The organism is Streptomyces sp. NPDC031265 (genome assembly GCF_055570295.1).
In genome coordinates this window covers 1-57,671 of sequence record NZ_JBVIHM010000004.1, presented here as the reverse complement: position 1 = coordinate 57,671, position 57,671 = coordinate 1, and the positions used below count along the sequence as shown (strand labels likewise).

Annotated in this window: 41 protein-coding genes and 1 tRNA gene (1 of these 42 running past the window's edge); 19 read left to right on the top strand and 23 right to left on the bottom strand. The window is 73.2% G+C overall.

The window, feature by feature from the left end:
• The 4 genes from ACZ499_RS08775 to ACZ499_RS08760 form a co-directional block, all read left to right on the top strand.
• Positions 1–1,324, top strand: the 3' portion of a protein-coding gene (locus ACZ499_RS08775; protein WP_468673368.1) for an APC family permease. 74 nt of this gene lie to the left of the window's left edge; 1,324 of the gene's 1,398 nt are visible here — the last part of the coding sequence; the start codon falls outside the window, past its left edge; it ends in the stop codon at positions 1,322–1,324.
• Between the two features lie 83 nt (positions 1,325–1,407).
• On the top strand, positions 1,408–2,202 hold the full coding sequence (locus tag ACZ499_RS08770) for a maleylpyruvate isomerase family mycothiol-dependent enzyme (RefSeq protein WP_468673367.1): 795 nt from the start codon (positions 1,408–1,410) through the stop codon (positions 2,200–2,202).
• Between the two features lie 112 nt (positions 2,203–2,314).
• A complete protein-coding gene (locus ACZ499_RS08765) occupies positions 2,315–4,936 on the top strand; it encodes an alpha/beta fold hydrolase (protein WP_468673366.1) in 2,622 nt (873 codons plus the stop codon).
• Positions 4,933–5,820 (top strand): ABC transporter permease, encoded by an 888-nt coding sequence (locus ACZ499_RS08760; protein WP_468673365.1) that lies wholly within the window; start codon positions 4,933–4,935, stop codon positions 5,818–5,820. Before ACZ499_RS08765 ends, ACZ499_RS08760 begins: the two co-directional genes overlap by 4 nt.
• A gap of 298 nt (positions 5,821–6,118) precedes the next feature.
• On the opposite strand, the gene ACZ499_RS08755 is transcribed toward ACZ499_RS08760, so the two are convergent.
• Positions 6,119–6,191: transfer RNA gene (locus ACZ499_RS08755), tRNA-Arg, on the bottom strand.
• Positions 6,192–6,533: 342 nt separating this feature from the next.
• Between ACZ499_RS08755 and ACZ499_RS08750 the strand changes: the two genes are divergently transcribed.
• The 7 genes from ACZ499_RS08750 to ACZ499_RS08720 all read left to right on the top strand — a co-directional run bounded on the left by ACZ499_RS08750 (position 6,534) and on the right by ACZ499_RS08720 (position 16,312).
• Positions 6,534–8,132, top strand: coding sequence for a dynamin family protein (locus ACZ499_RS08750; protein ID WP_468673571.1), 1,599 nt, complete (start codon positions 6,534–6,536; stop codon positions 8,130–8,132).
• 887 nt (positions 8,133–9,019) lie between these two features.
• Positions 9,020–10,708 (top strand): YfjP family GTPase, encoded by a 1,689-nt coding sequence (locus ACZ499_RS08745; RefSeq protein ID WP_468673570.1) that lies wholly within the window; start codon positions 9,020–9,022, stop codon positions 10,706–10,708.
• A gap of 320 nt (positions 10,709–11,028) precedes the next feature.
• On the top strand, positions 11,029–11,640 hold the full coding sequence (locus tag ACZ499_RS08740; RefSeq protein ID WP_468673364.1) for a single-stranded DNA-binding protein: 612 nt from the start codon (positions 11,029–11,031) through the stop codon (positions 11,638–11,640).
• A 238-nt stretch (positions 11,641–11,878) separates the two neighbouring features.
• A complete protein-coding gene (locus ACZ499_RS08735; RefSeq protein ID WP_468673363.1) occupies positions 11,879–13,294 on the top strand; it encodes an LAETG motif-containing sortase-dependent surface protein in 1,416 nt (471 codons plus the stop codon).
• A gap of 188 nt (positions 13,295–13,482) precedes the next feature.
• Entirely contained in the window at positions 13,483–15,147 is a 1,665-nt protein-coding gene (gene ettA / locus ACZ499_RS08730; RefSeq protein ID WP_385540716.1) for an energy-dependent translational throttle protein EttA, read from the top strand.
• A gap of 5 nt (positions 15,148–15,152) precedes the next feature.
• On the top strand, positions 15,153–15,632 hold the full coding sequence (locus ACZ499_RS08725) for an acyl-CoA thioesterase (RefSeq protein WP_468673362.1): 480 nt from the start codon (positions 15,153–15,155) through the stop codon (positions 15,630–15,632).
• Positions 15,629–16,312 (top strand): DUF8010 domain-containing protein, encoded by a 684-nt coding sequence (locus tag ACZ499_RS08720; RefSeq protein ID WP_468673361.1) that lies wholly within the window; start codon positions 15,629–15,631, stop codon positions 16,310–16,312. Before ACZ499_RS08725 ends, ACZ499_RS08720 begins: the two co-directional genes overlap by 4 nt.
• A gap of 744 nt (positions 16,313–17,056) precedes the next feature.
• On the opposite strand, the gene ACZ499_RS08715 is transcribed toward ACZ499_RS08720, so the two are convergent.
• The 4 genes from ACZ499_RS08715 to ACZ499_RS08700 all read right to left on the bottom strand — a co-directional run bounded on the left by ACZ499_RS08715 (position 17,057) and on the right by ACZ499_RS08700 (position 24,638).
• Positions 17,057–18,043 (bottom strand): ABC transporter ATP-binding protein, encoded by a 987-nt coding sequence (locus ACZ499_RS08715; RefSeq protein ID WP_468673360.1) that lies wholly within the window; start codon positions 18,041–18,043, stop codon positions 17,057–17,059.
• Positions 18,040–20,751 carry an FtsX-like permease family protein gene (locus ACZ499_RS08710; protein WP_468673359.1) on the bottom strand — a complete coding sequence of 904 codons (2,712 nt, stop codon included), beginning with the start codon at positions 20,749–20,751 and terminating at the stop codon, positions 18,040–18,042. The genes ACZ499_RS08715 and ACZ499_RS08710 overlap by 4 nt, the downstream gene beginning before the upstream one ends.
• Before the next feature lies 1 nt (position 20,752).
• On the bottom strand, positions 20,753–24,067 hold the full coding sequence (locus ACZ499_RS08705; RefSeq protein WP_468673358.1) for an FtsX-like permease family protein: 3,315 nt from the start codon (positions 24,065–24,067) through the stop codon (positions 20,753–20,755).
• Positions 24,068–24,233: 166 nt separating this feature from the next.
• Positions 24,234–24,638, bottom strand: a complete 405-nt coding sequence (locus ACZ499_RS08700; protein ID WP_385542376.1) for a globin — start codon at positions 24,636–24,638, stop codon at positions 24,234–24,236.
• A gap of 168 nt (positions 24,639–24,806) precedes the next feature.
• Here ACZ499_RS08700 and ACZ499_RS08695 point away from each other — a divergent pair, with 168 nt between their 5' ends.
• Positions 24,807–25,784: a methyltransferase domain-containing protein gene (locus ACZ499_RS08695; RefSeq protein WP_468673357.1), complete on the top strand. Its 978-nt coding sequence runs from the start codon at positions 24,807–24,809 to the stop codon at positions 25,782–25,784.
• Positions 25,785–25,893: 109 nt separating this feature from the next.
• Here ACZ499_RS08695 and ACZ499_RS08690 read toward each other — a convergent pair whose 3' ends face one another.
• The 4 genes from ACZ499_RS08690 to ACZ499_RS08675 all read right to left on the bottom strand — a co-directional run bounded on the left by ACZ499_RS08690 (position 25,894) and on the right by ACZ499_RS08675 (position 32,275).
• A complete protein-coding gene (locus ACZ499_RS08690; protein ID WP_468673356.1) occupies positions 25,894–27,027 on the bottom strand; it encodes an FHA domain-containing protein in 1,134 nt (377 codons plus the stop codon).
• A gap of 118 nt (positions 27,028–27,145) precedes the next feature.
• Positions 27,146–28,504, bottom strand: a complete 1,359-nt coding sequence (locus tag ACZ499_RS08685) for a vWA domain-containing protein (RefSeq protein ID WP_468673355.1) — start codon at positions 28,502–28,504, stop codon at positions 27,146–27,148.
• A 66-nt stretch (positions 28,505–28,570) separates the two neighbouring features.
• Entirely contained in the window at positions 28,571–29,920 is a 1,350-nt protein-coding gene (locus ACZ499_RS08680; RefSeq protein WP_468673354.1) for a PP2C family protein-serine/threonine phosphatase, read from the bottom strand.
• A gap of 3 nt (positions 29,921–29,923) precedes the next feature.
• Positions 29,924–32,275, bottom strand: coding sequence for a serine/threonine-protein kinase (locus ACZ499_RS08675; RefSeq protein ID WP_468673353.1), 2,352 nt, complete (start codon positions 32,273–32,275; stop codon positions 29,924–29,926).
• Between the two features lie 10 nt (positions 32,276–32,285).
• On the opposite strand from ACZ499_RS08675, the gene ACZ499_RS08670 reads away from it, so the two are divergent.
• A complete protein-coding gene (locus tag ACZ499_RS08670; protein WP_468673352.1) occupies positions 32,286–32,654 on the top strand; it encodes a hypothetical protein in 369 nt (122 codons plus the stop codon).
• 40 nt (positions 32,655–32,694) lie between these two features.
• Here the strand turns inward: ACZ499_RS08670 and ACZ499_RS08665 are convergent, their stop codons facing one another.
• The 10 genes from ACZ499_RS08665 to ACZ499_RS08620 all read right to left on the bottom strand — a co-directional run bounded on the left by ACZ499_RS08665 (position 32,695) and on the right by ACZ499_RS08620 (position 45,238).
• Positions 32,695–34,023, bottom strand: a complete 1,329-nt coding sequence (locus ACZ499_RS08665) for a hypothetical protein (protein ID WP_468673351.1) — start codon at positions 34,021–34,023, stop codon at positions 32,695–32,697.
• Between the two features lie 59 nt (positions 34,024–34,082).
• Positions 34,083–35,060: a glutamate ABC transporter substrate-binding protein gene (locus ACZ499_RS08660; RefSeq protein WP_468673350.1), complete on the bottom strand. Its 978-nt coding sequence runs from the start codon at positions 35,058–35,060 to the stop codon at positions 34,083–34,085.
• Positions 35,061–35,121: 61 nt separating this feature from the next.
• On the bottom strand, positions 35,122–36,522 hold the full coding sequence (locus ACZ499_RS08655) for a hypothetical protein (RefSeq protein ID WP_468673349.1): 1,401 nt from the start codon (positions 36,520–36,522) through the stop codon (positions 35,122–35,124).
• Between the two features lie 265 nt (positions 36,523–36,787).
• Positions 36,788–37,762 carry an N-acetylglucosamine kinase gene (locus tag ACZ499_RS08650; RefSeq protein WP_468673348.1) on the bottom strand — a complete coding sequence of 325 codons (975 nt, stop codon included), beginning with the start codon at positions 37,760–37,762 and terminating at the stop codon, positions 36,788–36,790.
• Positions 37,759–39,024, bottom strand: a complete 1,266-nt coding sequence (locus ACZ499_RS08645) for a 6-phospho-beta-glucosidase (protein ID WP_468673347.1) — start codon at positions 39,022–39,024, stop codon at positions 37,759–37,761. Before ACZ499_RS08645 ends, ACZ499_RS08650 begins: the two co-directional genes overlap by 4 nt.
• 88 nt (positions 39,025–39,112) lie before the next feature.
• Positions 39,113–39,991 carry a carbohydrate ABC transporter permease gene (locus ACZ499_RS08640; protein WP_468673569.1) on the bottom strand — a complete coding sequence of 293 codons (879 nt, stop codon included), beginning with the start codon at positions 39,989–39,991 and terminating at the stop codon, positions 39,113–39,115.
• Between the two features lie 13 nt (positions 39,992–40,004).
• Positions 40,005–40,946: a carbohydrate ABC transporter permease gene (locus ACZ499_RS08635; protein ID WP_468673346.1), complete on the bottom strand. Its 942-nt coding sequence runs from the start codon at positions 40,944–40,946 to the stop codon at positions 40,005–40,007.
• 35 nt (positions 40,947–40,981) lie between these two features.
• Positions 40,982–42,328 carry an ABC transporter substrate-binding protein gene (locus tag ACZ499_RS08630; protein ID WP_468673345.1) on the bottom strand — a complete coding sequence of 449 codons (1,347 nt, stop codon included), beginning with the start codon at positions 42,326–42,328 and terminating at the stop codon, positions 40,982–40,984.
• Positions 42,329–42,391: 63 nt separating this feature from the next.
• A complete protein-coding gene (locus tag ACZ499_RS08625; protein ID WP_468673344.1) occupies positions 42,392–43,627 on the bottom strand; it encodes an ROK family transcriptional regulator in 1,236 nt (411 codons plus the stop codon).
• A 528-nt stretch (positions 43,628–44,155) separates the two neighbouring features.
• The gene (locus ACZ499_RS08620) at positions 44,156–45,238 is read right to left on the bottom strand and encodes a mechanosensitive ion channel family protein (protein WP_468673343.1); all 1,083 of its coding nucleotides are present in this window, start codon (positions 45,236–45,238) and stop codon (positions 44,156–44,158) included.
• Positions 45,239–45,492: 254 nt separating this feature from the next.
• Between ACZ499_RS08620 and ACZ499_RS08615 the strand changes: the two genes are divergently transcribed.
• Positions 45,493–46,029 (top strand): HNH endonuclease, encoded by a 537-nt coding sequence (locus tag ACZ499_RS08615; RefSeq protein WP_468673342.1) that lies wholly within the window; start codon positions 45,493–45,495, stop codon positions 46,027–46,029.
• A gap of 64 nt (positions 46,030–46,093) precedes the next feature.
• Here the strand turns inward: ACZ499_RS08615 and ACZ499_RS08610 are convergent, their stop codons facing one another.
• Positions 46,094–49,153, bottom strand: coding sequence for a beta-N-acetylglucosaminidase domain-containing protein (locus ACZ499_RS08610; RefSeq protein ID WP_468673341.1), 3,060 nt, complete (start codon positions 49,151–49,153; stop codon positions 46,094–46,096).
• A gap of 268 nt (positions 49,154–49,421) precedes the next feature.
• Between ACZ499_RS08610 and ACZ499_RS08605 the strand changes: the two genes are divergently transcribed.
• The 3 genes from ACZ499_RS08605 to ACZ499_RS08595 are packed head-to-tail and all read left to right on the top strand — an operon-like array spanning position 49,422 to position 52,046.
• Entirely contained in the window at positions 49,422–49,652 is a 231-nt protein-coding gene (locus tag ACZ499_RS08605; protein WP_468673568.1) for a hypothetical protein, read from the top strand.
• Between the two features lie 4 nt (positions 49,653–49,656).
• Positions 49,657–51,798, top strand: a complete 2,142-nt coding sequence (gene malQ, locus ACZ499_RS08600) for a 4-alpha-glucanotransferase (protein ID WP_468673340.1) — start codon at positions 49,657–49,659, stop codon at positions 51,796–51,798.
• A 20-nt stretch (positions 51,799–51,818) separates the two neighbouring features.
• Positions 51,819–52,046, top strand: a complete 228-nt coding sequence (locus ACZ499_RS08595; protein ID WP_468673339.1) for a hypothetical protein — start codon at positions 51,819–51,821, stop codon at positions 52,044–52,046.
• Positions 52,047–52,145: 99 nt separating this feature from the next.
• On the opposite strand, the gene ACZ499_RS08590 is transcribed toward ACZ499_RS08595, so the two are convergent.
• Positions 52,146–52,643, bottom strand: coding sequence for a MarR family winged helix-turn-helix transcriptional regulator (locus tag ACZ499_RS08590; RefSeq protein ID WP_468673338.1), 498 nt, complete (start codon positions 52,641–52,643; stop codon positions 52,146–52,148).
• An 80-nt stretch (positions 52,644–52,723) separates the two neighbouring features.
• On the opposite strand from ACZ499_RS08590, the gene ACZ499_RS08585 reads away from it, so the two are divergent.
• Positions 52,724–53,683, top strand: a complete 960-nt coding sequence (locus tag ACZ499_RS08585; protein ID WP_468673337.1) for an EamA family transporter — start codon at positions 52,724–52,726, stop codon at positions 53,681–53,683.
• A 461-nt stretch (positions 53,684–54,144) separates the two neighbouring features.
• On the opposite strand, the gene pepN is transcribed toward ACZ499_RS08585, so the two are convergent.
• Complete coding sequence (gene pepN, locus ACZ499_RS08580) at positions 54,145–56,742, bottom strand: aminopeptidase N (RefSeq protein ID WP_468673336.1); 2,598 nt, start codon at positions 56,740–56,742, stop codon at positions 54,145–54,147.
• Positions 56,743–56,902: 160 nt separating this feature from the next.
• Here pepN and ACZ499_RS08575 point away from each other — a divergent pair, with 160 nt between their 5' ends.
• A complete protein-coding gene (locus ACZ499_RS08575; RefSeq protein WP_468673335.1) occupies positions 56,903–57,406 on the top strand; it encodes a DUF1203 domain-containing protein in 504 nt (167 codons plus the stop codon).
• Positions 57,407–57,452: 46 nt separating this feature from the next.
• Here ACZ499_RS08575 and ACZ499_RS08570 read toward each other — a convergent pair.
• The coding region (locus ACZ499_RS08570) for a hypothetical protein (protein ID WP_468673334.1) at positions 57,453–57,671 on the bottom strand (219 nt) is incomplete at its 5' end.

Here is a 57,671-nt window from a genome sequence, read left to right as displayed (position 1 = left end):
CATCGGCGTCGTGGGCGGGACCCTGCTCACGCTCTCCTGCGTGACGCCCGCGTCGACCCTCTTCGTGGTCGTGCCCGACCTCTTCTCCAGCCTCGGCACCTACACCGCGCTGACCATCGCCATCGGCTCGCTGCTCTGTATCGGCGTCGCGTTCTGCTACTCGGAGCTGGGCACCCTCATCCCCAGCGCGGGCGGCGAGTACGCGATGGTCTCCACGCTCGCCGGACGGCTCGCGGGCTGGCTGGTCTTCGTCCTCTCGCTGCTCGTGGTGATGATCGTCCCCCCGGTCATCGCCATGGGCACGGCCGACTACCTGGCCCCGCTCGTCCACATCCCGGCCCCCGTCGCCGGCGGCGGCGTGATGCTGCTCGCCACCCTCGCCGGACTGCTCGACCTGCGGGCCAACGCCTGGATCACCGGCATCTTCCTGGTACTCGAAGTCGTCGCCGCGGCCGTCGTCGCCGTACTCGGCTTCTCCCACAGCCACCGCGGCGCCTCCTCCCTCGTCCACGGCACGGTCGCCGGGGACGGCGGTACGCACTCCACGGTCACCGCGATGATGGTCGTCTCCGGACTCGCCATCGCCCTCTTCATCACCCAGGGCTTCTCGACCGCCGTCTACCTCTCCGAGGAGCTGGAGCACCCGCGCCGCAACGTGGCCCGGACCGTGCTCGCCACCCTCGCCATCTCCACCGCCGTCATCCTCGTCCCCGTCGTCGCCATCACCCTGGGCGCCTCCGACCTCTCGGTGCTCACCTCCGGCGACATCAGCGGCATGGTCACCGCCTGGTCCAACTCGGCCGTCGGCACCTTCGTCAGCCTCTGCGTGGCTCTCGCCATCGTCAACGCGGGCATCGTGATGGTCATCCAGAACTCCCGCGTCCTGTTCGCCTCGGCCCGTGACAAGGCCTGGCCCGAGCCGGTCAACCGCGGCCTGTCGCGCCTGGGCCGGTTCGGCTCCCCGTGGGTCGCCACGCTCCTGGTCGGCGTCCCCGGCGCGGCCCTCTGCTTCGTCAACCTCGACACCCTGTACGGCGTCACCGGCGTCTCGGTCACCGGGATGTACCTGCTGGTCGCGGTCGCCGCCCTGCTCAGCCGCCGCGGCTCGCACCGCGAGACCGCCGCGTGGCGGATGCCGCTGTGGCCCGCGGTCCCGGTGGTCCTGATCGCCGTCCTCGCGTACATCCTCACCCAGCAGGAGACGCAGTACCTGCTGTGGACCGGCGGCATCACGGCCGTCGCCACCCTCTACTGGGCCTTCTACCTGCGCCCGCGCCGCGAGACGCGGTGGCTGGTGAGCATCCCCGAGGACGAGCAGGTCTGAGGCGCGGCCCGTGGCGGGGTCTGTCCGGATCCGGCGGTGATTCCGCGGGACGCAACGGGCGGTCCCCGCCTAGGGTTTGGGGTATGGAAGCCGTGCACACGCCTCTCGACCACGACGTCTACTGTTCCGAAATCCTGCGGCAGACCGACGAGTTGAGGTCCCACCTGACCGGTGCGGAGCTCGCCGTCACCGTGCCGACCTGCCCCGACTGGACGTTGCGCGAGCTCGCCGTCCATGTCGGCGGCGCCCACCGCTGGGTCGCCGAGATCGTCCGTACGAAGGCCACCGCCGTCGTCCCCCAGGAGCGCGTGCCCGACTTCACCGGCCCGGAGAAGGACGAACCGGAGGCGCTGGACGCCTGGTTGGCGGAGGGCGCCGCACTCTGCGCGGACACCCTGCGCACGGCCGGGGCCGACCAGGCGGCGTGGACGTGGGCGGGCGAGGCGACCGCCGGGTTCTGGGCGCGCCGGATGACCCACGAGACGGTCGTCCACCGCGCGGACGCGGCCCTCACCGTGGGCGCGGAGTACCGGCTCGCGCCGGAGGTGGCCGCGGACACGATCGACGAGTGGCTGGAGATCGTCACTTACGTACAGGCCAGCAAGCTGGCCCCCGCCGCCGCCGAACTGCGCGGCCCCGGCGGCAGCATCCATCTGCACGCGACGGACGCGCCCGGCGCCGAGTGGCTGATCGAGCTCGGTGAGAACGGGGTGAGCTGGCGGCGCGGCCACGAGAAGGCCACGGTGGCGCTGCGCGGCCCGCTCACCGACGTCCTGAGCGTCTTCTACCGGCGGTTGCCCGCCGACAGCCCCCGGGTCGAGGTCCTCGGCGACGCCGAGCTCCTGGACTTCTGGCTCCAGCGGGCGTCGTTCGGCTGACGGGCGTACTCCCGGCGCGGTACGGCGAGGCCGTGCCGTACGCCGTGAGTACACCCGCGACCTCCACCTGGCGGCAGGCTCCGTTGTCGGACCCGGCGCTTACGGTGGAGGCATGAGATTGCGCAGACCTCGTGGGAGGGCGGCGGCCGGGGTGGCCGCCGCCCTCGCGGTGCTCGCCGGTGCCGGCGTGTGGACGGCCTCCGGCGCCGGCGGCACGCCCGCGGTGCACCAGGAGGACCGGGTGATGGAGATGCCCGGGGCGAAGATCGACACGTCGTACTTCACGGCGGGCGACGCGAAGAAGAAGCGCCCCGCCGTCCTCCTCGGCCACGGGTTCGGCGGCAGCAAGAGCGACGTCCGGGCCCAGGCGCAGGACCTCGCGCGCGACGGCTTCGCGGTGCTGACCTGGTCGGCGCGCGGCTTCGGCGACTCCACGGGCGAGATCGGCCTCAACGACCCGGCGTACGAGGTGAAGGACGTCTCGCGGCTCGTCGACTGGCTGGCCGAGCGCCCCGAGGTGAAGCTCGACGCGACGGGCGACCCGCGCGTGGGCGTCACCGGCGCGTCCTACGGGGGCGCGATCTCGCTCCTGGCCGCCGGGTACGACAAGCGGATCGACGCGATCGCGCCGCAGATCACCTACTGGAACCTGGCGGACGCGCTGTTCCCCGACGGGGTGTTCAAGAAGCTCTGGGCCGGGATCTTCTTCTCCACCGGCGGCGGCTGCAAGACCTTCGAGAAGCAGCTCTGCGACATGTACGAGAGGGTCGCGGTCAGCGGCAAGCCGGACGCGCAGGCGCGCGACCTGCTCGCGGCCCGTTCCCCGTCCGCCGTGGGCGACCGCATCAAGGTGCCCGCGCTGATCGTCCAGGGCCAGAGCGACTCCCTCTTCCCGCTCGGCCAGGCCGACGCCATGGCGCGGCGGATCCGCGCCAACGGCGCCCCGGTCGCGGTCGACTGGATCACCGGCGGCCACGACGGCGGCGACCGGGAGCCGGGCCGGGTCGACGCCCGTATCGCCTCCTGGTTCGACCACTATCTGAAGGGCGACGAGGACGCCTCCACCGGCCCCGCCTTCCGGGTCACCAGGACCGGCGGCATCAGCTCCACCGACGGCGCGGCCCAGCTGCGCGGCGCCACCAGCGGCAGCTACCCGGGCCTGACGGAGGGCACGCGCAAGGTGTTGCTCACCGGCCGCGAGCAGACCTTCGAGAACCCGGCGGGCGCCGCCCCGCCCGCCATCTCGGCCGTGCCCGGCGTCGGCGGCGGCCTCGCGGGCCTGTCCTCGCTCGGCGTGGGCGGCCTCTCCATCGACTTCCCCGGGCAGTACGCGCGCTTCGACTCCGAGCCGCTGAGGCCCGGCCTGCGCATCACCGGCTCGCCCACGGTCCGGCTGAAGGTCACCTCCGGCGGCGACGACGCGGTGCTCTTCGGCAAGGTGTACGACGTGAGCCCCGACGGCAAGCAGCAGGTGCTCCCGGCCCAACTGGTCGCGCCCGTCCGGGTGGAGGGCGCCAAGGAGGGCAAGGAGGTCGAGGTCACCCTGCCCGCCGTGGACCACAACGTGGAGGCGGGCCACCGGCTGCGCCTGGTGGTCGCCGCGACCGACCTCGGCTACGCCTCCCCGGTGGCGCCCGGCACGTACAAGGTCTCGCTCGTGGACGGCTCGCTGACCGTGCCGACCGCGCCCGGTGTGAAGACCGAGCCCGCCGGGGTGCCATGGTGGGCCTGGGGCATGCCGCTCGCGGGCGCGGTGATCGCGCTCGGCCTGCTGGCCACCCGCCGCGCCACGGCGCCCGCCCCCGACCCGGAGCTGGCCGAAGTCCCGCTCCAGATCACCGGTCTGACCAAGAGGTACGCCAAGTCGACCGACCGGTACGCGGTCCGCGACCTCTCCTTCCGCGTCGAGAAGGGCCAGGTCCTGGGCCTGCTCGGGCCCAACGGCGCGGGCAAGACCACCACCCTGCGCATGCTGATGGGCCTCATCCGCCCCGACAGCGGCGAGGTCCGCGTCTTCGGCCACGCCATCCGGCCGGGCGCACCGGTCCTGTCCCGGGTCGGCGCCTTCGTCGAGGGCGCGGGCTTCCTTCCGCATCTGTCGGGCCGCGCCAACCTGGAGCTGTACTGGCAGGCCACGGGCCGCCCCGCCGAGGACTCCCGCATGGACGAGGCCCTGGAGATCGCGGGCCTGGGCGACGCGCTCTCGCGCGCGGTGCGGACGTACTCGCAGGGCATGCGCCAGCGCCTCGCCATCGCCCAGGCCATGCTCGGCCTGCCGGACCTGCTGATCCTCGACGAGCCGACCAACGGCCTTGACCCGCCGCAGATCCGTGAGATGCGGGACGTGATGATCCGTTACGCCCAGGGTGGCCGCACGGTCATCGTCTCCAGCCACCTCCTGTCCGAGGTGGAGCAGTCCTGTACGCATCTGGTGGTCATGGACCGGGGCCGGCTCATCCAGGCCGGCCCGGTCGCCGAGATCACCGGCGGGGGCGACACGCTCCTGGTCACCGTCGACGGCCCGGTCACCGAGGTGCTCGCCGACAAGGTGACCGCGCTGCCCGGCATCGGCGCGGCGACGCGCACCGACGAGGGCATGCTGGTGCGCCTGGAGGGCGCCACCGCCACGGAGCTGATCACCGAACTGGTCCGCCTCGACGTGCCGTTGACGGGCGTGGGCCCGCACCGCCGCCTGGAGGACGCGTTCCTGACCCTGATCGGAGGATCGGCATGAGTGCGCCGACGCACACCGGGGCCGAGGCCGCGCCGGACCTGCGGGCGACCGCCCCCGGCTACCGCCCGCGCCGCACCCTGCCCCTGCGGGTGGAGGCGGCGCGCCAGCTGCGGCGCCGCCGCACCCGGGTGATGGGAGGCATCCTCGCCGCGCTCCCGTTCATCCTGGTCACGGCCTTCGCGATCGGCGGCACGCCGTCCGGACGGGACGGCCGGATCACCCTGATCGACACGGCGACGGCGTCCGGGGCGAACTTCGCGGCCACCGCCCTGTTCGTCTCGGCGGGTTTCCTGCTGGTGGTGCCGGTCGCCCTGTTCTGCGGCGACACGGTCGCCTCGGAGGCCAGCTGGTCGTCCCTGCGCTATCTGCTGGCCGCGCCCGTGCCCCGGGCGCGCTTGCTGTGGAGCAAGCTGGCGGTGGCGCTCGGCCTGAGCGCGGCGGCGATCGTCCTGCTGCCGCTGGTGGCGCTCGCGGTAGGCACGGCGGCGTACGGCTGGGGCCCGCTGGAGATCCCGACCGGAGGCTCGCTCGGGGCCGGGGAGGCGGTACCCCGCCTTGCCATCGCCGTGGCGTTCGTCTTCGTCTCCCAACTGGTCACCGCCGGGCTGGCGTTCTGGCTGTCCACCAAGACGGACGCGCCGCTGGGCGCGGTCGGCGGCGCGGTGGGCCTGACGATCGTGGGCAACGTCCTGGACGCGATCACGGCCCTGGGCGACTGGCGTAACGCCCTGCCCGCGCACTGGCAGTTCGCCTGGGCGGACGCGCTCCAGCCGCACCTGGAGTGGAGCGGCATGGCCCAGGGAGCGGGGGTGTCGGTGGGGTACGCACTGGTACTGATGGCGCTGGCGTTCCGGGGCTTCGAGAAGAAGGACATCGTGTCGTAGGAGCCACTGACGGCGCTCCTGCGGGAGTTCCTGGGCTGCTGGGGCTGGGGGCGGCGTGCGGCAGGAGGCGGCTCGACAGGCGGCCGGATACAGCCGCACATGGCCGCCCCCACCCCCGGCGACGTCGGCGGCCGAAACGACGGCGAGCCGCCCCGAAGGGGCCGGGAGGAATCTTCATCGGTTCTCCTCGTCGCCCGGGTCCGGCGCTTACGTGCTCTGTACGCCCGCCACGCTATGGTCCGGCGGACCAGCAAAAAGGCCCTCCCGGAGGGAGGGCCGGCTGAGGCACGGGCGAAAGCGCCCCCGGCAGGACTCGAACCTGCGGCCAAGCGCTTAGAAGGCGCCTGCTCTATCCACTGAGCTACGGGGGCCGGATGGCGGCCGCGGTGGCCTGGAGCCCCCGGGCGGGCAAGGGTGTGATCCGGAGCGGGCTCCGGGTCGTGACCTTGCCGGGGACAAGGATAGGGCTCCTCTCGCCTCGTCCCGGTTGCTTCACCTGCGTGGCACGATGTGGAGGTTCGGTGAAGCGAACCGATAATCGCAGGCGGGCGCCGAACATGCAGCGCTTTTGACGCCCGTGGAGCCGGGTGTTGTGCACTCGTTATGCCTGCGTCCCACTCATCCCGTCTATCCCATGTGTCCGATCGGCGCGCGAGGGCCTCCATACGCTTCAAAAAGGCGCCAAAATTGGGCATTCTTCGCATGTGGTGACCTTGGACGTACGGCCTCAGCTGATTGACGCACTCTCCGCCCTGCGCGACGGGGTCGCCGCCATGCGTCTTCCCCTCCCCCTGCCGGGGGCGGCGCGGGCACGGCAGACCCGGGTCGAGCTGCTCGCGCAGCTCGACGATTATTTGTTGCCCCGGCTCAAAGATCCCGAAGCGCCGCTGCTCGCCGTGGTCGGCGGGTCCACCGGCGCCGGGAAGTCCACGCTCGTCAACTCCCTTGTGGGGCGGCGGGTCAGCGAGGCCGGCGTGCTGCGGCCGACGACCCGCACCCCCGTACTCGTCTGCCACCCCGACGACCACCACTGGTTCACCGAGATCCGCGTACTGCCCCAGCTCGCCCGCGTCTGGCTGTCCCAGCAGAACGAAGAAGCGGAGGTGGAGGAGGGTATCGGGGGCAATGACGCGGAGAATTCGCTGCGGGTCGAGACCTCGCGGAACCTGCCCGTCGGGCTCGCCCTGCTCGACGCGCCCGACATCGACTCACTCGTCGTCAGCAACCGTCTGCTCGCCGCCCAGCTGATCTGCGCCGCCGACATCTGGGTGATGGTGACGACCGCCTCGCGGTACGCGGACGCCGTGCCGTGGCATCTGCTGCGCACGGCCAAGGAGTACGACGCCATGCTGATCACCGTCCTCGACCGGGTGCCGCACCAGGTCATCGGCGAGGTGTCCCGGCAGTACGCGGCGCTCCTGACCAAGGCCGGGCTCGGTGATGTGCCCCGCTTCACCATCCCCGAGCTGCCCGAATCGGCCGGTGGCGGAAGCGGCTTGCTGCCCTCCACCGCGGTCGCCCCACTGGGCCAGTGGCTTACCCACCGGGCGCAGGACCCGGCCGCCCGGCAGCAGGCCGTCGTCCGTACCGCCGTCGGCGTCATCGACTCGCTCAACGCCCGTATGCCCGAGCTCGCCTCCGCCGTCGCCGCGCAGTACGCCGCCGCCGTACGGATGACGAGCGCGGTCGAGGAGGCGTACGAGCGGGAAGGGGCACGTGTGCGGCGCAGGCTGCAGGCAGGGGGCGTACTCGCCGGGGACGCGCTCACCCGCTGGCGTGCGTACCCCCGGGACGCGACCTCCGGCGAGCTCCTCGACGCGCTCTGCGAGAGCCTCGCCGAGCTCCTCGGGTGCGCCGCGGACGCCGCCGACGAACGGGTCCGCGAGGCGTGGGGCCGCGAGCCCGCGGCGGCCGAGCTGGCCGACGGCGTACGGGACCGGGAGGCCGGTGAGCGCATCGAGGTCGCCGTACGGCGCTGGCGCCGGGTCCTGGAGGAGCTGGCCGAGGAGGAGGTACGGGAGATGGACCGGGCCGTAGCGCCCTCCGCCGAGGCCGTGGCGGCCCTGCTGGCGGCCGCGCTCCTCGGCGGGCGCCGCGCCCGCCGGGCAGGGGAACGGCTCGCCGAACGCATCGGCGCCCAGCGCGCGCTGCGCCTGCGCGACCAGGGCGGTGCGCTGGTCACGACGTACATCGACCGCGTCCTGAACGCCGAACGCGACCGCCGGCTCGCCCCGCTGGACGCGCTGCGGGTGAGCCCCGAGCCCCAGGCAGAGCTGATCGCCGCGCTGTCCCTACTGCAGAAGGAGAGGTGAGCGGGGTGACCGCTCTGACGGATCGGCCGGGGGCCGACCAGCCCGACTCCGAACGGCCCGAGTCCGAGTCCGGGCAGTCCGAGTCCGGGCAGTCGCAGTCCGGGCGGCCGGAGGCCGGGGCCGAGCTTCCTCCCCCTCCGGAGGAGGGAGAGCCGGAGCGGTCGGCGGACGGTGGCTCCGTAGCCGGTGGGGACCAGCCCGCGCAGGTGGCAGCCGCACCGCTGACGGTTGAGGTGCGGGCCGCCGGGCGGCCCTCGATCGGCCGACTGGAAGCCGTCGCGCCGACGTCGGGGTGGCTCGGCTTCGACCGCCCATGGGCCGAACGGCCCCCTTCCCGGCGGACGGAATCGAGTGAGGAGGGAGCCGCGCCTACGCCCTCCGTACGGACGGAACCCCTCCCGGGAGAGGCCGACGCGCCCAAAGCCGACGCACCCGAAGCCGACGGCGCGACCGAAGTCGACATCCCTGAAGCCGACACGCCCGAGGCCGATGCCTCTGGAACCGGCACATCCGGAAGCGGCGCATCCGGGACTGGCGCATCCGGAAAAGGCTCACCCCAAGCCGACACGCCCGGAGCTGCGACGGCAGAAGTCGACCCGTCGGCGGCCGATTCGGCCAAGAACTCGTCCACGGGCGCACCCGAAAGCACCCGACCCACCCGCAACACGCCCGCCACCCGCACCGAAACACCCCCGCGTCCCGAATCGCCCCCTACAACCCCACTGGCGCCACCAGCGCCAAGCCGCGCAGCACCGGCATTCACACGGACGGCCGTCCCGGCCCGACCGAGCCGGCCCCCCTCGCGCCGTGCCCCCGACGCGCGCGCGGCCGCCGACGCCGGTCCCGCCGCAGGCTCCACGCAGCCCGCGCCCGCCTGGGACGACGGGCTGATTGCTCGACGGGTCAACGAGTCGGCCGAGGAGGAGGTTCCCGTCGAGGAACCCGAGCCGGTGGAGGCGTACGTACCCATCGGCGGCCCCTACGGCGGCGAGCTGCGCGGGCGGCTGGAGGCCCTGCGCGAGCTCGTCGGGCTGTCGCGGACGCGGCTCGACGGCAAGACGCTCGCCGAGGCGGGCCGCGTACTCGACGAGGCCGCCGCGCGGCAGCGGCTGTCCGCGCGGCACACCGTCGTCGCCATCGCCGGAGCCACCGGCAGCGGCAAGTCGACCCTGTTCAACTACCTGGCCGGTACGCACATTTCGGAGACCGGGCTGCGCCGCCCCACCACCAGCGCGCCGATCGCGTGCAGCTGGACCGACGGCGCGGCGGGTCTCCTGGACCGGCTCGGGCTGCCGGGGCGGCTGCGACGCAGACCGCTGCCCTCCGACCCGAACGCCGAGGCGCTTCAGGGGCTGGTCCTCGTCGACCTGCCCGACCTCGACTCGGCGGTCGTCGAGCACCGCCGCCAGGCCGACCGCGTACTGGCTCTCGTCGACGCGGTGGTCTGGGTCGTGGACCCGGAGAAGTACGCCGACGCCGTGCTCCACGAGCGGTATCTGCGGCCGCTGGCCGGGCACGCCGAGGTCACGTTCGTCGTGCTCAACCAGGTGGACCGGTTGCCCGGCGACGCCGCCGACCAGGTGCTCGACGATCTGCGCCGCCTCCTCGACGAGGACGGCATGGCACTCGGCGAGCACGGCGAACCCGGCGCCACCGTGCTGTCCCTCTCCGCCCTCACCGGCCAGGGGGTCGGCGAACTGCGCGACCTGCTCAGCCGGTTCGTGCAGGAGCGCGGCGCCCCGGAACGCCGGGTGGCGGCCGACCTGGACGCGGCTGCCGCCGGACTACGTCCGGTGTACGTCGCGGACGGCCGTACGGGGCTCGACGAGCGGGCCCGGGAGGCGTTCACCGACCGGCTCGCGGCGGCCGTGGGCGCGGCGGCGGCGGGTGAGGCGGCCGAACGCGAGTGGCGCCGCAACGCCGGCCGCGCCTGCGGCACCCCGTGGCTGCGGCTCTGGCGCTGGTACGAGCGGATCCGCATCCCGGGCCGTGAGTCAGCGCTGCCCACTCCTCCTCCGGAGGAGGAGGTGACGGCCCGCCAGCGTGTCGAGCAGGCCGTACGGCTGGTCGCGGAAGAGGCGGCCACCGGACTGCCCGCCCCCTGGGCGCAGGCGGTGCGGGAGGCGGCGGTGCGCGGCGCCGAGGGACTGCCGCAGGCCCTGGACGAGCTGGCGGTACGGGCGGAGATCGAACGGGGCACCTCGCCCAGGCCCGCCTGGTGGCCCGCGGCGGTGCTGGTGCAGGCGGCCATGACGCTGGTGCAGATCGTGGGCGGCCTCTGGCTCGTCGGCCAGATCGTGGGCGTGCTCGAACCCGGCCTGCTGGTGCCCGCGCTGGTGATGCTGGCGGGGATCGTCGGGGGCCCGCTGGTCGAGTGGACCTGCGGGGTCGCGGCGCGCGGGCCCGGCCGGCGCTACGGGCAGGAGGCCGAGCGGCGGTTGCGGGAGGCGGCGGCCGGGTGCGGCCGGGCGAAGGTCCTGGACCCGGTCGCGGCGGAGCTGCTGCGCTACCGCGAGGTGCGCGAGCAGTACGTGGCGGTGCGCGGCGGGACGGGGGTGCGGGCGGGGGTGTCGTGAGAGGGGTGATGCGAGCGGCGTGAGGGGGGACGTGAAGGGGGCCGGGGCCTCTGCGACGCACCCCCGCACTCCGCACCCCGCCCCCGGCCAACCGACGCGCCCTGTCCCCCGCCAGCCCTCGGCCAACCCCCGTACGGGTGACGAGGTTTTCCACAATCGCTGGGTGGTCCACAGCCCCCGGCACAAGGTCCTCCGTCCGGTCCAGCATGGAGATCGACAGCGCAAGGGTTCGATCGGCCGCCTGGGCCGGACGGAGCTTCGACAGGGACGCCGTGCGCGCGACGGGCGCGCACGGCAGGAATGACGGGGGAGTGGTGGGGATGAACGACACGCTGGTGACGCTGGTGGGAAACGCCGCGACGAACGTGGAGTACCGGGAGACGGCGACGGGCGGGGTGGCCCGGTTCCGGCTGGCGGTGACTCCGCGCCGGTTCGACCGGCAGAAGAACGCCTGGGTGGACGGGCACTCCAGTTTCTACACGGTCCGGGCCTGGCGGACGCTGGGGCTGAACCTGGCGAGCTCGGTCGCCGTGGGCGAACCGCTGGTGGTGCACGGCAGGTTGCGGGTGCGTGACGAGGACCAGGACGGACAGCGCAGATTCTCGGCAGATGTCGAGGCGATCGCGGTGGGCCACGACCTGACCCGGGGGACGTCGGCGTTCCGGCGCGTGGTGAAGGCGGACCCGTCCCTGACGGAGCCGCTCAAGGACCCGGCGGGGGAGGCCGGTTCACCGACCTCGCGAGCGCGTACATCGGCCCCGCCCCCGGCTCCGACGCCCACTCCGGCGTGGACCGGTACGGGCGGTGCGGGTGTGGTGGCGGGGGGTGACGGGGCAGCTGGGGCTACTGCCGGAGGTACCGGAGTAAGCCCAGGTGAGAGGCGTGTAACAGCTCCCGCGAGCCCGCCCGCCGTGGCTGCCGCAGCGTCCTGAAAGTCCCGTTCCGTGCTGGAGATTTGTCGATATTCCCAGGTGGGGGCGGGTATCAGCGATAACGATTGCGATTCGGAATGGTTATCTGATCGCATGACAGGGGATCGGGAGGCGCGACCTCCATAGGATTCCCGTTACTCACGGGGCACTTGAGTCAGCAGGCGAGGCACTTCCCCCACGCATGTACGCGAAAGCTCCTCGCCCGAAGGGGAATTCTGTGTTTTCAGTCGTTCACGGGTTGTCTGTACCCAAGTCTGTACGCAAGCGCGGCGCCGCACGCCTCGCTGCCGCTGTCGCCGTCTCGGGTCTGGTCGCCGGCGGCGCCATAGCCGGCGCGGGCACGGCGGTCGCCGACACGCCCGGCCAGCAGCACCAGGGCGGCGCGGTCGCCACCATCAAGGGCCTGGACCCGGACGCCTCGGGCAAGGCCGTCATCCACCAGCAGGGCGGCGACCGGCCGGTCTCGGCCGGTCTGTTCCAGATGGTCGTCGACGGCGGCGGCACCCTGCGTACGTACTGCATCGACATCCACAACCCGACCCAGCCCGCCGCGAAGTACCAGGAGACCCCCTGGAGCGGCACCTCGCTGAGCGGCAACCCGGACGCGGGCAAGATCCGCTGGATCCTTGAGCACTCGTACCCGCAGGTGAACGATCTGACGGCGCTCGCCAAGTCGGCCGGCCTCAAGGGCCAGCTGACCAATGGCACGGCCGCCGCCGCGACCCAGGTCGCGATCTGGCGCTACTCGGACCACGCCCAGGTCGACGCGGTGGACGCGCAGGCCAAGGACCTGGCGGACTGGCTGACCAAGTCCGCGCAGAACGTGGGCGAGCCCAAGGCGTCGCTGACCCTCGACAACCCGGCCGTCTCCGGCAAGGCGGGCTCCAAGCTCGGCCCGGTGACCGTCCACACCAACGCCGACAAGGTCTCGGTGACCCCGTCCGAGGAGCTCAAGGCTGCCGGCGTCAAGGTCGTCGACAAGGCCGGCAAGGCGGCCACGACCGCCAAGAACGGCTCGCAGCTCTTCTTCGACGTGCCCGCGGGCGCCCAGCCGGGCTCCGGCTCGCTGACCGTCCAGGCCACCACCCAGGTGCCGGTCGGCCGCGCGTTCGCCAGTGAGTCCAAGAGTCAGACGCAGATCCTCGCCGGGTCCAGCGACTCCACGGTGACCGCCGCGGCCAAGGCGACCTGGGCCAAGCAGGGCGCCATTCCGGCTCTGACGGCCGCGAAGAACTGCGCCAAGGGCGGCGTGGACGTCACGGCGACCAACAAGGGCGACGAGGCGTTCACCTTCAAGCTGGCCGGCTTCTCGTACACGATCGGCGCCGGCAAGTCGAAGACCGTCACCGTGCCGGTCGCCGAGGACCAGGCCTACGACTTCGTGATCACCGGGCCGAACGGCTTCAAGCAGGAGTTCAAGGGCGTCCTGGACTGCAAGACCGCCGGCACGGGTACCAGCACGCCGTCGTCGCAGCCCAGCCCCGCCTCTGCGGGCGGCACCTCGTCCGGCTCCACCACCGGTGGTGACCTGGCCGAGACCGGCTCCTCCAGCTCCACGCCGATGATCGCGGGCGTCGCTGTCGCCCTGGTCGTCATAGGCGGCGGCGCGGTGTTCTTCCTCCGCCGCAAGAAGGCCGGGACCGCCGGGCACTGACCCCAGCGGCTCTGAGACACGGCACCGTGGACTCAGAGTGACCACCCTGTGACAGTGGCCCCGGTGAGCGCAGGCGCACCGGGGCCACTGGCGTCCCGTAGCAGCACCCGTTTCCGCCAGGGGGTGGCGGTACGGCAAGATGGGGTGTATCTGCCCACAGCCCGATTCACACTGCCGGACGGTTTCTCTTGGCTGAGTACATCTACACCATGCGCAAGACGCGCAAGGCGCACGGCGACAAGGTGATCCTTGACGACGTCACGCTGAGCTTCCTGCCCGGCGCGAAGATCGGTGTGGTCGGCCCGAACGGTGCCGGTAAGTCCACCGTTCTCAAGATCATGGCGGGCCTTGAGCAGCCCTCCAACGGCGACGCCTTCCTGTCGCCGGGCTACAGCGTCGGCATCCTCATGCAGGAGCCGCAGCTCGACGAGTCCAAGACGGTCCTGGAGAACGTGCAGGACGGCGCCGCCGAGATCATGGGCAAGCTCAAGCGCTTCAACGAGGTCGCCGAGCTCATGGCGACGGACTACTCGGACGCGCTCCTTGAGGAGATGGGCAAGCTCCAGGAGGACCTCGACCACGCGAACGCCTGGGACCTCGACGCCCAGCTGGAGCAGGCCATGGACGCGCTGGGCTGCCCGCCCGGTGACTGGTCCGTGACCAACCTCTCCGGTGGCGAGAAGCGCCGTGTCGCGCTCTGCAAGCTGCTGATCGAGGCGCCCGACCTGCTGCTCCTCGACGAGCCCACCAACCACCTCGACGCCGAGTCGGTGAACTGGCTGGAGCAGCACCTCTCGAAGTACGCGGGCGCCGTGGTCGCCGTCACCCACGACCGGTACTTCCTGAACAACGTCGCCGAGTGGATCCTTGAGCTCGACCGCGGCCGCGCGATCCCGTACGAGGGCAACTACTCCACGTACCTGGACAAGAAGGCCTCGCGCCTCAAGGTCGAGGGCCGCAAGGACGAGAAGCGCGCCAAGCGGCTCAAGGAAGAGCTTGAGTGGGTCCGCTCCAACGCCAAGGGCCGGCAGACCAAGTCCAAGGCGCGCCTCGCCCGTTACGAGGAGATGGCGGCCGAGGCCGACAAGATGCGGAAGCTGGACTTCGAGGAGATCCAGATCCCGCCGGGCCCGCGTCTGGGCTCGATCGTCGTCGAGGTCGAGAACCTCTCCAAGGCCTTCGGCGACAAGGTCCTCATCGAGGACCTGTCGTTCACGCTGCCGCGCAACGGCATCGTGGGCGTCATCGGTCCGAACGGCGCGGGCAAGACCACGCTGTTCAAGATGATCCAGGGCCTGGAGACCCCCGACTCGGGCTCCATCCGGGTCGGCGAGACCGTCAAGATCTCGTACGTCGACCAGAGCCGCGCCAACATCGACCCTAAGAAGACCCTTTGGGCCGTGGTGTCGGACGAGCTCGACTACATCAACGTCGGCCAGGTCGAGATGCCTTCGCGCGCGTACGTCAGCGCGTTCGGCTTCAAGGGCCCGGACCAGCAGAAGCCGGCCGGTGTGCTCTCCGGTGGTGAGCGCAACCGCCTCAACCTGGCGCTGACGCTCAAGGAGGGCGGCAACCTGCTGCTCCTCGACGAGCCCACCAACGACCTGGACGTGGAGACCCTGTCTTCGCTGGAGAACGCGCTCCTTGAGTTCCCGGGCGCGGCTGTCGTGATCTCCCACGACCGCTGGTTCCTGGACCGGGTCGCCACGCACATCCTGGCGTACGAGGGCGACTCGAAGTGGTACTGGTTCGAGGGCAACTTCGAGTCGTACGAGAAGAACAAGGTCGAGCGGCTCGGCGCCGACGCGGCGCGTCCGCACCGCGCCACCTACAAGAAGCTCACCCGGGGCTGATCTTCTTGGCTCGCCACATCTACAGCTGCCCGCTCCGCTGGTCGGACATGGACGCCTTCGGGCACGTCAACAACGTGGTCTTCCTCCGCTATCTGGAGGAGGCCCGCATCGACTTCATGTTCCGGCTGGCGCCGGGGGACGGCTCGCCGTCGTTCTCGGGCGGGTCCGTGGTGGCCCGGCACGAGATCGACTACGTACGGCCGCTGGTGCACCGCCATGAGCCGGTGACCGTCGAGTCGTGGGTCACCAAGATCGGCGCGGCGTCGCTGACGATCGCGTACGAGATCAAGGACCCCGAGCAGGTGTATGTGCGGGCGTCGACGGTCGTGGTGCCGTTCGACCTCGCGGCGGGGCGGCCTCGGCGGATCTCCGCGGAGGAGAAGGCGTTCCTCCAGGAGTACGTGGAGGAGACCGACGCAGGTCGCGGTGGCCGGGCCGGCCGCGGCGGCGGCCGTGGCGACCGCGTGGAGCGGGCCGCGGCATGACCGTGAAGCTGGGCCTCGCCGATGCCGGGGAGGTGGCGGATCTCGCCGCCTTCCTGGCCCGGCTGATCCACTACGACCGGTCGGCGGCCGTCCGGCTGCAGGCCGGGGGCGGTGCGCTGGCGGTGTTCGGGCGCCCGCCGGCGTTCGAGGTGCTGGCGATTCGTACGGTGCGGCTGGACGCGGTGGTGGAGCTCGACGTCACCGTCTCGGCGGGTGAGCTCCTGGAGGCGCTCGACGAGCCCGCGTCCGCGGTGGTGGTTCCTCACTCCGTGACCGGTCCGCCGTGGGCGGGTGTGCTGCCGCCGCGCGGCGGCTGGAGCCGGCTGCCCGGGCTGCCCTCGGCCTCTGAGATACGCGATGTGGTCGGGGCCGCGGTGGCGGAGTTCCGGGCGCGGGACGAGGCGTTGCCGGAGCAGTCGCGTACGCGGGCGGAGCGGGACCGGATCGGGCGTGAGATCTGGTCGCGGACGCTGGGGGAGACGGAGGTGCCGCTGCGGGTGGTGCATGCGGCGCAGTCCCTGGGGTTCCTGCGGCGTGGCTTGGGACCGGGTGCCGGTTCTGGCGGGGAGTTGGCTTTGCTGGGGGCGGGGCCGTGGTTGCGGCTGCGTACGGCGTATGGGTCGGTTGCGGTTCGGAGGGCGGGGGCGGGGGCGGGGGCGCTGCCGCTGTCTCCGGTCTGAGGGCCCCCACCCCGCCCCTTCCCTGAACCCTCCGGGGGTGGGTGTGGGGTGAGGCGGTTTCCCGGGGCGCGCCCCGGACCCCCGGGCTGCGCTCCCGGACCCCCGGGTGGGGCTCCCGGGCCCCCGGGTGGGGCTCCCGGGCCCCCGGGTGGGGCCCGCGGCCCCTGCACCCCGCTTTCGGGGCTCCGCCCCGGACTCCGCGCAGGGGGTGCGTCAACCGGGGCTCCGTCTCCGCCCGGGTGGTTGGGTTTCGTTCGCTGCCCCCCGCCCCCGCTTACGGGGCTCCGCCCCGGACCCCGCTCCTCAAACGCCGAAGGGGCTGAATTTCGCGCCGCCGAGGCGGGATTTGGCCGGGCCCCCTTCTGCCTTAAGGGGCGCGGGGAACTGCGCGATCAGCCACGCACGGCCCGCAGGCAAACCCCGGGCCAACAAGGGCGCGCCCACCGGCCCGCAGACAACCCGGGCAAAAGTGGGGCGCGGGGAACTGCGCGATCAGCCACACACGGCCCGCAGACGAACGCCGGGCCAAGATGATGCGCCCCCACCGGCCCGCAGACGAACGCCGGGCCAAGAAGATGCGCCCCCACCGGCCCGCAGACGAACGCCGGGCCAAGAAGATGCGCCCCCACCGGCCCGCAGGCAAACCCCGGGCCAAGAAGATGCGCCCCCACCGGCCCGCAGACGAACGCCGGGCCAAGAAGGGGCGCCCCCGCCCCCGTCCGCAGGCGAACGGCCGGAGTGGGGCTACTCCCCGCCCCCGTCCGGCCATACCTGAATATGGTCCTGCTCCAGCTCCAGCAGCACCCTTCGTTCCATCCCCAGGGCCTCCGTGTACTCCGTGGGGAGTTGGAGGCGGCCCGCTCTGTCGAGCATCGCGTATTCACGGGAGACCACTGACTCTTCGCCCGTCTGCTCGTTCAGATGCGTGCGGCGCAGGACCTCCGTGGAGGTACGGCCGTCGCGGATGGCCACCGTACGGCGGACCTCGTTCGCCACCGTCTGGTCGTGGGTGACGATGACGATCGTCGTGCCCAGTTCCTCGTTCGCCGTGCGGAAGGCCGCGAAGATCTGTTCGGCCGTGGCGGAGTCGAGTTCGCCGGTCGGCTCGTCGGCCAGGAGGACCGAGGGGTTGTTGGCGAGAGCCACCGCTATCGCCACGCGCTGCTGTTCGCCGCCGGACATCTGGTGCGGGCGGCGGTCGCGGCAGTGGGCCACCCCGAGCATCGTGAGGAGTTCGTCCGCTCGGGTCGACTTGCCCTTCGCGCCGCGGCGGCGGCCCCGCAACTGCATGGGGAGGGAGATGTTCTGAGCCGCCGTCAGGTAGGGGAGGAGGTTTCTCGCCGTCTGCTGCCAGACGAAGCCGACCACCTCCCTCCGGTAGTCCAGCCTCGCCTTCGCGTCCATCGACAGCAGGTCCCGGCCCGCCACCTTCGCCTGGCCCGCCGTCGGGACGTCCAGGCCCGCCAGGATGTTCATCAGTGTGGATTTGCCGCTGCCGGACGCTCCCACCAGGGCCATCAGCTCGCCGTCCGTCACGAGGAGGTCCAGCCCCTGCAAGGCCTGGACCTCCACGCCGTCCGTCGTGAAGATCCGGACCAGGCGGTCGCAGGCGATCAGGGCGTCATGGCCGTACGCCGGGCGGTCACGCTGGGCCGCCGCCCGTTCCTCCAGCTCGGACAGCGTCCGGACTTCCGTCGCCGCCGTCCCCGCCCCCGCCCTCGTCCCCGTCATCGCGTATCTCCTGCCCTCAGTTCCGTCACCGAGCCGCGCCGGCTCGTCCACCACGCCTGGGTCGCCGCGACCCCCGCCGCCAGCGCCACCACGCACACCGCGGGTATCAGCAGCGACATCGGGTCCGTGCGCAACCCGCCGCCCGCCGCAGCGGTCGTCGGAGACGCCGCCAGGGCCAGGCCCGTCAAGTCCACGCCGGGGGCCAGTAGTTCCGTCGCCGCCCAGCCCGTCAGCGCGCCGCCCAGCGCGGCCAGGACCGCCTGGGGCAGTGCCTCCAGGATCAGCAGGCGGCGGCCCTGGCGGCGGGTCAGGCCCATCGTCCGCAGCCTCGCGAGCAGCGCCGAACGCTCCGGCGCGCCCCGCAGCAGCGAGAGCAGCAGCGCCAGCACCGCGTACCCCACGCCCGCCGCCACCGCCGCCCCGTAGACCCGTTCCGCACCCGACTGGAGCGGTGAGTCGACGAGCTTGCGGCGTGTCTCCGTGCGCAGTTGGACCGTGGGAGGGTCGCCCGCGGCGCGGGGGGTCGTCACCGTCCTGCGCAGGTCCTTGCCGTCCAGGCCCGTCCCCGCCAGCAGCAGCGTCGTCGGTTCCCGTGCGCCCAGCCCGGCCGCGTCCACCAGCAGGAAGTCGCTGCGCGGGACGGCGGGAGTGCGCTCCCGTACCCCCACCACCTGGACCATCAGCCGGTAGCCCGCCACCCGCACCTCCCGGGGACCCTTGCCCAGGCCCGCCGCCACCTTCGGCGAGGCGATCGCCGCCAGGGCCTTGCCGGGGCGGGCCTTCAGGTCGTCGGCCCGGATCGCGCCCAGGCCGGTGCCGGACGTGAGGCGGGCGTACGAGGACGGGTCCGCGCCGATCACCGCGATCCTGTCGCCGTACGGCATCTCCACGCCGTAGTCGACATGGGCCGCGGCCACCTGCGACACCCCGTCGGCCTTGGCGACCCGGTCGGCCAGGCCCGGCGGCAGCGGTGTCACGCTGTCGACCCGCGCGTCCGCGCCCGTCGTGTACAGCGCCGCCCGGTCCCGCGCGTCCGCGACCCCGGCGAGCACCGAGCCGCCGAACGCGGCCGTGGTCAGCGCCGTGAGCAGGGCGAGCAGCGGGAGCACTCCGCCGCCGGGGGCGCGGCCCGCGCGGGCCAGCGAGAGGAAGCCGACCGTGCTGCGCAGCCGCGCGGCCGGGCGGGCCGCCCAGCGCAGGGGCAGCGGATACAGCCGTACGAGGACCAGCGCCGCGATCACGCCGATCAGCACCGGCGCCGAGCTGACCAGCGAGTCGGAGCCCGCCGCCGTGGTGCGCCGGCGCAGCGCCGCGACCGCGCCCACCGCCAGGACCAGCAGGGTCAGTTCGGCCACGGTACGGCGCCGGGAGGGCCTGACGCGTACGAGGTCGTCGCGGTCGGACGCGGTGCGGACCCTGCGGTGGCTGAGCACCGCCCGTACCGGCAGGGCCAGACAGGACACCACCGCCACCGTGGCCACGGCGAGCAGTGCGGGGCCGAGCCGGCCGCCGCGTACGGTCAGGACTGCCAGGCCCAGGCCGAGCGCCGCCGCCGGGACCGTCACCACCGCCGTCTCGGCGGCCAGACGGCCGCCGATGCCGGGCAGCGAGCCGCCCCGGGCGCGCAGCAGGGCGAGTTCGGTGCTCCGGCGGGCCGCCGCGAGGCCGCCCGCCATCAGCAGGACCACGGCCGCGACCGCCGCCGTGCCGAAGGTGGCGACCGCGACGACGGGGGTGATCGAGTCGCGTACGGAGGTGTACTCCTCCAGGATCGCGTCGAGTTCGGTGGAGATCATGGTGCCCGGGCCGGCCAGCTGGCGCAGGGCGGCGAGTGCCGGGCCGCCCTCCAGGGAGGCCACGGAGGCGGCGAGGCCGTGCAGTTGTCGGGAGTTCATGCTGCCCGCGGCCGGGGCGATGTCCGCGTACACCTCGGGACTGCCCGCCGCGTCGAGGAGCGCGGGCGCCGAGTCGGGGCCGAGCAGTAGGCCCGCGTACCAGTAGTGCGGCTCGTCGGGTTTGGGGCTCGCCGGGATGAGCTGGGCTTCGCGCAGGACCGGTTCGGTGGCCCAGTAGCTGCCGTCCGGGAGCAGCGGCTGTACGACGCCGGTGATGCGGATCGCGAGCGGCTCACCCCCCGCGCCCGGCACGTGGACGACCGAACCGGGGGAGATGCGGAGCGTCTTGGCGGTCGCCGCCGTCACCGCCGCCTCCGCCGTGTGCGAGGTCGCGTCCGCCTTCGCGGTGGGCAGGCGCCCGCTCACCAGACGGGCGTGGTCGGAGAGCGACGACCGGGAGGCGATCAGCAGGCGCGGCGGCAGGCCCTCGGGCCTCGGCAGCCAGGAGTCCAGCGGGGAGGCGGCGTGCACCTTCTCCGTGGTGCGCACCCCGTACGCCGACTGCCCGCCGTCCGCCCGCAGCGGCGCCGGGATCGCCTTGAGCTGGTCCCGGTAGGCCTGTTCCATGGCCTGCGGGCCGAGCGCGGAGTCGCCGTTGACGGGCATCGGGCCGGACAGCCGGATCACCGAGTTCTCCGGCGCCGCCGACTCCACCGCGTGGCGCAGCCCCCGGTCCTCGTACACGTCGACCCCGCGCGGCAGCGTCGCGGCCAGGAACGCGGTGAGCAGCACCAGCAGGGCGAGCGCGCCCGCGGCGCCCGGCGCGGTCCGCAGCCGGGTCCGCACCCAGGGGGCAACGGCCTTGGCACTCATGTCAGTTGCCCCCCTGGTGGCGCAGCGAGACCGCCGGGTCGGTCCGCCGCAGCGCCAGCGTCGCGACGATCAGCAGCGGTACGGCGGCGACTCCCGCCAGCAGTACGGCGAGCCGCCCGGCGGGCAGCTCCACCAGCACCTTCGGCACCGGCTGGGTGGCCTGCCCGGTCAGCACGATCAACGGCACCACCGCGCGGGTCAGCACTTCGCCCAGGGCGAGGCCCACGAGCAGCGCCAGCGCGATCAGCACCCCCTGCTCGGCCGCGATCAGCCGGGCCAGCTGGCGGCGCGGGGCCCCCAGGGCCCGCAGCACGGCGAACTCCGCCCCGCGTTCGCGCAGCGAGCCCGCCGCGCTCACCGCGAAGCCGACCGCGGCGAGGGCCGCCGCCACGATCGCGGCGGCGATGAGCGCGGCCTGCGGGCCCGCGCCCAGCGGGTCGTCGCGCAGCTGCTCGGCGACCTCCGCGCGCACCACCACCTGCTGCGGGTCGATGTCCGGCCGGGCCCGCAGCGCCGCCGCCGCGCGGGCCGCGTCGCCGGGGCCGGTGGTGAGCCACCACTCGGTCGGGGCGAGGCTGCCGCCCGCGTCGGCGGCGAGCCGCGCGTTGACCGCGCTCAGGTCGAGCAGGAGCGCGCCGCCGTCACGGCCGCCGCCACCGGAGGTCTCGGCGCCGGGCCCGGTCGTGGGGACCTCGGCCATCCGGTCGACGACCTTCGCGCGCAGCGTCTGCCCGGCCAGGACGGCTGTGACGGTCTGCCCGACCCGGGTTCCGCTGGAGGCCAGGAACCGGTCGGTGGCGATCGCGGTCAGCGCGGGCGGTGCGGGCCGGGCGGCGGCGAGTCTGACCGTCCGGCTCGGTATCCCTTCCCAGGAGCCGGCGGTCACCGTGGTCGACCCCGTGGCGTACGGCACCGACAGGGACTGCCCCTCGGTCTGCGGGGTCAGGTCCAGCAGGCCGCCCGGGCCCTCGCCCGACTCCAGCGAGGAGGCCCGCCAGCGGTCGGCGGCGGGCAGCGCGACGGGGGCGGTGCGCCCGTCCCGTGCCACGGTCCGCAGCTCCCGCACGGTGAAGCGGTGCTGCTCGGCCTTCTCGAACGGCACGTTGAAGTCCAGCTCGAAACCGGTGAGCGCGAGCGGCGCGGCCGGGCGGCCCACCGGCGCGCCCGCCGCCAGATCGAGGGAGAGCCGCCGCTCGGCCTGGCGCCCGTCGGCCTCCAGGGACCCTGCCGGGAGGCGGTACTGGATGCCGAAGCGGTCCTCGGCCACCGCCGTCAGATTCGCGGTGACCCCGCTCGGGGAGGCACCGCCCGGGGCGCCCTCGGCGCCGAGCCGCAGGCTGAGGGCGAGCTCGGCGGCGTCCGCCGGGAGCAGCACGCCGGGCCGGGCAGCCCGGGGCGGGGTGAGCTCGCCCAGGAGCGCGCGGGCGGACCTGCCGCCGAGGTCGGAGCGGAGCAGCAGCCCGTCCGCGTGCGCGGTGTCCAGGGCGAGCAGCGTCCCGGAGCGGCCGCCGGAGAGCTCCACCGAGGAGCGCGCGGCCGGGGCCACCGCCCGTACGCCCGGGACCGCGTCGTACGAACCGGCCTCTCCGAAGCCGCTCAGGCTCGACCCGAAGACCCGTACCGAGGTGCCCGCGCGGAAGTCCGCCTGGTCCTCCTGCGAGCGGTCCCAGGAAGCGGACTGCCCGATCGCCAGCATGCCCATGGCGACCGCGAGCACAAGCAGCAGCACCGGGCCCGCGCCGCGCAGCGGGCGGCGGCTGAACTGCCAGCCCGCTAGCGCCGCCGGGAGCCCGCGCCCGCCCGCCGCCCGCCGTTCGGCGAGCTTGGCGGCGGGCGGCAGCAGCCGCAGCGTCAGTACGGTCCCGGCGAGCAGCGCCAGCGCGGGCGCGGCCACCAGCAGCGGGTCGATGCCGAGCCCGCCGGCGCGGTCGCCGCTGAGCGCCCCGGAGCCGGAGGTCTGGCGGTCCAGCTGCCAGTAGGCGACCCCGGCGATCAGCAGGAGCCCGATGTCGGCCCCGGCGCGCACGGAGGCGGGCAGTGCGGCGGCCCGGGCGCGGGTGGCCCGCCCGGCCGACAGGGCCGGGGCCACCACGGCCGCCGCGCACCCCAGCGCGACCAGCGCCGCCACCAGCCACACCGTGCCGGTCGGGCCGGTGTCGAGGTGGATGCCGATCCGGGCGAGCGGGCCGTGGCCCGCCAGGAGCCGGGTGAGCGGGCCGGAGAGCAGCGGTGCGCACACGGCCGCCGGGGCGGCGAGCAGCAGCGCCTCGGTGGCGGACAGGCCCAGGAGGCGGGAGCGGGAGCCGCCGCGCGCCCGCAGCAGCTCGGTCTCGCCGGTCCGCTCGCTGCTCAGCAGCCGGGCCACCAGCAGCAGCGCGTACCCGGCGAGCAGCACCAGTTGCAGCGCCACGATCAGCAGGGTCGAGCGGGAGACGAGCAGCGAGCGCTCGGCCCGGTCGAGCACGTCGGGCAGCGAGGTGGTGGCGGTCGCGTCGCCCGCGAACGCCGTGCCCTCCACCAGGGACTTGGGCCCCTTGGTCGCCGCCGCGCGCAGGGCGCCGATCCGGGTGGTGGTCAGGGTGGAGAAGTCGGCGGAGGCCAGCCAGGACGTCTGGCCCGGGCTCAGCCGGCCGCCGGTGAGCGCCGTGGGGTCGGTGAGCAGCGGCCCGTACGTGGTGAAGTTGACCCGGCGCGTGCCCCGGCCGCCGAGGTCGTCCAGCTGCCAGTATGCCTCGGTGGCGTCGACGGGACGGTAGACGCCGGTGACGCGGACCCGCACGGCCGGGCCGCTCATGCGGTCGGCGAGGGTCAGCGAGACGGGCCAGTGGCGCAGGCCCAGCTGGGCGGCGGCGTTCTCGGGGAGGGCGGCCTGGATCTCGGGGCCGGTGCCCGGCGGGGCGGGCCAGCTGCCGCCGCTCAGCCGGACGCGGGTGCGGTCGACGGCGGCGAAGAGCGTGAGGTCGGGCTCGGTGCCCTTGCGGGCGTCCGGCGACTGGAGGGTGCGCGGCAGCGCGTACGGGCCGGACTGGGTCAACGTCCTTGTGGTGACCGGGAGTCCGTCGAAGGTGCGGTGCGCGCCCTCGCGTACGGCGGCGTCGGCGGCCTGCCGCTTCGCCTCGGGGACGGTCGCCTTGACGATCAGTGCGGCGGGCGGCGCGGACCGGGTAGCCAGGGTGTGGCGCAGGGACGCGTCCCCGATGGAGCCGGAGAAGGCGGTCAGGGCGGCCAGGACCGAGGTGGTCAGCAGGACGGCCAGCAGCGCGGCGGCCAGCAGCAGCCGGTGCGCGCGCACCCGCAGAAACACGAAACCCGCCACACGGCCCCCAGATCCCCGCTCTGCCCCCGAAAGTCTGTCCGGATGCTTTCAGAGGGCGCGAGGCCATGGAAACCGCTTGCGGCCCGATCTTGCCCGATCGTGACCGGAATGCGATCACGGAGCGCCGCATTCCGGGGTCGGGACGGGCGGAACGTGAACTTCCGGCCTACTCCGCCGTGTTGACCATCGAGGCGGCGGCGTACGTCAGATAGTTCCAGAGCGTCGTCTCGTGCTCCGCGGAGAGTCCCAGCTCGTCGACGGCCGTACGCATATGGGTCAGCCAGGCGTCGTGCGCGGCCCGGTCCACGGTGAACGGAGCGTGGCGCATCCGCAGGCGGGGGTGGCCGCGGTGGTCGCTGTAGGTGCGCGGGCCGCCCCAGTACTGGATCAGGAAGAGGACGAGCCGCTCCTCGGCCGGGCCCAGATCGCCCTCCGGGTACATCGGCCGCAGCAGCGGGTCCTCGGCGACGCCCTGGTAGAACCGGTGGACCAGGCGCCGGAAGGTCTCCTCGCCGCCGACCTGCTCGTAGAAGGTCTGCTCCTGAAGCGTGCCGCGCGGAATCTCGTTCACCTGTGTATGCCTCGCAATGTCATTCGGCCCGGCCCCCTGGACTCGGCCGGGGGCCCGGGGGGTGTCCCCGGGAAATGCAGCACGGGTCCATGGTCTCAGATGGGCCGACCGAGGACCGGGGACGTAGGACCACTCGCCTCCGGGGCCCGGGCGCAGCACAGTGGACATATGGGCGCACACCGGGATTCGGCCGCCAGGGCGCGGGCGGCCCTCGTCGCGGAGATCGTGGCCGGGGGCGAGCTCGCCGACCCGGCCTGGCGGGCCGCCTTCGAGGAGGTGCCCCGCGACCTCTTCGTGCCCTACTACTTCGTGAGCCGCCCCGGCGGCTACGAGCGGCTGTGGGGCGAGGACCCGGACCCCGGCCGGCGGGCGCGCTGGCTGGACGGGGTCTATACGGACATGCCGCTGGCCACCCGGCTGCGCGACGGGGAGCTGCTCTCCTCCAGCAGCCAGCCGTCGCTGATGGCCCGGATGCTGGAGGTCCTGGACGTCCGGGACGGGCACGCTGTCCTGGAGATCGGCGCCGGGACCGGCTACAACGCGGCGCTGCTCAGCCACCGCCTGGGCGAAGAGCTGGTCACCACGGTCGACCTGGACCCGGAGATCACCGAGTCGGCCCGGACGCATCTGGTGGCGGCGGGCTTCCGCCCGGCGGTGGTGACCGGCGACGGGGCGCGCGGCTGCCCGTCCCGGGCGCCCTTCGACCGGATCATCGCGACCTGCACCCTGCCGTCGGTACCGGCCGGGTGGCTGGCGCAGTGCACACCGGGGGCGCTGATCGAGGCCCCGCTGGCCACCGGGCTGATCCTGCTGAAGGTGCGCGACGCCGGGCACGCGGAGGGGCGCTTCCTGCACACCCCGGCCTACTTCGTGCCGCTGCGGGGCGTGGCGCCCGCGCCCGGCGCCCCGTACGCCGGCGGGCTGCCCCGCCCGAGCCTGGAGAACGAGCTCTTCCGCTTCCTGCTGGCGCTCACGGCGGACAGCCTGGACCCGTACGAGGCGTACGAACTGTGGCGGCGCGAGGACCGCCCCCGGCGCGAACGGTTCGGCGTGACGGTCACCGGCGAGGGCCAGTGGGCCTGGCTGGACGACCCGCAGGGACCACACACGTGGCCCCTGCGGGATGTGGTCCCGGGAAACGTCTGAGGCAACCGGGTCCCTCCAGGGGCGCGGGGCTGTGACATGTACGGCTCCGCCGCGTGGGCGCGACCGGCCACGGACGGCCCGCAGCCGGATGCACCGTTCCAGCGGAGCCTCAGCCCCGGCGGACCGTGATCGTCGTCCAAGCCCCCACGTGCACCCGGTCCCCGTCCTGGAGCGGGACGGGAACGTACGGCTGGATCGGGTCCTCCGCGCCGTTGATGGTGGTGCCGTTGGTGGAGTTCTGGTCGACCACCGCCCAGCTGCCGTCGGGCTGCTGGACCAGGACCGCGTGCTGGTGCGAGACGCCCGGGTCCTCCGGCGGCACGGCCAGGTCGATGTCGGGCGCCTCGCCGGTGGAGTGGCGGCGGCGGCCGATGGTGAGCTGGTTGCCGGTGAGCGGGCGCTGCTGCTCGGGCGAGTACGCGGGCAGGTTGAGCCCGGACGCCTCCGGCCCGCTGCGCTGCATCATCGCCATGAAGTAGTCGCGGTCCGGCCCGATGGTCACCATCCAGCGGAGCGGCTGCTGCGGCGGCGCCTGGAACTGCTGCTGGGGCGGCTGGGGCTGCTGCGGGGCGTGGGGCGCCTGGGTGTGCTGCGGCGGCTGCGGCTGGGAGGGCGGCTGGATCATCCAGTCGTCGTTCTCGGCCCGGGTCGGCGGCTGCGGGAACGCCGGGGGCGCGGGCGGCCCCGCCTGCTGGAAGACCGGCGGGGGCGGCGGCCCCTGCTGGAAGTGCGGCGGCGGGCCCTGGCGCAGGGACGGGTCACCGTTCGGCGGGGGCGGCGGCCCCTGGCGGAACGGCGGCGGGCCCTGCTGCGCGGGGTCGCCGGTGAGCGGCTCGGCAGGCCGGTTGACCTGCGAGGGCCGCGAGCTCTGGTACTCGTACGGGTCGCGCTGCTGCGGGGGCGGCGGTGACTGGAACCCGGGCGGCAGATTGAGGCCCTCGCCCCGCCCGGGGGCCGGGTTGGGCGCCAGCGGCGTGTACGAGGTCGCCGTCTGGGTGAGGTAGTTCCAGCGGCACTCCTCGCAGAAGGGCGTGTTGCCCTCCCGGGGCGTGCGGCACTGGGGGCAGAGCTCCGCCGGGGCGGCGGGGGCCTCGGGGGCGGGGTAGCCGTAGCCGCCCTGCGGGGGCGGCCCCGGGAAGGCGGGCGGGGGCGGGGGAGGCGGCGGCACGGCGCCCATGCGATGGCCGCAGACCTCGCACCAGTCGTCGGAACCCGACTGGTGTCCGTTCGGGCAGGTCGGCATGGAGTCGCTTCCCCCTCTCCTCGTCCGGCCCCTCGGGCCGAGGCACTCAAGTGGTTTCGCTACTGCGTACCGCTGTGTGCGGCTTGCTCCCGGGCTGGTGCCCGGTTCGGATTCTTCGTTACTTCTTCACGCGTACGGTCTTGGTCGAGCGGGTTTCGAGAGTCATCTCGTCCGCCTCCGCGACCTTGGCCTTCAGTCGCACAGTACCCGTCGCCTCGTCGACGACATCCACCACCTTGGCGAGCAGCTTTGCCGTATCCGCGTTCCCGGAGGCCGCGGCGAGCTGGACGGCGCGGCCGAGCTTGGCGGTGGCGCCATCGATATCGCCCGACTTGCGGGCATCGAGACCCTGTTGGATGACTTGCGCCAGTTCGGCCTGACCTGTGTAGTGGGCGACCTGGGGGTTGATCGAGGTGGAGGCGGCCATGTCCTCGGTCCACACCGCGCGGATCAGCCCCTGCGACAGCGTCTGCGGGGTCCCGCCCGCCGGGTCGGGCAGGATCAGCGAGACCCGGGCGGCGAGCATCTCCTGGCCGATCCCGGCCTCCGGGACCTGGACGCACACGTGGTAGTCGCGGGACTCGTCGCCCCACGAGCCCGTCGGGTAGTCGCCGGCGCGCGGCTCCGCCTCGGTCCGACGGGCCGTCAGTTCCTCGACGGTGGGCGCGACCTGCTTCACGAACTTGATCTCCACGCCGACCGGCGTCCACAGCCGCAGCGCAACGTCCGCGACCTCCTTGCCCATCGCGTTCTCCATCATCCGCGTGAAGTCCGCGGCCAGGCCCGAGGGGTCGGCCACGATGTCGGCCGTGCCGAGCATCGCGGAGGCGATCGCGGTGACCTCCTTGACCTCCCAGTCGGTGCCGACCCCGCGTGCGTCGCAGGTGAACCGGCCCGCGCAGGCGTCGAGCGCCGCTTTCAGGTCGGCCGGCGACTCGTGCTCGTTGCGGCCGTCGGTGAGCAGGATGCCGTGCCGGATCGGTACGTCGGCCGAGCTCAGCAGCCGGTCGGTGAGCCGCAGCCAGGTGCCGATGGCGGTGCCGCCGCCCGCGCTCAGCTTGCGCAGCGCCTCCTTGGCCTGGGCGCGGGTCTGCGCGTCGGCGGTGGCCAGGTGCCCGTTGCCCGGGTAGACCTCCTTGGCCTGGTGGGTGCCCGCGACCACCGCGAACGTCACGCCGTCGCGCAGGGTGTCGATCGCGGCGGCCGTGGCGTCGCGCGCGTTGCGCATCTTCGTCGGCGGGTAGTCCATCGACCCCGAGCAGTCGACCATGATCACCACGGCGGCGCCGGCCGCCTGCCCCGGTATGGACGAGGGCGACAGCGCGGCTCCGGTAGGTGCGGCCCCGCCGACCGTGCCTCCGCCCGTCGACGTCACGGTGACGATCGCGTTGACCTCGCGGCCGCCCTCCGGCAGGTACGCGTTCTGGTAGACCTCGACGGAGAACTGCGGCGCGTTCGGTTTGGAGAAGTTGGCCATCTGAAAAGCTCCTTGAGGCTTCTGGGCCTGAAGAGACAAGAATGTGGGGGAATCCGGTGCCAAGGCCTAGTTGTAGGCGGATCCTGCCCCCGGCAGAGGGACCGCGAACGGCACGACGGCCACTGTTACGTTGTCGTGGCCCCCGCCGTCCAGGGCGTGGCCGACCAGCACCTGGGCGCTGTGCAGCGGCCGTTCGGCGGCGTCCGCGGGCACGGCCCCGGCCATCTCCTCGGCGCCCTCCGCGTAGTTCCACAGCCCGTCCGTGCAGACCACGACCACGCCGGAGCGGTCCGGCTTGAACGAGGCGGTGTGCGGGTCGAGTTCGTACGCGTCGGCGCCCAGCCACCCCGTGATCGCGTGCGCCCGCTCGTCCGCGTACGCGTCGGCCTCGCTCATCAGGCCCGCCGCCACCATCTGCGCGGCCCACGAGTCGTCCTCGGTGAGCCGGGCGGGCGGGGTCGTACGGTCGTCGGGCACCCAGTACGCCCGGCTGTCGCCGACCCAGCCGACCACGAGCAGCCCGCCCGCCGCGATCGCGCCGACCAGGGTGCAGGCCGGCGCGTTCTGGTGGCGGCGCGGGTCGTGCTCCACGGCCGGGCCGGGCTCGTCGGCAAGGGAGTTGACCGCCTCGGCGGCGGCCACGATCGCCTCGTGCATCGCCTGCTGCGGATGCGTGCCCTGGGGCAGCGCCTGGAGCAGCGACTCGTTGGCGCGGGCCGCGGCCGCCGCCGACGCCTCGTCGGGGCGGGTCGCGGAGGAGACGCCGTCGCAGACGATCGCCACGACGGCGGGCGAGCCGTCGGGCAGCGCGGTGGTGGACACGGCGAACGCGTCCTCGTTGCGGTGGTGGCGCAGGCCCCGGTCGCTGACCGCCGCCACCGGGCCGAGCTCCCGCTCCATGTGGTCGCGCTCGCGCGGCTGGGCGTGCCCGCAGTTCTCGCAGTAGCCGTCCTCGTCGACCCGCCCGGCCCGGCAGGCCACACAGACCTTCACGGGCACGCTGATGGGGGCACCGCCCATGCCTTTAGGGCCATGGGGGAGGGTGGACTGCTCCCCGAGGTCGGCGGGGTCGGATGCGCGCGGATCGGGCGCGGGCAGGGGGTACTCATCGGGCTCGGGGTCGCCCCCGGGCCCGTCGGACCGTGCGTGCGAGGGCAGCGGGGAGCCGCCCGAGTCGGTGCCGGGGAGATCGGTGGGCAGGTGCACCGGGGCGCCGGAGCCGTCGGCGGCACGGGCGGCGGGCCACGCCTCGCCCGCCACGGGACTGCCCATGACCACCGTCGGGGTGTCCACCGGAGCCACCGGCACGGCCGACAGGTCGTACCCGCAGGCCCCGCAGTACAGGTCGCCCGTCTCCAGCGGCTCCGCGCAGCCGGGGCACGTCGACCCGGCTGCCGGCTGGTGCATCTGCGCCATCAATCACACCCACGTCCGGGGGCGGAAACGGTTTGCCCGCTCCACCAGTTCGATCCGCTCCTCGCCGCTGCCGGCGAGCCGGGCGAGCACCCGGTACGAACGCTCCAGGCCGAACCGCAGGCCCCGCTCGTCCAGCTCGCTGCCCAGCAGTATGGTCTCGCCGGACGGGGCGCCCCGGCTCTGCTCGCCCTTACCGGGCCCGCCCTGGCTTCCGGAGAGTACCCAGTCGAGCGCGGTGCCGAGGACCTCGGTGGCCAGCCGCTCCCGGCGCACCGCGTCCAGGCCGAGCTGCTGCAGCGCGTCCACCTGCCCCGAGGCGGCCCGCAGATCGCCCAGGAGCGCATCGCCCGGGGTGCGCCGCCGCAGCCTGGCCCGCACGGCGGCGACCCGGGCCGCCGTGTAGTGGATCGAGGCCTCCGGCACCGATTCCAGGGTCGTCACGGCCGCCGTGCGGTCGCCCGCGGCCAGCTGTACCCGGGCCAGGCCGAACGCGGCGCTCACATAGCTCGGGTCGGTCGTCCACACCAGCCGGTAGTACTCGGCGGCGTTGTCCAGCTGCCCCAGGACCTCCGCGCACACCCCGAGCGCCAGCTTGGGCGTCGGCTCGCCCGGGAACGCGTCGTAGACGGCGTCGAAGGACAGCGCGGCGTTCTCGTGGTCGCCGGAGACGAGCGAGGCCACGCCCCGGTACCAGACGACCCGCCAGTCGTCGGGGTGGTCGGCCTCCAGGGACTCAAGGCCCCGGGCCGCCGAGACCAGTTCGCCCAGGTCGAGCCGGGCCCGCAGCTCGCGCAGCCGCTTCTCCACGGAGTTGGCGGGCGCGGTGCGCAGCGCGGCGATGAGCTCGGCGGGCGCGGCGGCCATCAGGCCCGCCAAGAAGCCCGCGTTGGGGTCGCCGGGGTCCACGTGCGGCACCGGCAGCGCCAGCGCGGTGGCGGGCGCGTCGAGGGGCCGCAGATAGCCGTCGCCGTACGCTCCCCGGCCGTACGCGCCCCGGCCGCCGGCGCGGGGCGCGGGGACGACGGCGGTCGGCATCGGGGTGCCGGGGGTTCCCGGGACCGAGGCGCCGGTGCTGGGGGCGGGGTGCGGCGCGGCGGTGACGGTGGGCCCGGCCACGGCGACGGGCACGGCGCCCGCGCCCGTGTACACCAGCGAGGAGCCGGCGCCCGGGCCGGAGCCGGGCGCCGGGGAGCCGTTGGCCGCCGCGCGCCTGCGCGCCCACCGGCTCTCGGGCACCACCCGCGCCCCGAGCACCGACACGTCCCCGGTGAGCTCCGCGAACAACGACGTGTCCGTGACGCGCAGTTCGGTCCCGAACAGGGTCGACAGGGCCGGGCGCGGGCGGCCGGTCTGGAGCGACACGACCTCCCGCAGCACTCCGGTCAGCTGCTCGGCCATCTCCTGCGCGGAGGCGAACCGGCGCGCCGGGTCGGGGTCGGTGGCCCGCACGAGGAGCCGGTAGAACGACTCGTACGTCCGGAAGACCTCGATGTTGTCCGGGTCCGGCAGGCTGTCCGCGAAGACGTTCGTATAGCCCTGGAAGTCGAAGGTGAGCACGGCCAGCGTGCGCGCGACCGTGTACAGGTCGGAGGCGACCGAGGGGCCCGCCTCGGCGACCTCCGGCGCCTGGTAGCCCACCGTGCCGTAGATGGCCGACTCGTCGTCGTCCATCCGGCGCACCGCGCCCATGTCGATCAGCTTCAGCTGGTCCTCGGTCTGGATCGCGTTGTCGACCTTGAAGTCGCAGTAGAGCAGATTGCGGCTGTGCAGATGGCCGAGGGCCTCCAGGGCCTCGATGCCGTACGCGCAGGCCTGCTCGACCGGGAGCGGGTCGCGCTTGCCCTCCGGGCCGCGCCGCTCGTTGGCGATCTCCTTGAGCGACTTGCCGCCCACGTACTCCATGACGATGTAGCCGTCCATGGAGCCGGTGCGCTGGTCGAGGTGCTCCACGAAGTTGTAGATGCGCACGATGTTGGAGTGCTCGATCTCGGCCAGGAAGCGGCGCTCGGAGATCGCCGCCGCCATCGCGTCCTGGTCACCGGTGTCGAGCAGGCCCTTGAGGACGACCCAGCGGTCCGAGACCGCGCGGTCCACGGCGAGGTAGACCCAGCCGAGGCCGCCGTGCGCCAGACAGCCCATCACCTCGTACTGGCCGTGCACGATGTCGCCCCGGTGCAGCTTGGGCACGAACGAGTACGGGTGGCCGCACTTGGTGCAGAACCCCTCGGTGCGCCCGGTCCGCTCCCCGCGCGAGCGGCCCACCGGCGCCCCGCAGTCCGAGCGCGAGCAGAAACGCTTCCGCTCGGGGACCTCCGGGTGCTCCATCACGGCCGTGGCCGGGTCGGGACGCGGCACTCCCGGCACGGTGACGAGTCCGGCCCCGAGTCTGCTGCGCCCGGAGCTGCTGGTCGCCGAGCCCGAGCTGCGCACCGACACCGACCGCGCGCTGCCCGACCCCGTCAGGGAGCGCGACAGGCGCCCCGACACCGAGCGCCGGGACGTCGAGGAGCGGGAGGAGCGGGAAGACGCCGAGGACCGCGCGGAGCGCGCCGATCGGGCCGACGACGAGCCGCTGTCCTTACGGCCGCGCCCGGTGATCCCGGTCCCGGGCGAGGAGATGCTGCCTTCCCCAAGTTCTCGGCTGCGCTCGAACAGGGGAGACCCCAATCCGGACACCACGGGCGCCAGGCCGCAGGTGTCGCAGTACAGCTCACCGCCGCCCATGTCCTCGTAGGAGCCCTCGCAACCGGGGCGCTGGCACTTCTTCTGGTCGCTCACGATTCCCCCCTCTGGTCAACGGGCCCGGGCTGCCTGGGAACCAGCACTTCGGCCGCCGCCCGCTGATACCGCAGCACCGCCTGCTCGGCGACGCGCAGATCGCAGGGCGCGGACCACAGCATCCGGCGCGCCGCGTCGTACCGTTCGATGAGCAGCGGGTCCTCGGCCATGCCGTGCCGGGCGACCTTCGCCTTGTACGCGTCGAGCCTGCCGCGCAGCTCCGCGCGGACCGCCAGCGGCGCGGTGACGGCCGTCAGCGACTCGCGGGCCCGCAGCAGTTCGTCCTCGGCCTCCCGCTCCAGGGATTCCAGGAGCGGCGAGAGCCGGTGCCACTGGGAGTGCCTGCGGTACTCGGCGGCGGCCACCAGGCGCTCCTGGAGCGCGGTCGGCGGGCCGCTCACCGCGGGCACCTCGGACGCGGCGATCTTCGCGAGCACCTCGCCGCGCGCGGCCCGCGCCTCGGTCAGGGTGCGGTCCGCCCGTACGAGCACGTCCCGCAGCCGCGCCAGCCGCTGCTCGGCATCCTGACGGACCGTCAGTACCGCGTCGATCTCCCGGCGTACGTCCTCCAGGGCGCGGGCCGCCCGGTCGTAGCGCTCGGTGTCCGGGCGGCCGCCGCCCGGCGCGGAGCTGCCCGGTGCGGGCACCCAGAACGCCAGCGGGTCCGACACCACCTGGGCCCGCAGCGACGTCAGCTCCTCGGTGATCGACTCCAGGTCGTCGCCCGCGGGGTGCTCCCCGGGGCGCACGCCCACCGAGTGGGCCAGGCCCCGGGTGCGGTGCAGCTCGGCCGCCAGGAGGTCTATCCGGGCGGGCAGCGCCGACCACACCGCGTCGGCCGCGACGACCAGGTCGAGCGAGCGTGCGTACAGCTCGTTCATCCGGTTCACCAGCTGCTCCAGGGTGAACCGCTCGGTCAGCCGGGCCGGGCCGGTCAGTGTGGCGGCCTGGGAGGCCGATCCGGCGACCGTCACCGACTCGCCGCGCAGCCGCTCGGTCAGCTCCACCAGGTCCTCGCGGGAGGGCCAGCGGCGCCGCTCACGCAGCTCGCGGGCGCTGTCCAAAGCCCCCTTGTACGCGTCGAAGTACGCCCACAGCAAGGTGATCGACTGCTCGGTGGCGGCCCAGCGCTGTTCGGTGACCCCGGTGAGCCCGGCGCCCTCAAGCAGGCGCCGGCCCGCGTGGTCCTGGAGCGCGAGCAGCGAGGTCTCGATCGCCTCGTGCTCGGCGTCGAGCCGGGTCAGCGCCCGGTCCACCTCGTCCCGGTCGAGCACCGGCCGGGCGGGCCTCCCCGAGGAGGAGCCGGGGAAGGATCCCGCGCCCATCGATCACCTCTCTGCTCTGCGTTGCTCTGCGGTCGTACGAACCGGGGTCAAGCCGGGTGCTATGAACGGTACTTGGGCTCGGGCGGACCGGATATCCCGGGCAGGTCGGCGGCGAGCCAGTCGCGGTAGGCCTTCATCCACAAGCTGTTCGCACCGCCGCTGCGGTAGTCCACCAGGACCTGGTTGATCCGCCGGACCAGGTCGGTGCTCTGCAGGTTGGCGGCCACCCCGTAGTACTCCTCGGTGAAGGGGGCGCCCTTCAGCTGCACCGCCGGGTCCTGCGCGGCCTGGCCCGCGGCGAGCGCGTTGTCCGTGACCACCGCGTCGACCTGGCCGAGCTGGAGGCGCACCAGGCAGTCCAGCTGGCTGGGCACGGTCAGGTCCTTGTAGACGGCGCCGTACGCGTTCTTCTCCAGCGCGTCGAACGCGGTCGAGCCGGCCGCCGTGCAGACCTTCTTGCCCTTGAGCGTGGGGTTGTACCCGGTGATCGTCGAGTCCTTGGGCGCGAGCACCTGCTGCCCGGCCTTGAAGTAGGCGGAGGAGAAGGCGACCTGGCCGATCCGCTTGCAGTTGACGGTCATCGTCCGCACGACGATGTCGACCTGGTTCTTCTGGAGCGCCGGGATGCGCTGGCTGGTGGGGATGGTGCGGTAGATGACCGCGTCCGGGTCGCCCAGGATGTTCTTGGCGATCGCCCGCACCAGCTCGATGTCGAACCCTTCGAGCTGCCCGGTCGCCGGGTTGCGGTACCCCCAGCGGAAGCTGTTCTGGTCGACGCCCACGCGGAGCTTGCCGTTCTGCCTGATCTTCGCGATGGTCGGCCCGTCGTCGCCCGAGGGCGGCAGGCTGGCCTCGGGGTCCTTGCAGGTGTCGGCCTTCGCCTGGACGCCCTGCGCGATTCCGGGTCCGCCGACGCGTCCGCCGTCCTCGCCCGCTCCGTTCCGCGACAGCGGAACGAGCAGCGAAGCGGCGGCGGCACAGGCGAGCGCCATCCCGCCGACGCCACCCCACCCGCGGAGCCTGCCCTTCCTGTTCATCGCGCCTCCTCCCAGGACCGCTGTGCCCCTCGGGCCGGTGTTCCCCTGTACCCCACGGCGTTCACCTGTACTCCGCGAGCCTGCGGCTGACGCCGACGCCGGCCGCCGCCGCGCTCAGCACCGCGAGCACCGCGGCGCCCAGCGGAAGCCCGGTCAGCGCGCCCTTGCCGTCGGAGGCGGCCCGGGTGAACTCGTGCTGCTCGTGGTCGATCGCCTTCTCCAGGGCCGCGTCGACCCGGTCGAAGGACTGGCCGGTGGAGCCGGACGCGCCGATGACCTGCTTCAGGGCGTCCTCGTAGGCACCGGCGTCGTCCGTCTCCCGGGCGCTCTTGTGCCGTTCCTGCCACTGGGTGACGCTGTCCTGCGCGTCCTTCACGGGCGTACGCCCCGAGCTGTCGTCGGCGAGCTCCCCGGCCGAGCCGAGCTTGCCCACGAGGTCCTTCATCTCCGCCGCGTAATCCGTGTCGTACTGGTCCTTGCCGTCCTTGGTCTGGACGGCCCCGCGGGCCACCAGCGTCAGGTTCTCGTTGGCGCGGGCCTGGAGCGAGCTGATGCGGGCGTCGTTGAGCACCTTCAGCGACTCCTGCCCGTGCGAGCGCGAGGTCGACAGGTCGGCGGCGGCCACCGCGTGCCCGGCGACCAGCCACAGCAGGACGACCACCGAGGCGGCGCTGGCCGCGAGCAGTCCGTGGTTGAGGACCCGGTTGGTGCGCAGGTAGTTGCGCCGCTGGACCCAGAACAGCGCGCCGAGCGCCACGACGCCGACCGCGAGCGCCGCATACGGCCAGGTCTCGGCCTGGTCGTAGTCGTCATAGAGTCGGCCGGTCTCGGCCTCGTAGAGCTTCTGGGCGGCGGGCAGCAGCTGCTGGGTCATCCGCTCGTTCGCGTACCGCAGATAGGCGCCGCCGACCGGGAAGCCCTGGCGGTTGTTGGCGCGGGCCTGCTCGATCAGGCCGTTGTAGACCGGCAGTTGCTCGTTGAGCGCGGCTATCGAGCGGCCGGAGTCGGAGGCGCCCGTCGTGTTGGCCGCGGCCTTCACCAGGAGGCGGGAGGCGGTCGCGATGTCCGACTCGTACCGCAGCCGGACGTCGTGGGGCTCCTGGGCGCCCGCGAGGAAGCCGCTCGCGGCGGCGGTGTCCGCGTCCGCGAGGGAGCGGTAGATGGAGGCGGCGTCGGCGCTCAGCGGCTGGCTGCGGCTCACCACGTCGTCGGCGGCGGCCGCCCGGTCGGAGACCTCCCAGGCGGTCACCGCGCCGAACGCCACGACGAGCAGCGCGACCACCGTGCCGATGATCCACAGCCGTCCCGGCTCGGTCGTCGCGGCGGCGCGCAGCCGCTCCCGGGACTCGGCCCAGCCGCCCCGGCGCGGAGCGGGGGCGGGCGGGTGCCCCGGGGCCGGTGGTGCCGATGCCGGTGCCGCCACCGGCGCCTGCGGTGCGCGTGTGCTCGGCGGGTGTGCCACTTGACCTCCCCCTTGGTCACCGAGTGCCTGGCCAGCAGTATGGACGCAGGGACCGACCACCACACAAGGGTTGACCTGATCTTGTTACCCGCTTGCTCCGCCCCTGCCCCCGCTGCCTCCCCACCATGTATACGCCGCTGGGATCGGATCGGTTCCACTCGGCGCGACCCGATGCGACGGCGCCCCGCCCCGCGCCTGCGCGCACCACCCCCCGCGCCTACGCGTGAACCGCCGCCGCGCCTACGCGCGCACCGCCCCCGAGTTCCTACGCGTACTGCCCGCGCAGCCTTCCGAACACCTCCGCCGGCGCCCCCACCGCGTCGAGCCCGAGCAGCCCCGCCCCCAGCACCGGCGAGGCCGCCACCACCAGCGGGACCGCCTTGGGCGCCCGGGCCGCCAGCAACGTACGTACCCCGCCGTCCAGTTGAGGATGGCGGGCGGCGAGGACGCTGCCGCCGAGCAGGACCGGTGTCTGTTCGTCCAGCAGGTCCAGGCGCTCCAGGGCGACCACGGTCAGCGCCACGATCTCCTCGGCCTGGCGGTCCACGAGCGCCCGGGCCACCGGGTCCCCGTCCGCCGCGACCGCGAAGAGCACCGGCGCCAGCTCGTGACGGCGGGCGGGCGCCACGCGCTCCAGGTGGAGCGCCTCGATCAGCGCGTACATGGACGGCAGTCCGAAGTGCTCGGGCAGCGCCCGCTCCAGCGCCGTCGGCCCGCCCCGCCCGTCCTCGGCCCGCGCGGCGAACCACAGGGCCTCCTCGGCGAGTCCGCCGCCCCCGCCCCAGTCCCCGGAGATCTTGCCGAGCGCCGGGAAGCGGGCGGTGCGGCCGTCCGGGGTCATGCCGACGCAGTTGATCCCCGCCCCGCACACCACCGCGACCCCGCGCGGCTCGGCGCCGACGGGCAGCCCGGCCCGCAGGATCGCGAAGGTGTCGTTGTACACCTTGACCGTGCCGCCCCAGCCGCGGGCCGCCAGCGCCTCGGCCAACTGGCGCTCCTCGACCGGAAGATCGGCGTTGGCCAGACACGCGGAGACGTGGTCGACCGCCACCGGCCCGGTGTTGTCGGCCGCCGTCCACGCCCGTACGACCGCCTCCGCCAGCGCGTCCACCGCCGTCCCGATGCCCACGGCGGGAGGCCGGAAGCCGCCGCCCCGTGCGGTGCCGAGGACCGTGCCGTCCGGGCCGATCAGGGCGACGTCGGTCTTGCTGTTGCCCGCGTCGATCGCCAGCACGCTCATGCCCACGCGAGGTGCTCCCGGTTGTGCGCGATCAGCCGGTCGGTGAGGCCCTCGGCGTACTCGTACTGGCCGACCAGCGGATGCGCGAGCAGCGCCCGGAACACCCGGTCGCGGCCGCCGCGCAGCGCGGCCTCCAGGGCCAGGTCCTCGTACGCGGTGACGTGCGCGATCAGCCCCGCGTACAGCGGGTCGAGGTCGGGCACGGCCAGCGGCACCGGGCCGCCCGCGTCCACCCGCGCCTGCACCTCGATCACCGCGTCGTCGGCGAGGAACGGCAGGGTGCCGTTGTTGTACGTGTTGACGACCTGCACGGGGCTTCCGCCGTTGCCGAGCAGGGAGGCGGCCAGGTCCACGGCCGCCTCCGAGTAGAAGGCGCCGCCGCGCTTTCCGAGCAGCTCCGGCTTCTCGTCGAGCGCCGGGTCCCCGTACATTGTCAGCAACTGCCGTTCCATTTCCGCGACTTCGGCCGCCCGTGACGGCTTGGTGCCCAGCTCCCGTACGACCTCGTCGTGCGCGTAGTAGTAGCGCAGATAGTACGAAGGGACGACGCCCAGCCGGTCGAGGACCTGCCGGGGCAGCCGCAGGTCGTCCGCCACCGCGTCCCCGTGCTCGGCGAGCAGCTTCGGCAGCACGTTCTCCCCGGCGGGGCCGCCCAGGCGCACCCCGAGCTCCCAGGTGAGGTGGTTGAGGCCCACGTGGTCCAGGTGCACCTCGCCGGGCGCGACGCCGAGCAGCTTCGCGAACTTGCGCTGGAAGCCGATGGCGACGTTGCAGAGCCCGACCGCCTTGTGGCCGGCCTGCAGCAGCGCGCGCGTGACGATGCCCACCGGGTTGGTGAAGTCGATGATCCAGGCGTCCGGGTTGGTGCGCCGCACCCGGTCCGCGATGTCCAGGACCACCGGGACGGTCCGCAGCGCCTTCGCCAGGCCGCCCGCGCCGGTCGTCTCCTGGCCCACGCAGCCGCACTCCAGCGGCCATGTCTCGTCGCGCTCGCGGGCCGCCTGGCCGCCGACGCGCAGCTGGAGCAGCACCGCGTCGGCGCCCTCGACGCCCGCGTCCAGGTCGGAGGTGGTGGTGATCCTGCCCGGGTGGCCCTGCTTGGCGAAGATGCGCCGGGCGAGGCCGCCGACCAGCTCCAGACGGTCGGCCGCGGGGTCGACCAGGGCCAGTTCCCCGATGGGCAGGGCGTCCCGCAACCGGGCGAATCCGTCGATGAGTTCGGGGGTGTAGGTCGATCCTCCGCCGACCACGGTGAGCTTCACAGAAGGTCTCCTCGCTTCAAGGCACCGGGGGCGCTGGTCTTTTCCTGCCGGGGGTCCGGGGGGTGTCCCCCGGGAAGGCACAGCATTTCTAACCCTTCACTCCGGTGAGCGTGACACCCTCGACGAACGCCTTCTGCGCGAAGAAGAACACGAGGATCACGGGGGCCATGACCAGTACGGTCGCGGCCATGGTCAGGTTCCAGTCGGTGTGGTGCGCGCCCTTGAACGACTCCAGGCCGTACGACAGCGTCCAGGCGCCCGGGTTCTCCGAGGCGTAGATCTGCGGCCCGAAGTAGTCGTTCCAGGCGTAGAAGAACTGGAAGAGCGCGACCGCGGCGATCCCCGGCTTGGCCATCGGCAGCACGACCCGCAGCAGGGTCCGCAGCTCCCCGCAGCCGTCGACCTTCGCCGCGTCCAGGTACTCGTTGGGGATGGTCATCAGGAACTGCCGCAGCAGGAAGATGGAGAACGCGTCGCCGAACGCCATCGGGATGATCAGCGGCCAGAGCGTGCCGGACAGGTCCAGCTGCTTCGCCCAGAACAGGTACATCGGGATGATGATCACCTGGGGCGGCAGCATCATCATCGAGATGACCAGCATCATCGACAGATTGCGGCCGCGGAAGCGGAACTTGGCGAGCGCGTAGGCCACCGGGACGGAGGACACCACCGTCAGGACGGTGCCGAGCCCGGCGTAGAGCAGCGTGTTCTTCCACCAGGTGAGAAAGCCGGGGGTGTCGAACACCTTCTGGTAGTTGGACCACTGCCAGTGGTCGGGGACCAGGTCGCGGGTGAGCGTCTGCTGGTTGTCCATCAGCGAGGTGAGCACGATGAACACGAACGGCAGCACGAAGAAGAGCGCGGCCGCGACGCCGAGGGCGTGCACGCCGATCCAGTGCAGGAGCGCCTTGCGGCGGGCGACACGGGCCGCCGGGGTCGTCACCGGGGCATCCAGTGCGTACGTCATGTCGGCCATCTGCCTAGTCACCTGCTTGGATCAGTCCGCCACGGCGCCGCATCAGGAGTGCGGTGAAAGCCATGGAGAGGGCGAAGAGGACCAGGGCGACCACACACGCGGAGCCGTAGTCGAAGCGCTGGAAGCCGAGGTTGTACACCAGCTGCGGCAGGGTCAGCGTCGACTTGTCCGGGTAGCCCGGCTCGAACTGCTGCCCGGAGCTGCCGATGACCCCCGAGGCGACCTTTCCGGCCACCAGCGGCTGGGTGTAGTACTGCATGGTCTGGATGATCCCGGTGACCACCGCGAACATCACGATGGGCGAGATGTTCGGCAGCGTCACGAACCGGAACCGCTGCCAGGACGAGGCCCCGTCCAGCTCGGCCGCCTCGTACTGCTCCTTGGGCACGTCGAGCAGCGCGGCCATGAAGATCACCATCAGGTCCCCGACGCCCCACACCGCGAGCATGGTCAGCGCGGGCTTGGACCAGGCGGGGTCGGTGAACCAGTCCGGCGCCGGTATCCCGAGGTCGGACAGGACCGAGTTGACCGGCCCCGTACCGGGGTTGAGCAGGAAGACGAAGGCGAGCGTGGCGGCGACGGGCGGCGCGAGGTAGGGCAGGTAGAACAGCGTCCGGAAGACCCCGGTGCCCGTCCTTATCTTGGTGATGAGCAGCCCGATGCCGAGCCCGAAGGCGACCCGGCAGGCCACCATGACCACCACCAGCCACAGCGTGTTGCGCAGCGCGGGCCAGAACAGCGGGTAGTCGTTGAAGACGTACGACCAGTTCTTGAGCCCGTTGAAGGTGGGGTCGGCGAACCCGTCGTAGTGGGTGAAGGAGAAGTAGACCGTGGAGATCAGCGGGTAGGCGAAGAAGACGCCGAAGCCGATCAGCCACGGGGACATGAAGGCGGCCGTCCGCAGCGCCGCCCGGCGGCGCTTGGCGCGCAGTGTGTACGTGGTCATGGGTGCTCCGCGATGCTCGTCGGCCCGGGCCCGGCCTACTTGGCCTGGTCGATCGCGGTGTCGATCTCCTTGGCGGTCTTCTCCAGACCGGCCTGGATGTCGCCCTGCTTGCCCTTCTCGACGTCGTAGCCGAGGTTCTGGATCGACACCAGGTACTGGCCGCCGTTGACGGAGGCCGGGCTGGTCGTCGAGTTCGGGTTCTGCGCGATGTCCAGGAACGTCTTGAAGCGCGGGTCGTACTTCAGGTTCGGGGACTTGAGCGCCTCCAGTGTGGAGGGCACGTTGTGGATGGCGTTGGCGAAGTTCACGACCGCCTCGGTGTTGGTCGTCATGTACTTCACCAGCTCCCAGGCGGCGTTCTGCTTGCTGGAGGTGGCGGCGATGCCCGCGATGGTCCCGGTGATGTAGCCCTTCCCGTAGGTCGCGGCCTGGTCGTCCGGTACGGGCAGCGGCGCGACCCCGATCTCGAACTTCGGCTTGGTGTCCTCGGCCATTGCGAGGCGCCACTCGCCGTCCAGCTGCATGGCGACCTGGCCCAGGTGGAAGGGGTGCTTGGCGCCGAACTCGTCACCGAAGCCCGACCGGAACCGCTCCAGCTTCTGGAACCCGCCGAGGTCCTCCACCAGCTGCTTCTGGAAGGCGAACGCCTTGGCGAAGGCCGGGTCCTTGGCGATGTTCGACCTGCCGCTGGAGTCGAAGTACGTGGGCGACCACTGCGCGATGCAGTGCTCGGTCGTCGACTCGTAGCCGTGGTAGTCGGGCATGAACCCGAGCTGCTCGTACGAGCCGCCCTTCGCCTTGGTCAGCGTCTTGGCGTCCGCGGCGAACTCGCCCCACGTCCTGGGCGGACCGGCGATCCCGGCGGCCTTGAAGGCGTCCTTGTTGTAGTAGAGCGCGTAGGCGTCGCCGAGCAGCGGGAGCGTGCAGCGCTTGCCCTCGAACTGCGTGTACTCGTTCATCGCCTTCGGGAAGGTCTTCGCGGGGTCGATCCCGTCCTTCTTCAGGAAGGGGGCGAGGTCGACGAAGGCCTTGGACGAGCAGAACTTGCCGACGTTGTTGGTGGTGAAGGAGGAGACCACGTCCGGCGCGCTCGAACCGCCCGCGCGCAGCGCCTGGTTGATCTTGTCGTCGTTGATGTTGCCGACGACCTTCACATGGATGTTGGGGTGCGCCTTCTGGAAGCCGTCCACATTGGCCTGGATCGCCTTGACCTCCTCCGGGGCGCTCCACCCGTGCCAGAAGGTGATCGTCGTCTCCTTGGAGGCGTCGTCCTCGGCGGAGGAGCTGCTCTGGCCCGTACAGGCGGAGGCGAACAGGGCGATGGAGGCGGTCACGGCGAGCGCGGCGGCCGACTTCCGGCGGTTTGGGCTGTTTCCGGACATGGCGGTGTCTCCCGGGGCGGGGGCGGAGGAACGGGGGTGTGTGGTTCTCACGTGCGAAGGGGGTCAGCGGGAGGTGTCGAAGACCTCGTCGCGGGTGGCGGCGAGGGCGCTCTCCAACGCGCCGCGCAGTACGGGGTGGTGGCGGACCTCGCCGATGACGAGCCGGGGCCGGGAGGCGGCGAGCTCGCCCAGCTCGTGCTGCACGAGCGCGCGCAGCGGCTCACCGCCGGCGGAGATCAGCGCGCCGGACAGTACGACGAGCCCGGGGTCGAGCACGGCGACCATGGAGGCGAGGCCGGTGGCGAGGCCGGTGGCGAAGCTTTCGAGGAGGCGGCGGGAGGGGGCGTCGGGGGCGGAGGCGTCGGGGGCGGACGTCTCCATGGCCTGGGCCGCCCGCGCGACCAGGGCGGTGGCGACCTCGATGGGCGTGCCGCCGGGGATGTCCGCGACGCCGAACTCCCTGGCCAGCCGGGGCACTACCTGCCCGCCCGCCAGCTCCTGGAAGCCGCCGGAGTTCGCCTTGGTGACGTGCCGTACGAGCGGGGCGCCCGGCACCGGCAGGAAGCCGACCTCGCCGGCGCCGCCGGTGAACCCGCGGTGCAGCCGCCCGCCGATGACGAGCGCGGCACCGAGCCCGCCCTCGTTCCACAGCAGCACGAAGTCGTCGTGGCCGCGCGCGGCGCCGAGCCGCTGCTCCGCGATGGCCGCGAGGTTGACGTCGTTCTCGTACTCGACCGGCATCGGCAGGGCGGCCGCGAGCTCGTCGAGGAGGGTGGGGGAGTGCCAGCCGGGCAGATGGGAGGCGTACCGCAGCCGCCCGGTGCCGGGGTCGAAGGCGCCGGGCGTGCCGATGACGACGCGGTGCAGATCGCCCCGGACGAGGTCGGCGGCCTTCACGGCCCCGTCGAGCGCGTCGGTGACCTGCCGCACCACGGACTCGCCGACCCTGCGCCCCGGCGTGCGCACCTCGAACTCCCCGGCCACGTCCCCGGCGACGTCCGCGACGGCGGCCCGGATCCGCTCGGGCGTCACATCGAGCCCGGCGACGTACGCGGCACGCGCGTTGACCGCGTACAGCTGCGCGTTGGGCCCGGGCCGCCCCTCGGTGGTCCCGGTCGCGACGACCAGCCCCGCCGCTTCGAGCCGCGCGAGCAGCTGCGACGCGGTCGGCTTGGAGAGCCCGGTGAGCTTCCCGATCCGGGTACGGGACAGGGGTCCGTGCTCCAGGAGCAGATCGAGGGCGGCGCGGTCGTTCATGGCGCGGAGTACGCGCGGCGTTCCCGGGGTAGTACCGGCCACGACGGCTGCACCTGCCCTTCACCTCTGAGGCGGCTTTCCCACGTCACTGTTAGGAAAGTTTCCTATTCGTTGGGGGAGAAAGTAGGCCGCACGTCATGGGGGCGTCAATGGTCTGCGCCCGGGCGGCTACCAAAGCGTTACCTGGGTGGGGTCGGCGCGATCGCGGCGGCGCCGCATCCCACTTCGACCCATCTCCTGTGCATATGTGGCGAGTTGACCGGGGCCTGTGGGGCTCGTGTTCCTGGAGAGCCGCTTTCTGGCGGGATATGACGCTCCGGAACCATATGTTCGCACATAGTGTCGACGCCTTCACGAGATCACCTCGTATGTGAAGGCTGGGGGGCCGTCGAGGATGTGGGGCAAGAATTTTCGTGTGGGGGAGTGGATCGCCTGGCTCGCCGTCGCGGGCTTCGTCGTGGCGGCTCTGGTGGCGTGGAGAACCTGAATGCCGACGGCGCTGCGTCCTGGACGCGAAGGGCGCCCCCGCCGACCACCGGCAGGGGCGCCCTTCGCGCGCGTACGCGGGTACTACTTCGACAAGCTCTGCCCCGGCGGTATCGGCGCCGTCGCCAGCGACTGCGGGGACGTCGGGTTGTTCAGGGCCGAGGGGGCCGCGACCGTGGCCGTCGGGTCCGTGGGGGCGTCGGGGTCCGGGAGGGGGGCGCCGCCCACGATGCGGATGCCCGCCGCGTCCAGCGAGCGCTTGATGCGCCAGCGCAGTTCGCGCTCCACGCCCAGCGCCTTGCCCGGCATCGTCTTCGCCGAGACGCGGATCACCATCGAGTCGAGCAGCACCTCGTTGAGGCCGAGGACCTCGACCGGGCCCCACAGCCGCTCGTTCCACGGCTCGTCCTTGGTCATGGACTCCGCGGCCTGGGTGATGGCCGCGCGGACGCGGTCCAGGTCCTCCGTCGGGCGGACCTGGACGTCGACGGCCGCCGTGGCCCAGCCCTGGCTGAGGTTGCCGATGCGCTTGATCTCTCCGTTGCGCACGTACCAGATCTCACCGTTGTCGCCGCGCAGCTTCGTCACGCGCAGGCCGACCTCGACCACCTCGCCGGAGGCCACGCCCGCGTCGATCGAGTCGCCGACCCCGTACTGGTCCTCCAGAATCATGAAGACGCCGGAGAGGAAGTCCGTGACGAGGTTGCGCGCGCCGAAACCGATCGCCACACCCGCGACACCCGCCGAGGCGAGCAGCGGCGCCAGGTCGATGTTGAGGACGCCCAGGACCATCAGGGCCGCGGTGCCCATGATCAGGAAGGACGCCACCGAGCGCAGGACCGAGCCGATGGCCTCCGAGCGCTGGCGGCGGCGCTCCGCGTTGACCAGGAGGCCGCCGAGCGCCGTGCCCTCCACCGCCTGGGCACTGCGGTTCATCCGGTCTATGAGCTTGGTCAGCGCCCGGCGGACCAGTACCCGCAGCACCGACGCGATGATCACGATCAGGAGGATGCGCAGGCCGAGGGCGAGCCACGTCGACCAGTTCTCCTCGACCCAGCCCGCGGCCTCCGTGGCCGACTTCTGGGCGTCGTCGAGGGTGACCGGCGTGGTCGTCGGAGCGGTGGGATCGGACGGGGATCCGGCGGCCAGTACAGCGGGCCAGTGCACGGGGGGAACCTCCAGGCATTGCGCTGCCGACGGTGCGACGGCAGGCCAACCACACTAACGGGGCAACCGGAGTGCTCGGTTGCCGTGTTCGAGGGAGGGACACGGCGGACCTGGGGATGTAGTGGAGTGTGGTCGAAAACACTTCAAGGCCGTTACCCGGACGTGGTGGCGCTTCGACCAGGCATGAGGAGAGACTGAAGGCAGATCGTCCCGGCGCGAGCCACGCGCCGCCGGCGTACAAGGAGGCATCCACCGTGCCGCACGTCCTGGTCCTCAACGCGTCGTACGAGCCCCTCGGCGTCGTACCGCTCCGCCGCGCGCTCGTCCTCGTGCTCGAAAACAAGGCAGTCTGCCTAGAGGAATCCGGCGCCTTCATGCATAGCGCGACCCGGGCCCTGCCCGCTCCCAGCGTGGTCCGGCTCAAAAGATTCGTACGGGTCCCCTACCGGGGGCCCGTTCCGCTGACCCGCCGTGCGCTCTTCGCACGAGACGGCGGGCGCTGTATGTACTGCGGTGGCGTCGCAACCAGCGTCGACCACGTGATTCCGCGCAGCCGCGGCGGTCAGCACGTCTGGGACAACGTGGTGGCGGCCTGCCGCCGCTGCAACCACGTCAAGGCCGACCGGCACCTGCTGGAGCTCGGCTGGCGCCTGCGCCACCAGCCCGCTCCGCCCAGCGGTCTGGCCTGGCGCATCATCGGCACGGGGCACCGGGACCCACGCTGGCTCCCGTACCTCCAACCGTTCGGCGCGGACGACGCCCTGGCCCGGATCGACGGCATCTCCGCCTGAGACCGGGCCTTCGTCGTCCCTGAGCGGGGACCGGTCCGCCGGTCCCCAGCTCGTCCGTGCCCTGCTACGGCGCCACGCCGTACGCCTCCACCGACCACAGCGAGTACCCGTACGGGGTCGCCCGTGTCACGCCCTGCACCCGGATGAAGCGGGCGTCGGGCGCGTCCATGCGGACCGCCTCCCGGCCGCCCTTGCCGTCGCGCACGGTCGCCGCCGTGCGCCAGGTGCGGCCGTCCGGGGAGACCTGCACGGTGTAGGCGCTCGCGTACGCGTCCTGCCAGGTCAGCACCACCAGGCCGACCCGGGTCCGGGCCGGCAGCTCGGCCTGCCACCAGGCGTTGTCCTGCGCCGGGGAGGACCAGCGGGTCGACGGGTCGCCGTCGGACGCCGCGCGCGCCGGGAACGCCGGGGTCTCGTCGCCCGAGGAGGAGGCCGCGGCCCCCGCGATCAGATCGGGACCGGCCGTGCGCGGATACGCCCGTACGGTCAGGACGCGCTCCTGCCCGGAGAAGACGACCGGCACCCGGTACTCGCCCGCCGGGGTGCCCGGCGCCACCGACACCTCCACCGGGACGCTCGCCGCCGCGCCGCGCGGCACCGTGAGCGCGCCGGGGGCCTTGACGGTGATGCCCCGGGGTGCCTTCGCGCTGAGCGTGCCCCTCACATCCGCGGGCCGGGTGGACGTCAGCACGGCCGCCACCCGCTGCGGCTTCCCGCCGATCTCCGCGTCCGCCTCGTCACGGGCCAGATCGAGGCGGGCCCGCGGCTCGTCGGCGAACCACGGGACCAGATGCCGTACGGACCGTACGGAGGAGGCCGGGCCGGTCACGCGGACGGCGTCGGCGCGCACGCCCCGCGCGGCGCTCTGGGTCCAGCCGCTGGGCGAGAGCGGCCCGAGGCTGCGCCAGCCCACGCCGGGCAGATGCACCTGCACCAGCGCCCCGCCCTCGGCCCAGGCGACCCGCCCGGGGCCGGGCCCGGGCCCCCACGCGGCGTCCTCGACGGGCTGGGCGCCCGCCGTGGCCCAGGCCGGCGGGCCAGAGCCCGGGCCGACCGAGGGGCTCGGCCCGGCGCCGGAGTCGTCCATGACGGTGACCGCCTCCACCGGGCGGACCCGGTCCAGGCGCACGGTGTACGCGTCCGGCGAGACGCTGACGTCCCCGGTGGGCCGGTCCGCGCCCGTCCAGGTGGCCGACGCCCCGGCCGCGCGGGTCAGGAACACGTCCAGGACGCCCTTGCCGACGGTGACCGAGCCGGTGGCGGCGGCCCGGCGCAGCGGCTCCAGGGCGAGCGTGGCCCGCCAGGCGGCCGCGCCGTCGCCGTGCGCCTGCGCCTGGAGCATGTCGACGGCGGTCTCCCCGGCCCGGCCGTACCGGGCGAGCCGGTCGGCCCAGGGGCGCACCTCGTCGGCGAGCGCGCCGCTGTCCGCGAGCCGCGCGGGGGTCTGGCGCATCACCGTGAACGCCGCCCGCAGCCGCGCCGCGGCCCCGTCCCGCGCCGCCGCGTCCGCCGAGCCGCGCGAGGTCCAGAACGCGTCGAGCAGCGGGCGCAGATAGGCCGACTCGGCGCTGCTGAGGACCGACGACGAGTCGTTGCCCGCCAGCGCCGTGAGCGCCTCGCCCAGCGGCGCGTCCCCGTCCGCGAGGTCCGCGATGGCCGCCCGCCAGGAGGCCTCCGGCTCGTAACCCTGCGGGTTCCAGGCGTAGTCGGCCGCCGTGAACAGCGGGATGCGGGAGGCCGACGCCTGCGCCATGGCGTTGGTGAGCAGGGCGGCCGAGCCGGTGGCGACGGCGGGCTCGCGGCCCGTGTAGGGGCCGAGGAAGATCCGTCCCGGCGCCCAGTCGTTCACCGGGTAGTTGTCCATCGTCACCAGCGGATGCCCGAACGCGGCCCGCGCGCCCGCGAGTTCGCGCCCGGTGATGGTGCGCGGCACCACCCCGACGCCCGTCCAGGCGACCTGTACGCGCGCGTCGAGCCCGTCCGCCAGGGCGGAGCGGTAGGTGGTGGCGCCGTCCTGGTAGTACTCGGTCGGCATCAGCGACAGCGGCTGCGCGCCGGGGTACCGCTCGGCCAGGTGCGCGGCGACGGCGTTCGCCACGCGCGCGTGGGCGCGGGCCGCGGCGGCGGGTCCCCGCCCGAAGGTGTGCGCGTCCTGCCCGCAGTGCCACTCGCTGTAGCTGACGTCCTGGAACTGGAGCTGGAAGGCGCGCACACCCAGCGCCCACATCGAGTCGAGCTTGCGGAGCAGCGCCTTGAGGTCCTTGTCGGAGGACAGGCACATCTCCTGGCCGGGCGCGACCGCCCAGGCGAGCGTGACGTGGTTGGCGGCGGCGCGGGCGGCGATCGCCCGGAAGCCGGCGCGCTGGTCGGCCGGGTAGGGGTCGCGCCAGCGGGCCTGGCGGTACGGGTCGTCGCCCGGCGCGTACAGATAGCGGTTCTGCTTGGTGCGGCCCATGAAGTCGAGCTGGCCCAGGCGCTGTTCGCGCGTCCAGGGCTGCCCGTAGAAACCTTCGGTCGTGCCGCGCACCGCGGTGGCGGGCCAGTCGCGCACCCGCACCCCGGGCAGTGTGGCGTCGCCCCGCCGGTCCTGCCCGAGGAGCTGGCGCAGGGTCTGTACGGCGTGGAAGAGCCCGTCCTCGCCGACCCCGTCGAGCGCGACCGTGTCCCGCCCGCCGGCCCGGCCGACGCCGATCCGGTACCCGCCCGACGGCAGGTCCCCGCGCTCGGCGACCCGCAGGGCGCGCAGCGCGTCCTGCGCGCCGCTCCCGCCGACGCGGAACACCGGCCCGGCGCCCCGGAGTCCGTAGTGCAGGGTGGTGACACCGGCTCGGTCCAGTACGTCCGCGAGCGCGGCCACCGCGTACGGGTCGGCGCCGGGGTCGGAGATCAGGACGGCCTCGGAGCCGAAGCGCAGCCCGGGCCCCGCGTGCTTGACGGACTGCGGCCGGGGCCAGACCGCCGGGGTGTCGTCCCGTATCGCGTCCTTCGACAGGCCCGTGGCGGAGGGCTGTTCGGGGGCGGGGGGATCCACGGGTGCCGCGAGGGCGCCGGGCGCCGCGCCGAGCAGCCCGCCGATGACGGCGACCGCGACGGCCGTCGCTCGCTTCCCGCGCCCGAACTGCACGCCGATCTCCTCGCCTGAGCGGACTTGTGGAAGTCCGGTGCGGTACCGCGCCCCTTCAGGGGCGCGGGGAACTGCGCGACCAGCCACGGACAGCCCGCGGACAACGAACCCCGTTTCCAGCGGAGCGCCTTGGCGCCACTCTTGCGACCGCCCGCACCGCAACCGGCCCCGAGCCCACCACCCCCGTGGCGAGGGTGTCAATGCGCGTGACTGTTGTGCCGGAATTGCCCGTTCCGGTGACCTGGGTCACACAGGCGCGGTGACGGTCGTGACACCTCCCGCGTTGTACGTCTGGGAGTCCGCCCACGGGGTAGGGCTGCCGTGTCCCCTGTTGCCGACCCTCGTGGAGCCCTCCATGGCCGTCTCCGCCCTTGAACAGCCCCTGACCAGCGAACCTCCGCTGGCCGACGCCGCCCCGCTGACCAGCGAGCCCCCGCTGACCGAGGCGGCGCCCCTGACCAGCGAACCGACCCCGGTGGCCGCGCCAGCCGGAGCCTGACGCCATGACCCTCGCCCGGCTCGCCGCGCTGCACGGCGTCGCCACGTCCTACGCCCCGTCGGCCGACCGCACGGTCCCGGTCCCGGACGCCACGGTCGTCGCCGTCCTCGCGGCGCTGGGCGTCGACGCGGCCACCCCGGAGGCGGTGAGCGCGTCCCTCGCCACCGCCGAACTGGCCGCGGCGGCCCGCCTGTTGCCCCCGACCGTGGTCCACTGGCACGCCCAGGACCCGCCGTCCGCGCCCCCGTCGCTCGCCGCCCTGCCGCCCGGCACCCACGTCCGCGTCGAGGCGGAGGGCGGCGGGGAGGCCGACTGGACGGCGCCGGGCACCAAGGGAACCGGGCCGGAAGCCCCCTGGCCCGACCTCCCCCTCGGCGTCCACCGGGCGACCGCCCGCACCCCCGACGGCCGCACGGCCCGCACCACCCTCGTCGTCGCCCCCGAGCGCACCCCGCAACCCCCCGCCCGCACCCACGGGTTCCTCGTGCAGCTCTACTCGCTGCTCTCCGCCCGCTCCTGGGGCATGGGCGACCTCGGGGACCTCGCCGAGGTCGCGGGCTGGGCCGGGCGGGCCGTGGGGGCGGGGTTCCTCCAGGTCAACCCGTTGCACGCGGCCGTCCCCGGCGCCCCCACCGACCCGTCCCCGTACCGCCCCTCCTCACGCCGCTTCCCCGACCCCGTGCACCTGCGGATCGAGGACATCCCGGAGTACGCCTACGTACGCGAGCGGAAGCGGCTCGACGAGCTGCTGAAGGCGGCGGACGCGCTGCGCCGGTCGGTGCTCGACGACGGCGAGCTGATCGACCGGGACGCGGTGTGGGCGCTGAAGCGCGAAGCCCTGGAAGCCGTCCACGCGGTGCCGCAGGCGCCCGGGCGGCGGGCCGCGTACTGCGACTACCTGGCGCACCAGGGCCAGGCCCTGGAGGACCACGCCACCTGGTGCGCGCTCGCCGAGCGGTACGGGCCCGACTGGACCCGCTGGCCGGGCGGTCTGCGCGACCCCCGCTCGGCCTCCACCGCCCGCGCCCGGCGCGAGCTCATCGACCGGGTCGACTTCCACACCCGGCTCGCCTGGCTCACCGACACCCAGCTCGCCGCCGCCCAGCGGGCCGCCCGGGACGCCGGGATGGCGGTCGGCCTCGTCCACGACCTCGCCGTCGGGGTACACCCGGGCGGCGCCGACGCCTGGGCGCAGCAGCGCACCTTCGCCCAGGGCATGTCGGTGGGCGCGCCCCCCGACGCCTTCAACGCACGCGGCCAGGACTGGGGGCTGCCGCCCTGGCGCCCCGACGCCCTCGCCGCCTCCGGCTACGCTCCGTACCGCGGGCTCCTGCGCAATCTGCTGCGGCATGCCGGAGCCCTGCGCATCGACCATGTGATGGGCCTGTTCCGGCTGTGGTGGGTACCGCAGGGACAGGAGCCGACGGCGGGCACCTATGTGCGCTACGACGCCGAGGCGATGCTCGCCGTGCTCGTCCTGGAGGCCCACCGGGCGGGCGCCGTGGTCATAGGGGAGGACCTGGGCACGGTCGAGCCCGGCGTACGGGAGGCCCTGAGCCGGCGCGGGGTGCTCGGCACCTCGGTGCTCTGGTTCGAGCGCGACTGGGAGGGCACCGGCCGCCCGCTGTCCCCGGCCGCCTGGCGCGAGGCGTGCGTGGCCACCGCCACCACCCACGACCTGCCGTCCACGGCCGCCCGGCTCACCGGCGAGCACGTCGGGCTGCGCCACCGCCTCGGCCTGCTCACCCGCCCGCTGGCCGAGGAGCAGGCCGAGGACGCGGCCGAGGTGGGGGAGTGGCTGTCCTATCTCGCCCGGCTCGGGCTGCTGCCCGAGGGCGCCCGGGGCGAGGAGGGCGCGGTGCGGGCGGTCTACCGGTTCCTGCTGCGCACCCCGGCCCGGATGATCGGCGTGTGGCTGCCGGACGCGGTGGGCGACCGCCGTCCGCAGAACCTGCCGGGCACCTGGGACCAGTACCCCAACTGGCGCCTGCCGGTGGCCGGGCCGGACGGCCGCCCGCTCGCCCTGGAGGACGTGGTCTCCTCACCCCGGCTGCACGGCCTGATGAGGTTGTTCGCGGCCGGCCCGGGCATCGCAGCGGCGGGCGTGCGGACTCGTACGGCACCCCCGGGCGCGCGCCCCACTTAGGCGTTCGCTACGTTTGCACCGTGGACAAGAAGAACACCCTGCGCGCCGGCGCCGTGGCAGCCGGTACGACGCTGATGATGCTGCTCATGTCGGCCCCCGCCCTCGCGGTCACCCGCGACGACGGCGACGACCCGGGCTCCGGCCTGAGCGTGTTCGACACGATCGGCCTGTACGTGATCGCGCCCCTCGCGCTCTTCGCGGTCATCGCCGGTCTGGTCCTGGTCCTCGACAAGTCGAAGAAGGCCTGACCGACCACGTTTCACGCGCTGTGAGGCGCTTTGCGGTACGAGGCGCACTCGTACCGCAGAGCGCCTTTTCTTCGTTCTCTCCCGGCTCTTCCGGTCGCCTCAGTGCGCCGAGAGCAGCTTGCGCAGCAGCGCGTTCAGCTGCTCCGCCTCCGCCGAGTCGAGCACCCCGTCCAGCACCTCGTGCTGCATCTCCAGGCCCGCCGTCACCGACTCGTCGACGATCTCCCGGCCCTTGTCGGAGAGGGTGACGCGCAGCCCGCGCCGGTCGTTCGGATCCGGGCTGCGGCTCAGCAGCCCGGCGTTCTCCAGCTTGTCCAGCCGTCCGGTCATCCCGCCGGTGGTGAGCATCAGGGTCGCCGAGAGCTGGCGCGGCGAGAGCGTGTACGGCTCGCCGGAGCGCCGCAGCGTCGCCAGTACGTCGAACTCGCCGCGCGAGATCCCGAACCGCTTGTACTCCTTCTCGATCCGGTCGCCCATGGCCCGGGAGATGCGGTAGATGCGCCCGTAGACGGCCATCGGAACGGTGTCGAGGTCGGGTCTGACCTCCGCCCACTGTGCGGTGATGGCGTCGACGGGGTCACTGGGGGTCGCAGTCATGGACACCAGTATCCGAGCGGATTGGATCGGATGCAAGAAAGTTGCTTGACGGAAAGTAGCTTACGAGTAAGCTACTTCCTATGAAGCGAACCCAGAGCCGCATAGCCACCGTCGCCCTCACCGCCCTCGCCCCGGTCTCCTGGGGTTCCACCTACGCCGTGACGACTGAATTCCTCCCGGCGGACCGGCCGTTGTTCACGGGCATGATGCGGGCGCTGCCCGCCGGGCTCGCGCTCCTCCTCGTCACCCGACGATTGCCACGGGGGGAGTGGTGGTGGAAGGCGGTGGTCCTGGGGGCGCTCAACATCGGGGCCTTCTTCCCGCTCCTCTTCCTCGCCGCCTACCGGCTGCCCGGTGGCATGGCCGCCGTGATCGGCTCCCTCGGGCCGCTGTGGGTGGCCGGGCTCGCCGCGCTCTTCCTCGGTGAACGCCCGTCCCTGCGGACCCTGCTCACCGGGATCGCGGCGGCCCTCGGGGTGAGCCTGGTGGTCCTGAAGGCGACGGGGGCGCTGGACACCGTCGGGGTCGTTGCCGGGGTCGCCTCGTCCGCGTCGATGGCCGCCGGGACCGTGTTCACCAAGCGGTGGGGACGGCCCGAGGGGGTCGGGCCGCTGGTGCTCACCGGGTGGCAGCTGACCGCGGGCGGGCTGCTGATCGCGCCGGTCGCCCTCCTGATCGAGGGCGCGCCGCCCGCGCTCGACGGGCGCAACCTCGCGGGCTACCTCTACCTCGCCCTGGTCAACACCGCCGTCGCGTACTGGCTCTGGTTCCGCGGCATCGGCCGCCTCACCGCCACCTCGGTCACCTTCCTCGGCCCGCTGTCACCGCTCACCGCCGCCGTCATCGGCTGGGCCGCGCTCGGCCAGGCGCTCACCCCGCTCCAGCTCACCGGGATGGCGATCGCCTTCGGGGCGACGCTCGCGGGCCAGTACGTGCCGAGGGCCCGAACGGCGCCGAGGAAGGTCGAACCGTTCAGTTCTCCTGAACGGATCAGTCGAGAAGTTTCGACGGACCTGATGGTTCCGGCGGTGCGTCGGTAGTCCGGCACCCACCGCCGACCACCGAAGGAGCAGCGACCGCCGTGGCAGTCCTGGAGCGTGACCGAACCACTGCGAACCCTCACGAGGGCGAGGCGGGCCAACGGGCCCGGGCTCGCCCTCGCGGGCGTCGCGACCGTCGTCCGGTCCGACAGCTTCGTCGCTCCCGGGGGCCGCGCCCCCGGGAGCCCGTCGGGGCCTGCGGCCCTGCACCCCGCCTCGGGGCTCCGCCCCGGACCCCGCTCCTCGAACTCCCCCAAGGACTTCGTCCAGGGGGACCCCAGGGGCTCAATTTCCCGCCGCCGCGGCTGAACTCGGCCGCGCCCCGTTCTGCCCAGGGGCGCGGGGGACCGCGCGACCAGCCCCCACCGAACCCGCAGACGAACCAGGGACCCACCCCGACCCCACCCCCACCCCCACCCCCGGAGGGTTGAGGGAACGGGCGGGGTGGGGGGGCGAAACCGCTACGACGACGCCGCGTCCGCCTCCTGGGCGCGGAGCGCCCGCTCCACTCCCGCCCGGGACTCCGAGATCAGGCGGCGCAGGGACGCGTTCGGCGCGGCGGAGGCCAGCCACGCGTCCGTGGCGTCCAGGGTCGCCCGGGAGACCTGGAGCGACGGGTACAGACCCGTCGCGATCTGCTGCGCGATCTCGTGGGAACGCGACTCCCACACGCCCTTCACCGCCGCGAAGAACTTCTCTGTGTAGGGGGCGAGGAGTTCCCGCTGGTCCGTCTGGACGAAGCCGCCGATCACCGCTTCCTGCACCGCGTTCGGCAGAGCGTCACCCTCGACCACGGACGCCCACGCCTCGGCCTTCGCCGAGGCCGTCGGACGCGCGGCGCGCGCGGTGGCGGCGTGGCGCTCGCCCGCGGCCGTACGGTCCCGCTCCAGCTCCGCCGCGATGGCCTTCTCGTCGGCCCGGCCGGTCGCCGCGAGCCGCTCAAGGAACGCCCAGCGCAGCTCGGTGTCGACGGCCAGGCCGTCCACCGCCTCGGTGCCGTCCATCAGCCCCTGCAACAGGTCGAGCTGCTCGGCCGTACGGGCCGTGGCCGCGAACGCCCGCGCCCACGCCAGCTGGTGGTCGCTGCCGGGCGCCGCCGCGCGCAGCTGCTCCAGGGACGCCTCGGTCCAGCGGGCCAGACCCGTCTCGCGCCACTCGGGCGCCGCGTACAGCTCGATGGCCAGCTTCACCTGGCGGTGCAGGGACTGCACGACGCCGATGTCGGACTCCTTGGCGATGCCCGAGAGCACCAGCGCCAGGTAGTCGCGGGTCGCCAGCTCGCCGTCGCGGGTCATGTCCCACGCGGAGGCCCAGCACAGCGCGCGCGGCAGCGACTCGGCGAAGTCGCCGAGGTGCGCGGTGACGACCTTCAGGGACTCCTCGTCGAGGCGCACCTTCGCGTACGAGAGGTCGTCGTCGTTGAGGAGGACGACGGCCGGACGGCGGGTGCCCGCCGGGAGCTCGACGGCCGTGCGCGCCCCGTCCACGTCCAGCTCGATGCGGTCGGTGCGGACCAGCTTGCCCGTCTCGTTCAGCTCGTAGAAGCCGATCGCGATCCGGTGCGGACGCAGGGTGCCACGCGGCGGAGCCGCATCATCGGACACAGTGCCCTGGGCGCCGGCGGGCAGCGCCGGGGCCTCCTGGAGGACGGTGAAGGAGGTGATGGCGCCCTCGCCGTCGACCTCGATCTCCGGGCGCAGGATGTTGATGCCGGCCGTCTCCAGCCACGCCTTCGACCAGGTCTTCAGGTCGCGTCCGGAGGTCTTCTCCAGCGCGCCCAGCAGGTCGGAAAGGCGCGTGTTGCCGAACGCGTGCGCCTTGAAGTAGGCCTGTACGCCCTGGAAGAACTCGTCCATGCCGACGTAGGCCACGAGCTGCTTGAGGACGGAGGCGCCCTTGGCGTACGTGATGCCGTCGAAGTTGACGAGCACGTCGTCGAGGTCGCGGATGTCCGCCATGATCGGGTGCGTGGACGGCAGCTGGTCCTGCCGGTACGCCCAGGTCTTCATGGAGTTGGCGAACGTGGTCCAGGCGTGCGGCCACTTGGAGCCCGGCGCGTACGCCTGGCAGGCGATCGAGGTGTAGGTGGCGAACGACTCGTTCAGCCACAGGTCGTTCCACCACTCCATGGTGACGAGGTCGCCGAACCACATGTGGGCGAGCTCGTGCAGGATGGTCTCGGCGCGCACCTCGTACGCGGCGTCGGTCACCTTGGACCGGAACACGTACTGGTCGCGGATCGTCACCGCGCCGGCGTTCTCCATCGCGCCCGCGTTGAACTCCGGCACGAAGAGCTGGTCGTACTTGGCGAACGGGTAGTCGTAGTCGAACTTCTCCTGGAACCAGTCGAAGCCCTGCCGGGTCACGTCGAAGATCTCGTCCGCGTCGAGGAACTCGGCGAGCGAGGGACGGCAGTAGATGCCCAGCGGCACCGACTGGCCGTCCTTCTCGTACACGCTGTGCACCGAGTGGTACGGGCCGACGATCAGCGCCGTGATGTAGCTGGAGATCCGGGGCGTCGGCTCGAAGACCCACACGTCGTCGGCGGGCTCGGGCGTCGGCGAGTTCGAGATCACGGTCCAGCCGGAGGGGGCCTTCACGGTGAACTGGAAGGTCGCCTTCAGGTCCGGCTGCTCGAAGGAGGCGAAGACGCGGCGCGCGTCCGGCACCTCGAACTGGGTGTACAGGTACGCCTGGTCGTCGACCGGGTCGACGAACCGGTGGAGGCCCTCACCCGTGTTGGTGTACGCGCAGTCCGCGACCACCTTCAGCTCGTTCGGGCCCGCCTCCAGACCGGCCAGCGCGATCCGCGAGTCCGCGAACACGGCGGCCGGGTCGAGCGCGGTCCCGTTGAGGACGACCTCGTGCACGGCCGGCGCGACGAGGTCGATGAACGTCTGCGCACCGGCCTCGGCGGAGTCGAAGCGCACGGTGGTCACGGACCTGTAGGTCCCGCCCTCCTGCGCGCCGCTCAGATCGAGCTCGATCGCGTACGAGTCGACGCTCAGCAGCTCCGCGCGCCGCTGGGCCTCTTCACGGGTCAGATTCGTGCCAGGCACCCGGCCATCTCCTTCAGAAAAACTCAGCTAGATCCATCAGATCGTGACGGTTCCGGCCATCCTTGCACGAGACGTACCGGGGGCGTACAGGGCTTTTGCCCGGGGGCTCCAAGTCCGAATTCCGCCGGTGGGGGGCGGGGCGGGTCGGCACGCTGGACCCATGAAGACGACGACCTACACCGCACACGCGATCCCGCCCGCCGCACTTGAGGAGCTCCGCGCCACGGACGACGCCGGGCACCCCTGCGTCCCCTTCACCGACGAGGAGGGCGGCGCCCCGCTGCGTTGCTGCCTGCGTCCCAGTGAGCCGGGCGAGCGCATCGCACTCGTCTCGTACGCGCCACTGCGCCGCTGGGCGGCCGAGACGTGGGCGAAGCCGGGGGCGTACGACGAGCAGGGGCCGGTGTTCATCTGCGCGCGGTGCGACGGGCCGGGGCGCGGGGTGGAGGGCTATCCGTTCGCCCGCGCGGGCGCGCTGCGGACGGTCCGCCGGTACGACGCGGAGGGGCGGATCGTGGGTGGCCGTATGTTGTCGGTCCCGGAGGACGCGACGTCGGGCTACGAGGAGGCCTTCGCGGAGGCGTTCGCGGATCCGGAGGTGGTGTTGGTGCATGTGCGGTCGCTGGAGTACGGGTGCTTCCTCTACGAGGTGCGGGGCGCCTGACGCCTGCGGCGGGCGTATCCCCCACCCCGCCCCTTCCCGAGAGCCCTCAGCCGGGCGGCCGGGTTCGTCGTCTGCGGACCGGTGGGGGCTGGTCGCGCAGTTCCCCGCGCCCCTTGGCCACCTCCAGCCCCTCGGCGTGCAAGGAGCGGGCCCCTTCGTGTCTGCGGACCGGTGGGGGCTGGTCGCGCAGTTCCCCGCGCCCCTTGGGCACCTCCAGCCCCTCCGGCGTGCAAGGAGCGGGCCCCTTCAGGGGCATGGGGAACTG

Coding starts and splice junctions, on each gene's coding strand:
- ACZ499_RS08770 (WP_468673367.1), top strand. CDS start 1,408: ATGGAAGCCGTGCACACGCCTCTCGACCACGACGTCTACTGTTCCGAA.
- ACZ499_RS08765 (WP_468673366.1), top strand. CDS start 2,315: ATGAGATTGCGCAGACCTCGTGGGAGGGCGGCGGCCGGGGTGGCCGCC.
- ACZ499_RS08760 (WP_468673365.1), top strand. CDS start 4,933: ATGAGTGCGCCGACGCACACCGGGGCCGAGGCCGCGCCGGACCTGCGG.
- ACZ499_RS08740 (WP_468673364.1), top strand. CDS start 11,029: ATGAACGACACGCTGGTGACGCTGGTGGGAAACGCCGCGACGAACGTG.
- ACZ499_RS08720 (WP_468673361.1), top strand. CDS start 15,629: ATGACCGTGAAGCTGGGCCTCGCCGATGCCGGGGAGGTGGCGGATCTC.
- ACZ499_RS08715 (WP_468673360.1), bottom strand. CDS start 18,043: ATGACGGGGACGAGGGCGGGGGCGGGGACGGCGGCGACGGAAGTCCGG.
- ACZ499_RS08710 (WP_468673359.1), bottom strand. CDS start 20,751: ATGAGTGCCAAGGCCGTTGCCCCCTGGGTGCGGACCCGGCTGCGGACC.
- ACZ499_RS08695 (WP_468673357.1), top strand. CDS start 24,807: ATGGGCGCACACCGGGATTCGGCCGCCAGGGCGCGGGCGGCCCTCGTC.
- ACZ499_RS08690 (WP_468673356.1), bottom strand. CDS start 27,027: ATGCCGACCTGCCCGAACGGACACCAGTCGGGTTCCGACGACTGGTGC.
- ACZ499_RS08685 (WP_468673355.1), bottom strand. CDS start 28,504: ATGGCCAACTTCTCCAAACCGAACGCGCCGCAGTTCTCCGTCGAGGTC.
- ACZ499_RS08680 (WP_468673354.1), bottom strand. CDS start 29,920: ATGGCGCAGATGCACCAGCCGGCAGCCGGGTCGACGTGCCCCGGCTGC.
- ACZ499_RS08665 (WP_468673351.1), bottom strand. CDS start 34,023: ATGGGCGCGGGATCCTTCCCCGGCTCCTCCTCGGGGAGGCCCGCCCGG.
- ACZ499_RS08660 (WP_468673350.1), bottom strand. CDS start 35,060: ATGAACAGGAAGGGCAGGCTCCGCGGGTGGGGTGGCGTCGGCGGGATG.
- ACZ499_RS08650 (WP_468673348.1), bottom strand. CDS start 37,762: ATGAGCGTGCTGGCGATCGACGCGGGCAACAGCAAGACCGACGTCGCC.
- ACZ499_RS08640 (WP_468673569.1), bottom strand. CDS start 39,991: ATGACGTACGCACTGGATGCCCCGGTGACGACCCCGGCGGCCCGTGTC.
- ACZ499_RS08635 (WP_468673346.1), bottom strand. CDS start 40,946: ATGACCACGTACACACTGCGCGCCAAGCGCCGCCGGGCGGCGCTGCGG.
- ACZ499_RS08630 (WP_468673345.1), bottom strand. CDS start 42,328: ATGTCCGGAAACAGCCCAAACCGCCGGAAGTCGGCCGCCGCGCTCGCC.
- malQ (WP_468673340.1), top strand. CDS start 49,657: ATGACCCTCGCCCGGCTCGCCGCGCTGCACGGCGTCGCCACGTCCTAC.
- ACZ499_RS08590 (WP_468673338.1), bottom strand. CDS start 52,643: ATGACTGCGACCCCCAGTGACCCCGTCGACGCCATCACCGCACAGTGG.
- ACZ499_RS08585 (WP_468673337.1), top strand. CDS start 52,724: ATGAAGCGAACCCAGAGCCGCATAGCCACCGTCGCCCTCACCGCCCTC.
- ACZ499_RS08575 (WP_468673335.1), top strand. CDS start 56,903: ATGAAGACGACGACCTACACCGCACACGCGATCCCGCCCGCCGCACTT.